The 56,928-nt window shown below is 63.6% G+C and carries 53 protein-coding genes and 1 pseudogene (1 of these 54 only partly in view); 21 read left to right on the forward strand and 33 right to left on the reverse strand.

Annotation, left to right across the window (positions count from 1 at the left end):
• The first annotated feature begins 224 nt into the window (after positions 1–224).
• Positions 225–821, forward strand: a complete 597-nt coding sequence (locus B2246_RS00005; protein ID WP_035884044.1) for a tetratricopeptide repeat protein — start codon at positions 225–227, stop codon at positions 819–821.
• Positions 822–873: 52 nt separating this feature from the next.
• Entirely contained in the window at positions 874–1,707 is an 834-nt protein-coding gene (locus tag B2246_RS00010) for a hypothetical protein (RefSeq protein WP_035884043.1), read from the forward strand.
• A 520-nt stretch (positions 1,708–2,227) separates the two neighbouring features.
• On the opposite strand, the pseudogene B2246_RS00015 reads toward B2246_RS00010, so the two are convergent.
• Positions 2,228–2,677, reverse strand: a pseudogene (locus B2246_RS00015) (LuxR family transcriptional regulator); the annotation flags it as partial.
• 724 nt (positions 2,678–3,401) lie between these two features.
• Here B2246_RS00015 and B2246_RS00020 point away from each other — a divergent pair.
• The 5 genes from B2246_RS00020 (at position 3,402) to B2246_RS00040 (ending at position 10,952) form a co-directional block, all read left to right on the forward strand.
• Complete coding sequence (locus B2246_RS00020) at positions 3,402–3,857, forward strand: semialdehyde dehydrogenase (RefSeq protein ID WP_234707069.1); 456 nt, start codon at positions 3,402–3,404, stop codon at positions 3,855–3,857.
• An 85-nt stretch (positions 3,858–3,942) separates the two neighbouring features.
• Positions 3,943–5,160, forward strand: coding sequence for an efflux RND transporter periplasmic adaptor subunit (locus B2246_RS00025; protein WP_008652549.1), 1,218 nt, complete (start codon positions 3,943–3,945; stop codon positions 5,158–5,160).
• A gap of 15 nt (positions 5,161–5,175) precedes the next feature.
• Complete coding sequence (locus B2246_RS00030) at positions 5,176–8,421, forward strand: efflux RND transporter permease subunit (RefSeq protein WP_286962445.1); 3,246 nt, start codon at positions 5,176–5,178, stop codon at positions 8,419–8,421.
• A 1-nt stretch (position 8,422) separates the two neighbouring features.
• Positions 8,423–9,937 carry an efflux transporter outer membrane subunit gene (locus B2246_RS00035; protein ID WP_286962446.1) on the forward strand — a complete coding sequence of 505 codons (1,515 nt, stop codon included), beginning with the start codon at positions 8,423–8,425 and terminating at the stop codon, positions 9,935–9,937.
• A gap of 142 nt (positions 9,938–10,079) precedes the next feature.
• On the forward strand, positions 10,080–10,952 hold the full coding sequence (locus B2246_RS00040) for an acid phosphatase (RefSeq protein ID WP_286962447.1): 873 nt from the start codon (positions 10,080–10,082) through the stop codon (positions 10,950–10,952).
• 48 nt (positions 10,953–11,000) lie between these two features.
• Here B2246_RS00040 and B2246_RS00045 read toward each other — a convergent pair whose 3' ends face one another.
• Complete coding sequence (locus B2246_RS00045) at positions 11,001–12,425, reverse strand: aldehyde dehydrogenase family protein (RefSeq protein ID WP_286962448.1); 1,425 nt, start codon at positions 12,423–12,425, stop codon at positions 11,001–11,003.
• Positions 12,426–12,530: 105 nt separating this feature from the next.
• Between B2246_RS00045 and B2246_RS00050 the strand changes: the two genes are divergently transcribed.
• Positions 12,531–13,451 (forward strand): LysR family transcriptional regulator, encoded by a 921-nt coding sequence (locus B2246_RS00050; RefSeq protein ID WP_035884037.1) that lies wholly within the window; start codon positions 12,531–12,533, stop codon positions 13,449–13,451.
• 338 nt (positions 13,452–13,789) lie between these two features.
• Here the strand turns inward: B2246_RS00050 and B2246_RS00055 are convergent, their stop codons facing one another.
• Positions 13,790–14,428, reverse strand: a complete 639-nt coding sequence (locus B2246_RS00055) for a hydrolase (RefSeq protein WP_186426291.1) — start codon at positions 14,426–14,428, stop codon at positions 13,790–13,792.
• 278 nt (positions 14,429–14,706) lie between these two features.
• Here B2246_RS00055 and B2246_RS00060 point away from each other — a divergent pair, with 278 nt between their 5' ends.
• The gene (locus B2246_RS00060) at positions 14,707–15,003 is read left to right on the forward strand and encodes a putative quinol monooxygenase (RefSeq protein ID WP_008645516.1); all 297 of its coding nucleotides are present in this window, start codon (positions 14,707–14,709) and stop codon (positions 15,001–15,003) included.
• A gap of 536 nt (positions 15,004–15,539) precedes the next feature.
• On the opposite strand, the gene B2246_RS00065 is transcribed toward B2246_RS00060, so the two are convergent.
• Complete coding sequence (locus tag B2246_RS00065) at positions 15,540–16,730, reverse strand: M20 aminoacylase family protein (RefSeq protein ID WP_008645519.1); 1,191 nt, start codon at positions 16,728–16,730, stop codon at positions 15,540–15,542.
• A 2-nt stretch (positions 16,731–16,732) separates the two neighbouring features.
• A complete protein-coding gene (locus B2246_RS00070; RefSeq protein ID WP_186426302.1) occupies positions 16,733–17,719 on the reverse strand; it encodes a Bug family tripartite tricarboxylate transporter substrate binding protein in 987 nt (328 codons plus the stop codon).
• Between the two features lie 98 nt (positions 17,720–17,817).
• On the opposite strand from B2246_RS00070, the gene B2246_RS00075 reads away from it, so the two are divergent.
• Positions 17,818–18,744: a LysR substrate-binding domain-containing protein gene (locus B2246_RS00075; protein ID WP_040011016.1), complete on the forward strand. Its 927-nt coding sequence runs from the start codon at positions 17,818–17,820 to the stop codon at positions 18,742–18,744.
• Between the two features lie 73 nt (positions 18,745–18,817).
• Here B2246_RS00075 and B2246_RS00080 read toward each other — a convergent pair whose 3' ends face one another.
• The 3 genes from B2246_RS00080 to B2246_RS00090 all read right to left on the reverse strand — a co-directional run bounded on the left by B2246_RS00080 (position 18,818) and on the right by B2246_RS00090 (position 21,185).
• Entirely contained in the window at positions 18,818–19,054 is a 237-nt protein-coding gene (locus tag B2246_RS00080) for a GDCCVxC domain-containing (seleno)protein (RefSeq protein ID WP_186426290.1), read from the reverse strand.
• Positions 19,055–19,208: 154 nt separating this feature from the next.
• Positions 19,209–19,988, reverse strand: a complete 780-nt coding sequence (locus B2246_RS00085) for a hypothetical protein (RefSeq protein WP_214608521.1) — start codon at positions 19,986–19,988, stop codon at positions 19,209–19,211.
• Positions 19,989–20,267: 279 nt separating this feature from the next.
• On the reverse strand, positions 20,268–21,185 hold the full coding sequence (locus B2246_RS00090; RefSeq protein ID WP_008645527.1) for a LysR family transcriptional regulator: 918 nt from the start codon (positions 21,183–21,185) through the stop codon (positions 20,268–20,270).
• A gap of 139 nt (positions 21,186–21,324) precedes the next feature.
• On the opposite strand from B2246_RS00090, the gene B2246_RS00095 reads away from it, so the two are divergent.
• Together B2246_RS00095 and B2246_RS00100 are read left to right on the forward strand one after the other, a co-directional pair.
• The gene (locus B2246_RS00095; RefSeq protein ID WP_286962451.1) at positions 21,325–22,551 is read left to right on the forward strand and encodes an FAD-dependent monooxygenase; all 1,227 of its coding nucleotides are present in this window, start codon (positions 21,325–21,327) and stop codon (positions 22,549–22,551) included.
• 395 nt (positions 22,552–22,946) lie between these two features.
• Positions 22,947–24,179 carry a lysozyme inhibitor LprI family protein gene (locus tag B2246_RS00100; protein WP_008645531.1) on the forward strand — a complete coding sequence of 411 codons (1,233 nt, stop codon included), beginning with the start codon at positions 22,947–22,949 and terminating at the stop codon, positions 24,177–24,179.
• A gap of 456 nt (positions 24,180–24,635) precedes the next feature.
• Here the strand turns inward: B2246_RS00100 and B2246_RS00105 are convergent, their stop codons facing one another.
• From B2246_RS00105 to B2246_RS00125, 5 genes are all read right to left on the reverse strand, one after another.
• Positions 24,636–25,436: a YecA family protein gene (locus tag B2246_RS00105; protein WP_286962454.1), complete on the reverse strand. Its 801-nt coding sequence runs from the start codon at positions 25,434–25,436 to the stop codon at positions 24,636–24,638.
• Between the two features lie 216 nt (positions 25,437–25,652).
• Positions 25,653–26,999, reverse strand: a complete 1,347-nt coding sequence (locus B2246_RS00110; RefSeq protein WP_186426288.1) for a 2-hydroxycarboxylate transporter family protein — start codon at positions 26,997–26,999, stop codon at positions 25,653–25,655.
• A 556-nt stretch (positions 27,000–27,555) separates the two neighbouring features.
• A complete protein-coding gene (locus B2246_RS00115; protein ID WP_234707073.1) occupies positions 27,556–28,440 on the reverse strand; it encodes an NADP-dependent oxidoreductase in 885 nt (294 codons plus the stop codon).
• A gap of 38 nt (positions 28,441–28,478) precedes the next feature.
• Positions 28,479–28,910: a nuclear transport factor 2 family protein gene (locus B2246_RS00120; protein ID WP_186426287.1), complete on the reverse strand. Its 432-nt coding sequence runs from the start codon at positions 28,908–28,910 to the stop codon at positions 28,479–28,481.
• 26 nt (positions 28,911–28,936) lie between these two features.
• On the reverse strand, positions 28,937–29,359 hold the full coding sequence (locus B2246_RS00125) for a DoxX family protein (protein WP_035884030.1): 423 nt from the start codon (positions 29,357–29,359) through the stop codon (positions 28,937–28,939).
• Positions 29,360–29,510: 151 nt separating this feature from the next.
• Between B2246_RS00125 and B2246_RS00130 the strand changes: the two genes are divergently transcribed.
• Positions 29,511–30,425, forward strand: a complete 915-nt coding sequence (locus B2246_RS00130) for a LysR family transcriptional regulator (protein WP_286962457.1) — start codon at positions 29,511–29,513, stop codon at positions 30,423–30,425.
• Between the two features lie 129 nt (positions 30,426–30,554).
• Here the strand turns inward: B2246_RS00130 and B2246_RS00135 are convergent, their stop codons facing one another.
• Positions 30,555–31,028: a VOC family protein gene (locus B2246_RS00135; protein ID WP_286962459.1), complete on the reverse strand. Its 474-nt coding sequence runs from the start codon at positions 31,026–31,028 to the stop codon at positions 30,555–30,557.
• A gap of 204 nt (positions 31,029–31,232) precedes the next feature.
• Here B2246_RS00135 and B2246_RS00140 point away from each other — a divergent pair, with 204 nt between their 5' ends.
• Complete coding sequence (locus tag B2246_RS00140; RefSeq protein ID WP_008645541.1) at positions 31,233–31,898, forward strand: GntR family transcriptional regulator; 666 nt, start codon at positions 31,233–31,235, stop codon at positions 31,896–31,898.
• A gap of 72 nt (positions 31,899–31,970) precedes the next feature.
• Here B2246_RS00140 and B2246_RS00145 read toward each other — a convergent pair whose 3' ends face one another.
• The 14 genes from B2246_RS00145 to B2246_RS00210 form a co-directional block, all read right to left on the reverse strand.
• The gene (locus tag B2246_RS00145) at positions 31,971–32,972 is read right to left on the reverse strand and encodes an amidohydrolase family protein (protein WP_008645542.1); all 1,002 of its coding nucleotides are present in this window, start codon (positions 32,970–32,972) and stop codon (positions 31,971–31,973) included.
• On the reverse strand, positions 32,969–33,406 hold the full coding sequence (locus B2246_RS00150; protein ID WP_286962461.1) for a RidA family protein: 438 nt from the start codon (positions 33,404–33,406) through the stop codon (positions 32,969–32,971). Before B2246_RS00150 ends, B2246_RS00145 begins: the two co-directional genes overlap by 4 nt.
• Before the next feature lie 51 nt (positions 33,407–33,457).
• Positions 33,458–34,222 (reverse strand): 2-keto-4-pentenoate hydratase, encoded by a 765-nt coding sequence (locus B2246_RS00155; RefSeq protein WP_286962462.1) that lies wholly within the window; start codon positions 34,220–34,222, stop codon positions 33,458–33,460.
• A complete protein-coding gene (dmpG, locus tag B2246_RS00160; protein WP_286962463.1) occupies positions 34,219–35,256 on the reverse strand; it encodes a 4-hydroxy-2-oxovalerate aldolase in 1,038 nt (345 codons plus the stop codon). Before dmpG ends, B2246_RS00155 begins: the two co-directional genes overlap by 4 nt.
• Before the next feature lie 10 nt (positions 35,257–35,266).
• Positions 35,267–36,211, reverse strand: a complete 945-nt coding sequence (locus B2246_RS00165) for an acetaldehyde dehydrogenase (acetylating) (RefSeq protein WP_286962465.1) — start codon at positions 36,209–36,211, stop codon at positions 35,267–35,269.
• Between the two features lies 1 nt (position 36,212).
• A complete protein-coding gene (gene mhpD / locus B2246_RS00170) occupies positions 36,213–37,034 on the reverse strand; it encodes a 2-keto-4-pentenoate hydratase (protein ID WP_017512512.1) in 822 nt (273 codons plus the stop codon).
• A gap of 19 nt (positions 37,035–37,053) precedes the next feature.
• Positions 37,054–38,517: a 2-hydroxymuconic semialdehyde dehydrogenase gene (locus B2246_RS00175; RefSeq protein WP_035884025.1), complete on the reverse strand. Its 1,464-nt coding sequence runs from the start codon at positions 38,515–38,517 to the stop codon at positions 37,054–37,056.
• 110 nt (positions 38,518–38,627) lie between these two features.
• The gene (locus B2246_RS00180) at positions 38,628–39,620 is read right to left on the reverse strand and encodes a Bug family tripartite tricarboxylate transporter substrate binding protein (protein ID WP_008645550.1); all 993 of its coding nucleotides are present in this window, start codon (positions 39,618–39,620) and stop codon (positions 38,628–38,630) included.
• Positions 39,621–39,698: 78 nt separating this feature from the next.
• Positions 39,699–40,292 carry a malonic semialdehyde reductase gene (locus B2246_RS00185; RefSeq protein ID WP_008645552.1) on the reverse strand — a complete coding sequence of 198 codons (594 nt, stop codon included), beginning with the start codon at positions 40,290–40,292 and terminating at the stop codon, positions 39,699–39,701.
• A complete protein-coding gene (locus B2246_RS00190; protein WP_008645554.1) occupies positions 40,289–40,732 on the reverse strand; it encodes a RidA family protein in 444 nt (147 codons plus the stop codon). Before B2246_RS00190 ends, B2246_RS00185 begins: the two co-directional genes overlap by 4 nt.
• On the reverse strand, positions 40,729–41,631 hold the full coding sequence (locus B2246_RS00195; RefSeq protein WP_186426282.1) for a dihydrodipicolinate synthase family protein: 903 nt from the start codon (positions 41,629–41,631) through the stop codon (positions 40,729–40,731). Before B2246_RS00195 ends, B2246_RS00190 begins: the two co-directional genes overlap by 4 nt.
• Before the next feature lie 65 nt (positions 41,632–41,696).
• Complete coding sequence (locus tag B2246_RS00200; protein ID WP_286962468.1) at positions 41,697–42,644, reverse strand: alpha/beta hydrolase; 948 nt, start codon at positions 42,642–42,644, stop codon at positions 41,697–41,699.
• Positions 42,641–43,246 (reverse strand): VOC family protein, encoded by a 606-nt coding sequence (locus tag B2246_RS00205; RefSeq protein ID WP_286962469.1) that lies wholly within the window; start codon positions 43,244–43,246, stop codon positions 42,641–42,643. The genes B2246_RS00200 and B2246_RS00205 overlap by 4 nt, the downstream gene beginning before the upstream one ends.
• Before the next feature lie 54 nt (positions 43,247–43,300).
• Positions 43,301–44,236, reverse strand: a complete 936-nt coding sequence (locus B2246_RS00210) for a fumarylacetoacetate hydrolase family protein (RefSeq protein WP_187192341.1) — start codon at positions 44,234–44,236, stop codon at positions 43,301–43,303.
• Between the two features lie 214 nt (positions 44,237–44,450).
• Here B2246_RS00210 and B2246_RS00215 point away from each other — a divergent pair, with 214 nt between their 5' ends.
• Positions 44,451–45,389: a 2-hydroxyacid dehydrogenase gene (locus B2246_RS00215; protein WP_286962470.1), complete on the forward strand. Its 939-nt coding sequence runs from the start codon at positions 44,451–44,453 to the stop codon at positions 45,387–45,389.
• A gap of 47 nt (positions 45,390–45,436) precedes the next feature.
• On the opposite strand, the gene B2246_RS00220 is transcribed toward B2246_RS00215, so the two are convergent.
• The 3 genes from B2246_RS00220 to B2246_RS00230 all read right to left on the reverse strand — a co-directional run bounded on the left by B2246_RS00220 (position 45,437) and on the right by B2246_RS00230 (position 48,823).
• A complete protein-coding gene (locus B2246_RS00220) occupies positions 45,437–45,802 on the reverse strand; it encodes a c-type cytochrome (protein ID WP_008645564.1) in 366 nt (121 codons plus the stop codon).
• A 65-nt stretch (positions 45,803–45,867) separates the two neighbouring features.
• On the reverse strand, positions 45,868–47,706 hold the full coding sequence (locus B2246_RS00225; RefSeq protein WP_286962472.1) for a hypothetical protein: 1,839 nt from the start codon (positions 47,704–47,706) through the stop codon (positions 45,868–45,870).
• A 76-nt stretch (positions 47,707–47,782) separates the two neighbouring features.
• Entirely contained in the window at positions 47,783–48,823 is a 1,041-nt protein-coding gene (locus B2246_RS00230; protein ID WP_008646197.1) for a porin, read from the reverse strand.
• 352 nt (positions 48,824–49,175) lie between these two features.
• Between B2246_RS00230 and B2246_RS00235 the strand changes: the two genes are divergently transcribed.
• The 5 genes from B2246_RS00235 (at position 49,176) to B2246_RS00255 (ending at position 54,841) form a co-directional block, all read left to right on the forward strand.
• Entirely contained in the window at positions 49,176–50,153 is a 978-nt protein-coding gene (locus B2246_RS00235; RefSeq protein WP_008646198.1) for a LysR family transcriptional regulator, read from the forward strand.
• A 168-nt stretch (positions 50,154–50,321) separates the two neighbouring features.
• Positions 50,322–50,846 (forward strand): 3-hydroxyanthranilate 3,4-dioxygenase, encoded by a 525-nt coding sequence (locus B2246_RS00240; RefSeq protein WP_008646199.1) that lies wholly within the window; start codon positions 50,322–50,324, stop codon positions 50,844–50,846.
• Between the two features lie 70 nt (positions 50,847–50,916).
• Positions 50,917–52,146 (forward strand): kynureninase, encoded by a 1,230-nt coding sequence (kynU, locus tag B2246_RS00245; RefSeq protein ID WP_017513602.1) that lies wholly within the window; start codon positions 50,917–50,919, stop codon positions 52,144–52,146.
• Between the two features lie 34 nt (positions 52,147–52,180).
• Positions 52,181–53,608, forward strand: a complete 1,428-nt coding sequence (locus B2246_RS00250) for an amino acid permease (RefSeq protein ID WP_286962474.1) — start codon at positions 52,181–52,183, stop codon at positions 53,606–53,608.
• A gap of 117 nt (positions 53,609–53,725) precedes the next feature.
• Positions 53,726–54,841 carry a porin gene (locus B2246_RS00255; protein WP_008646202.1) on the forward strand — a complete coding sequence of 372 codons (1,116 nt, stop codon included), beginning with the start codon at positions 53,726–53,728 and terminating at the stop codon, positions 54,839–54,841.
• A 33-nt stretch (positions 54,842–54,874) separates the two neighbouring features.
• Here B2246_RS00255 and B2246_RS00260 read toward each other — a convergent pair whose 3' ends face one another.
• Positions 54,875–55,261 (reverse strand): VOC family protein, encoded by a 387-nt coding sequence (locus B2246_RS00260; protein WP_186426275.1) that lies wholly within the window; start codon positions 55,259–55,261, stop codon positions 54,875–54,877.
• A gap of 325 nt (positions 55,262–55,586) precedes the next feature.
• Complete coding sequence (locus B2246_RS00265) at positions 55,587–56,555, reverse strand: LysR family transcriptional regulator (protein WP_008646206.1); 969 nt, start codon at positions 56,553–56,555, stop codon at positions 55,587–55,589.
• Between the two features lie 115 nt (positions 56,556–56,670).
• Here B2246_RS00265 and B2246_RS00270 point away from each other — a divergent pair, with 115 nt between their 5' ends.
• Positions 56,671–56,928, forward strand: partial view of a thiamine pyrophosphate-binding protein gene (locus B2246_RS00270; RefSeq protein ID WP_008646207.1) — the start only. 270 nt of this gene lie beyond the right edge of the window; 258 of the gene's 528 nt are visible here — the first part of the coding sequence; its start codon is at positions 56,671–56,673; its stop codon lies beyond the right edge, outside the window.

Below are 56,928 nucleotides of genomic sequence, written 5' to 3' on the forward strand. Positions count from 1 at the left end.
GAATTCCTCGTTGAACCTTTTTTTGAGGGGAATTGCGTGAGTCTGCATTTTGTGCATATTAAGTAACTTATCTATGCGAACGTTCGTGCCATGCGCACCACAATGCGCTTGCGGCTCACACAATGAGCTTTATAGATTGCATATTGCGCTGTTACAATTTCATACGATTACTTACAAATAGCATTTTCGAGAGACGCATGCGTATCTCGGGGCGGGGGGTATCCATGCATATTCTTGTTCGTTGCGGGGCCGTGGCAGTTCTTGGCCTTGCCGGGTGCGCACAGACGCCGGAAGGACAGTTGACGCCGCGGTCGCAGACAGTACGCCTGTGCAACGGCAACACCTGCACCGAGCAGGATCGGCGCGTATCGACATTGCCAAGCGCACAACCAACCGATGCCGAGCGCCGCATGCAGGCGCTGACAGAGGTGGCCGAGCGCAATCCGAACGGCGCCTATGACCTCGGCCTGCGCCTGTTGCGCGGCGACGGTGTCGAGCGCAACAGTTATCAAGCCATCGAATGGTTGCGCAAGGCCGGAGACAACGGCCACGTGCAGGCTCAGTTGGCGCTTGGGCGCATTTATCTGATGGGCCTCGAGGAGATGGGCTCGGACCCGGCGCAGGCAGAGTCCTGGCTGTTACTCGCTGCCGCCAAGGGCAGCAAGGAAGCCAAGGACCTGCTTCCAAAAGCGCAGGCCGCCAAGAACGATGAACAGAGTCTGTATCGGGTGCGCGAAGCCTATCGCACGTCCTGGATTGCGTGGTACAGCAGCGCTCCGTACTACTGGGTCTGGGGCCCTTCCGGCTGGTACCTGCGCTAACTCTCCTTTCCCCAGATTTCTTGCTTCAATTCCACCAACAGGAAGCGATTCCATGTACAAAAACAAGAAAACTTCTTTGCGTATGGCCGCATTGGTCACGTCCCTGGCTCTGGCTGGTTGTGCCAACCTGGGCGGCGGCACGATCAGTACCGGCACAGCACCCACGGCAGCAACCGGTGCCGCGGGCGGCGCAACGAGCGTGAATGCCAATCAGGCGCTGGAGCGATGCGACGCGCCTCTGGGCACGATCGCTGTGGATGATGGCCGTGGCAAGGAATGGTATGCCAGCTTCGGTGCAGCCACGAAGATCACGACCATCGAGCCGTTGATCCGCTTGGCCGTGCAACAGTCGAACTGCTTCGTGATTACGTCGGTTGGCAACAACCGTACCGAAAGCAAGCTTTCGTCGATTACCGACAAGCAGCGCAATTCCGGCGAGTTCCGTGCAGGTTCGAAACAGCAGAAGGGCCAGCGCGTAGCGGCTGACTACTACATGGAGCCATCGATCATCATCGATAACGACGCCACGGGCCAGATGGTTGCCGGTGTGGGCGGCCTGCTGGGTAGCGTCGGCGCGCTCGTTGGCGGGGCCATGCAGGGCAAGGCATCGGTCGTGACGTTGACCATGTTTGATATCCGTTCGGGCGTCCAGCTGTCCATCTCGGAAGGCAATGCGACGGCAACCAACTTCGGTGCCGCGATGGGCGCCTTCGGTGGCGGTGCCGCCGGTGGGCTTGGCGGCTTTTCCCGCACGCCTGAAGGCAAGGCCACAGTGGCAGCTTTCATGGACGCCTACAACAACATGGTGATCTCGCTGCGCAACTACAAGGCGCAGGAAGTCAAGGGCGGCCTGGGGCGTGGCGGCCAGCTCAAGGTAGGTTCGTAACCTCCCTTGAACGGTCAGGGCCGGCTCTGACGAGCCGGTCTGCACCTTGCCCTTGCGGAGGTAGCGACTGATTTGCGCGCCGGTGGACGTTGTCTTCGATGCCTGATAAGCGGGCGCGACGGCACAGCGGAGTCCGATCCTGCAATGTCGCTGCTCGCAGCCGCGCCTTCCGTAGACGTTTGCAGCGACCGCCCCAGTAAATGGCCAGTCAATCGAGCAGCAAGTTGGGCCGTTCAAGGAACGCGTACCAGCGGGTGCGCTTTTCCTTGCGCTTCTTCCATTCCATTGCCCACGCTTCCAGCAGTGACTTTGGCTGCGTCAGCCGGCGTCGAAAGCGCCCGGTCCCAATGATCAGGTGCTTGTCCCATTAAACGCCATCCATGGCGTGATCCTGATCGTCAGCGTTCTGATTCCGTTTGTTTATCTCGGCGCGTTCAAGAACGCGCATTGAGACTTATGGTTTTCTGGCAGCTTGCCCCAAGAGCGGCGGTAGCCTTGTTCCCTCGCGAATGCTCTTCTAGAACAGCCCCCGGCTGCGGTCACGATACAGGTTCACTGACAGCCTCATGTCCTCGGCTGGCGGCACCAGCAGGGGCTGCCGGTCCGATACGTTGGGGTGCCGATAGCACGCCGCACGGTAGGCCTTATGCGCGATCTCGTCGATTGTCTGCTGGTGCAGCATCAGACCGTTGTCACTTGGACACCCTCGGGGCCCGGCCGTCGCCATGATGCGCTGGTTGCCGTCCGGCGCATGGAACCGGCTCGCGTTGGTGTCGGCCACATCGCGCAGATACCGCCCGCCGCGATGGTCCGCGACGGACAGGGTGCGTGGCCGGTTGCCGAACGCATAAGCAAAGACCGTGCATTGCGAGAGGCCTGCTACGTCACCCAGTAGCTTGAGGATCTCCGCCGCAAACGCGTTCGCGTCAGGTTCGCCGATCGACGGCACCGGGCTGGTGGCCCGGGACAGGTCGAGCTGGCCGGCGAGGGAGGGGCGGTCAAGGCGCCATGAGCGACTGGGCGGGAAGACTGGGGGCGATGCCGGAACGCTGGGGCCGCGCGCCGCGCATGAGAGAGGCCTCGCAGTCGTTCCGTGGCACTCGTGCGGACGCCCGCGCGGGGCATCCGATGCGCTCCGACATTGCGTTTCAAACTCTGTCTATCGGTCGAAGCGCGGCGCATGAACCCGATACCCCCTTGCATCGCGCAAAACAGACCACGACTCGTCGTTGCGAACGCCCACTGTGACGGTGTTCAGTTCGCGCTCAGATCGCGCCAGCAGCGGGGCGCGGACGCGCATCGCCGTGTTGTGCGGCATCACGCATCGGATTTTTCTACTATAAATGAGTGACTGTATTCACATTGATTGTCCGAGTTGCAGGCGCGGAAGGCGCTCGCCGAACCCGTAATGCTTGCGGGCCAGGCAATACGCCATTCGCCGCGAGCATTGCCACGACCGTCGGAGCAACGCTATGCGAGTTGTCCTGATCGGTGCGACGGGAATGGTTGGCCAAGGTGTATTACGGGCGTGTCTTGAAGCCCGAGACGTCACCGGGATCATCGTGGTGGGCCGGCGCGCACCACCCGGTTACGTGGATCCGAGGCTGAGCGTTTACGTTGTTCCCGAGCTGAGTCGCTTCGAAGCGACAGGTGCCATGTTTGCGGATGTCAACGCATGCTTCTTTTGCGTTGGCGTGTCTTCGTTCGGCATGCCCGAGCCGGCATACCGCGCGGTCACCTACGACCTCACGCTGCATTGCGCGCAACAGCTGCTCGCCCGCAGCCCGGGCATGAAGATGGTGTATGTGTCAGGCGCCGGCGCGGACAGCAGCGAACAGGGCAAGACGATGTGGGCGCGCGTCCGGGGCGAAACCGAGAACGCGCTGCAGCGGCTGCCATTTGGAGGCGTTGCCATCTTCCGGCCGTCCGCGATCGTTCCCGAAGGCGGCATCCAGTCGCGCACCGCGATCTACCGGTGGATGTATGTCGTGTTCAGGCCGCTGCTGGTGCTGCTCCGGCGCATATCGCCCGCCAGCATTCTGACCACTGGACTGATCGGCGATGCCATGCTGAATGTCGTGCGCCTCGGCGTGACGAAGCCGGTCCTGGAATCGGCCGACATCTACCGGCTGGCCGTCGCGCACGCGTGACGCCGATTCCCCGGGCCGTTTTGCCTGTCTCTCTCGAACCCGCCGGGCTGTCTGCTTTCATTCGGCAAACCTATGAGGTCCCCTCATGCGCATGGAACGGGTGCCATTTCGCCAGATCGGCCTTGCGACGGTTGCCATTGTGCTCGCCGCATGTGGGCAAAAGCAGTCAGCCCCGCCGCCGCAGATTCCGGAAGTGGGTGTGGTGGTAGTCCAGCCGACTGCCGTGCCGGTCGTGACCGAGCTGCCCGGCCGCACGAACGCCTTCCTGGTAGCGCAGGTGCGTGCACGCGTGGACGGCATCGTACTGCGCAGGGAATTCATCGAGGGCTCGAACGTGAAGGCCGGCGAGCGGCTCTACAAGATCGATCCCGCGCCGTATGTCGCCACGCTCAACAACGCCAGGGCTTCGCTGGCGAAGGCCAGGGCGAACCTGGTCACGCAGAACGCACTGGTGGCGCGCTACAAGGTGCTCGTTTTGGCCAGCGCGGTGAGCAAGCAGGACTATGACAACGCGGTGGCGGCGCAGGGCCAGGCGGAAGCCGACGTCGACGCTGGCAAGGCGGCGGTGGACGCAGCGCAGATCAACCTGAACTACACCGATGTGATCTCGCCAGTCACGGGCAAGGTCGGTATCTCGCAGGTGACACCGGGCGCTTACGTGCAGGCGAGCCAGGCCACGCTGATGTCCACGGTGCAGCAGATGGACCCGATGTACGTGGACCTCAATCAATCGAGTCTGGACGGTCTGAAGCTCCGCCGGGAAGTCGAGGAGGGGCGGCTGAAAACGAGCGGTCCGGGCGCGGCGAAGGTAACGTTGATCCTTGAGGACGGCAGTACCTACGCGGAGCAGGGAAAGCTGCAGTTCACCGATGTCACCGTCGACCAGACCACCGGGTCGGTCACCATCCGCACGCTGTTCCCCAATCCCAACCGCGTGCTGCTGCCCGGCATGTTCGTGCGCGCGCGTATCGACGAGGGCACCAACGACACGGCCTTCCTTGTGCCGCAAGTGGGCGTGCTGCACGACCAGAAGGGCCAGGCGTCCGTGCTCATCGTAGACAAGGACAACAAGGTCGTGTCGCGTCCGGTCGTTGCAGCGCGCGCGCAGGGCCAGAACTGGATCGTCAATAGTGGTCTGAATCCCGGCGACCGCGTGATCGTTCAGGGTGTCGAAAAGGTGCACGCCGGTGCGACGGTCAAGCCTGTCGCCGCGCAACTGCCGCCGCCGCCGGGCGCTGCCAGTCGCCCCTCGGCCAGCCCCGCTAGCGCCGCAACTGCCGCCGCAACCGCCGCAGCGCACTAACCGGGAGCCTGCGACATGGCAAAATTCTTCATCGATCGCCCGATCTTTGCCTGGGTGATCGCCATCATCCTGATGCTGGCAGGGGGTGCGTCGATATTCACGCTGCCGGTGGAGCAGTATCCGACCATTGCGCCGCCGGCCATCCAGATCGCCGCGACCTACCCCGGCGCGTCCGCCAAGACGGTGGAGGACACCGTCACGCAGGTCATCGAACAGCAGATGAGCGGACTGGACCATCTGCTGTACTTCTCCTCGACCAGTGACGATTCCGGACAAGCGACGATCACGCTGACGTTCGCGCCCGGCACCAACCCGGACATTGCGCAGGTGCAGGTGCAGAACAAGCTGCAGCTGGCCACGCCGATCCTGCCGCAGGTGGTGCAGCAACTCGGCATCAGCGTCACCAAATCGAGCAGCAGCTTCCTGATCGTACCGGCGTTCTACTCCCAGGACGGGAGCATGAACGCCTATGACCTCGCCAACTACGTTGCCTCGAACATCAAGGACCCGCTGAGTCGCGTCAATGGCGTGGGTACCGTCACGTTGTTTGGCACCCAGTACGCCATGCGCATCTGGCTGGACCCGAACAAGCTCACCAACTTCCAGTTGACTCCGAGCGACGTGACGAGCGCGATTACCTCCCAGAACGTGCAGATAGCGGGTGGTCAGCTCGGCGGCACCCCAGCTGTGCCGGGCCAGTCGTTCCAGGCGACCGTTACCGAATCGACGCTGCTGCGCACGCCAGAGGAGTTCGGCAACATCCTCCTGAAGGTGAACCAGGATGGTTCGCAGGTACGGCTGAAGGACGTGGCACGCGTCGCGCTCGGCGCCGAGAACTACAACGTGGATTCCAGGTACAACGGACATCCGGCCACGGCGCTCGGCATCCAGCTCGCAACCGGTGCGAACGCGCTGCACACCGCGATGGGCGTGCGGCAGAAGATCGAGGAGCTTTCGAAGTACTTCCCTCACGGTCTGGTGGCGGAGTACCCATACGAAACGGCGCCGTTCGTGCGCCTGTCGATCGAGGAAGTCATCAAGACGCTGCTGGAAGGCATCGTGCTGGTGTTCCTTGTGATGTACCTGTTCCTGCAGAACCTGCGGGCGACGCTGATTCCGACGATCGCGGTGCCGGTGGTGCTGCTTGGTACGTTCGCGATCATGGCGGCGGTGGGTTTCTCGATCAACACGCTATCGATGTTCGGGCTTGTGCTCGCCATCGGCCTGCTGGTGGACGACGCGATCGTGGTCGTGGAGAACGTCGAACGGGTGATGGCCGAGGAGGGACTGTCGCCAAAGGAAGCCACCCGCAAGGCGATGGGGCAGATCACCGGCGCGCTGATCGGCGTGGCGCTCGTGCTCTCCGCCGTGTTCGTGCCGGTCGCGTTCTCTGGCGGTTCGGTCGGTGCGATCTACCGCCAGTTCTCGCTGACGATCGTGGCGGCCATGGTGCTGTCTGTCCTGGTGGCGCTGATCCTCACACCTGCCTTGTGCGCGACGATCCTCAAGCCGATCCCGAAAGGCCACCATGAACAGAAGACGGGCTTTTTCGGGTGGTTCAACCGGATGTTCGAGACGAGCCGCGACAAGTACCACAGCGGCGTGTACCACGTGATCAAGCGTTCGGGGCGATGGCTTGTGATCTATCTCGCGGTGATCGCCGTGGTCGGCCTGCTGTACCTGCGTCTGCCGACGTCTTTCCTGCCTGACGAGGACCAGGGCACGATGTTTGTGCTTGTGCAGACGCCGTCGGGTTCGACGCAGGAGATCACGGCGCGTACGCTCGCCAATATCGCGGACTATCTGATGAAGGACGAGAGCAGCATCGTCGAATCGGTGTTCACAGTGGGCGGGTTCAGCTTCGCGGGCAATGGGCAGAATTCGGGTCTCGCGTTCGTCCGGCTGAAGGACTACAAGGAACGCAAGCGTGCCGACCAGAAGGTTCAGGCATTGGTGGGCCGGATGTTCGGACGTTACGCCAGCTACAAGGACGCCATGGTGTTTCCGGTGAATCCGCCGTCGATTCCCGAGCTGGGCACGGCCTCGGGCTTCGACTTCGAACTGCAGGACCGCGCGGGCCTTGGCCACGAGAAACTGATGGAGGCGCGCAACATGCTGCTTGGCATGGCGGCAAAGGACCCGATGCTCGCCCTCGTACGGCCGAACGGCCTGAACGACACGCCGCAGTTCAAGATCAATATCAACCGGGAGAAGGCGAACGCGCTCGGCGTCACGGCATCGGCCGTGGACCAGACGTTCTCGATCGCGTGGGCGTCCGCGTTCGTGAACAACTTCCTCGACACCGATGGCCGGATCAAGAAGGTATATGCGATGGCCGATGCGCCATACCGCATGACGCCAGAGGATCTGCATCTCTGGTACGTGCGCAACAGCACGGGCGGAATGGTGCCGTTCAGCGCGTTCGCGTCGGGGCACTGGGCCTATGGATCGCCGAAGCTCGAACGTTATAACGGCATCTCGTCGATCGAGATTCAGGGCCAGGCTGCTCCAGGTAAGGCCACCGGCCAGGCGATGACGGCCATGGAGAAGATCGCGGCGAAGCTGCCCGACGGGATCGGGTACGAATGGACCGGACTGTCGTTCCAGGAGCGGCAGTCCGGCTCGCAAGCGCCGATCCTGTACGCCATCTCGATCCTCGTGGTGTTTCTGTGCCTCGCTGCGTTGTACGAGAGCTGGTCGATTCCGTTCGCGGTCATCATGGTGGTGCCACTCGGCGTACTTGGTGCACTGCTCGCGGTGACGCTGCGCGGCCTTGAAAACGACGTGTTCTTCCAGGTGGGCCTGCTGACCACGGTCGGCCTCTCCGCGAAGAACGCCATCCTGATCGTCGAGTTCGCCAGGGACCTGCAGGCTGAGGGCAAGATGGGACCGATCGAGGCGGCGCTCGAAGCGTCGCGACTGCGGCTGCGGCCGATCCTCATGACGTCGATGGCGTTTATTCTCGGCGTGACACCGCTTGCGATCAGTAATGGCGCCGGTTCGGCCAGCCAGCACGCGATCGGCACGGGCGTGATCGGCGGCATGATCACGGCCACATTCCTCGCCATTTTCATGATCCCGATGTTCTTCGTCGTGCTTCGCGCGCGCGTGGCCGGGGAGAAGGAAGACCCCGACGTCGCGCTGCAGCACTACGAAGCGCACCACGCGCACGACCACGATGCCGAGAACAGTGACAACGGTGGTAGCGGTGGCAGTAACGGCGAAAGCGGCGATAGCGGCCCGGGCAAGGAAGGACACTGACATGGACAAGCGAACCGTCTTTGCAGCGGCCGCCGCGCTCCTCGCGGGCTGCACCATGGCGCCGTCCTATCAGCGGCCCGACGCGCCAGTTTCGGAGACCTTTCCGCAGGGTGGTGTCTACGCGGTGCCGCCGGGTGTCGCCACGGGCGACCAGGGTCCTCGCAGTGCCAATGACGCCCCCGCGACCGATATCGGCTGGCGCGACTTCTTCATCGATCCGCGCCTGCAGCAGCTCGTCGGGATTGCGCTGAAAAACAACCGCGACCTGCGCGTCTCAGTGCTCAACGTCGATGCTGCCCGAGCGCAATACCAGATCACGCGCGCCGAACTGTTCCCCGCGATCAATGCCGTGGCCACGGACACCCGATCACGCCTGCCGTCGGAGCTGCAGGTCACGCAGAACAACCCCTACAGCGTGTACAACGTCGGCCTGCAGGCGTCATGGGAAATCGACTTCTGGGGGCGTATCCGCAGTCTGAAGGATCAGGCATTGGCGCAATACCTCTCCACGGCCTATGCGCGCAAGGCGGCGGAGATCTCGCTGGTCTCGCAGGTTGCGGACCAGTACCTGACCCTGCTGTCCGACGATGACCTGCTCAAGGTCACGCAGGACACGCTCAAGACGGCGCAGGACTCGTACAACCTCACAAAGATCCAGTTCGATACCGGCACCGGTACCGAGCTTGACCTGTGGCAGGCGCAGAGTGTGGTGGAGCAAACGCAGGCCAACCTCCAGGCGCAGTTGCGCGCCCGCGCGCAAGCCGTGAATGCGCTCGTCCTGCTGATTGGCGAGCCATTGCCGGAGGACCTGCCGCAAGGCCTGCCGCTCGATGGCCAGGCCCTGCTGGCCGATATTCCGTCGGGGCTCCCATCGGACCTGCTTACCCGCCGCCCGGACATCATGCAGGCCGAGGAGTCCTTGCTTGCGGCGAACGCGAACATCGGCGCGGCGCGAGCGGCATTCTTCCCGAAGATTTCGCTCACTGCCGCATTCGGTACCGAGAGCCTTTCGCTTGGCGGGCTGTTCAAGGCGGGCTCGACGGCATGGAGCTTCGTCCCCCAGATCACGTTGCCGATCTTCGAAGGCGGCGCGAATATCGCGAACCTGCAACTGGCGAACGTCGAGAAGCGCATTGAGATCGCCAGCTATGAGAAGTCGATCCAGTCGGCGTTCCGCGAGGTCGCCGACGGGCTGGCTGCACGCGGCACGTACGATCAGCAGATCGCCGCGCTGGAGCGCAACACCTTTGCGAACCAGCGCACGCTCACGCTTTCCGAACTGCGCTACCGGACGGGCGTGGACAGCTTCCTGCCAGTGCTCACGGCGCAAACCAACCTCTACACATCGCGGCAGACGCTGATCAACGCGCGGCTTGCGCGGCTGACCAACCTCGTCGATCTATACCGCGCGCTGGGAGGCGGCTGGATCGAGCGTGCGGGCGAGACGCCGCGTCCGGCGGATGCACCGGTTGACTACGGCGCATCGGGCACGGTCGGGTTGACATCGCCGCAGTGAAGGATGGGCGAGGGGGCGGAGAAGGATCGGCTCGTGGGCGGTTGAGTGGGTGAAAGTTCGATACGACTTGGGGTCGTGCCCGATTCTCGAATGTCCGCGCCAGCGGTAGCCTGCCGGTACACCCACACATGAAACGATCCCAATGTCCGACCGTTCCCTGATTTCACCGCGCCCCGCACGCCTTGCGGTGCTGGCCCTGACGATCTCCGCAGCGGCCGGGCTGCTTGCCGGCTGCGCCGCCAATCCGTCCGCCCAGTCGGCCACGTCAGCCAAGGTACCGGAGCTGCGTCCCGGCATTCCCGCCGGCTACCTGGCCCCGGAAGCGCGCCCCGATAGCCTGGCGCTGGTGCCACCGCCGCCGGCGGCCGAGTCGGTGGCCTTCGCGCTGGACAAGGACACCGCAAGGCTGGCTCAGACCCAGTGGGCCAAGCCGGGGTCGGCACGCTGGAAGCAGGCGCAACTCGACGCGGACCTCAGCTTCCCGGCAGCGGCAGGCACGTTTTCCTGCGCGCTGAACGCGCCCGTCAGCGAGGCGCAGACGCCGCGCCTGTACATGCTGCTGCGGCGGACGCTGGTCGATGCGGGCCTGGCGACCTACCGCGCGAAGGATCGCTACAACCGCACGCGTCCGTTCGTCGCCACTCACACGCCGTCCTGTACGCCCGGCGAGGAAGCCAAGCTGGCCAAGGACGGTTCCTATCCGTCCGGTCATAGCGCGGCGGGCTGGGCGTGGGCGCTGGTGCTGACCGAGGTCGCCCCCGATCGCGCGGACGCCATCCTGGCACGCGGCCGTGCCTTCGGACAAAGCCGCATCGCCTGCAACGTGCACTGGCAGAGCGACGTCAATGAAGGCCGCATGGTGGCGGCGGCCACGGTGGCGCGTATGCATGCCGATCCGGTATTCGAGGCCGATCTGGCCGCAGCGCGCGACGAATTGGCCAAGGTGCGTGCCCAGGGTCTGCCGCCGGTGCGGGACTGTGCCGCGGAAGCCGCGGCACTGACGACGACCCCGTGAGGCATCGGCCGACAGGTACCGGCGCCGATTGGCGCCGGGCTGTCGGGCTCAGCTTGCGTTCGTCATCAACGTCTTCGGCTCCAGATACGCGCTGATACCCCATCGGCCCATTTCGCGCCCGAGCCCGGAATGCTTGAAGCCTCCGAACGGTGCGCGCGGCTCGTGCGCCAGGGTGTTGACGAGCACGCGGCCGGAATCGATCTGGCGTGCCACCCGTTCGCAGGTTTCCGGGTTCTTGCCCAATACCAGGGCGCTCAGGCCATAGCGCGTGTCGTTGGCAATGGCAATCGCCTCGGCTTCGTCGTCATAGGGGATGATGGTCAGCACGGGGCCGAAGATCTCCTCGCGAGCAATGCGCATCTGATTGTTGGCATGCGTGAAGATCGTGGGCTTCACGAACCATCCCGTGTTCATGCCTTCGGGCCGGCCTTCACCACCTGCCAGTAGCGTCGCGCCTTCCTGTTGCCCAAGACGGATGTAGTCCTGCACCCGTTCCCACTGTTTCCGGCTGACCATCGGGCCGATGTCGGTGTCGGCATCGCGCGGGTCGCCGGAGCGAATTTGCGAGATCGCCGCCTTCGCGGCCTGCTCGAACTCGGTCAGTCGGCTGCGTGGCACAAGAATGCGCGTGCCCGCGATGCAAGCCTGACCGCTGTTGAGGAAGCCGGCCTGCAGCGCCAGCGGCATGATGGCGGCAAAGTCCGCATCGTCCAGCACCACCGTGGGCGACTTGCCACCCAGTTCCAGCGTCACGCGCTTCATCGTGGCCGCTCCTGCGACCACGAGGTGCTGGCCAACCGCAGACGAGCCCGTGAACGAGATCTTGGCGACGCCAGGGTTGCGCGCAATCTCCTCACCGACGACGTCGCCCCGGCCATTGACGATGTTGAACACGCCCGGGGGCAGGCCGGCTTCATGCAACGCCTCGATCACGACCTGCGTCTGCATCGCGCTCATTTCGCTGGGCTTGATGACGGCGGTGCAACCGGCCGCCAGTGCGGTGGCCAGCTTGTTGCAGATAAACCCTGCATCACTGTTCCACGGCGTAATCAGACCCGCGACGCCTACGGGTGTATGGATTACCTTGGCAGCGCCCGCTTGCTCTTCGAACACGAACGACTCCAGCGCCTCTATCGCCTGGGCAATGACGTCGGCCGGGTATGTCGCCATCCAGCGCCCGCGCACCAGCGGCGCGCCATATTCAACCAGGATGGCTTCCATCAGTTCGTCTTCACGTGCCGCGATGGCTTTGTGCATGCGCCGCAGCGCGGCGATGCGCTCTGCGCGCGTGGTGCGTGACCAGGCGGGGAATGCGGCCTGCGCTGCCGCGATGGCGCGCTGCGCGTCCTCTGCGTCGCCCAGCCGCACCTGGCCGATGACGGCCTCGGTGCTCGGGTTGTAGAGGTCGAACCATTCCTGGCCATGTGGCGTGACGAATTCTCCGTTGATGTAGATGTGTTCGATGCGTTGCATGGTGAATTCCTTTCGGGTGGGATGTGCAACGCAGTCTAGGAATGATTTATTGTTCTGATAAGCCGTCTCACGGGTGATGATGCATCCCGATATTCAGGACAATCCATGCACAGAACAGGAATGACCGAGCTGGAAGTGGTGCTTGCCGTCGCACGCCGCAATAGCTTCCGGGGCGCGGCGCAGGAGTTGGGCATGTCCACCACGGCCGTGAGCAGCGCCGTGGCGGGGCTGGAGACCCGCCTGCGGGTGCGATTATTCAATCGCTCGACGCGCAGCGTGGCCCTGACTGACGCGGGCCAACGATATGTGGAGCGCATTGCTCCCGCACTGGCGGAAATCAAGAGCGCCGGCGAGGAAGCTGGTACCGGCCCAGACGTGCCAAGCGGCACGCTGCGTATCAACGCACCGCAGAGCGTGGCTTCCCTGCTGCTCGAACCGCTCTTCAACGTGTATGCGCAGCGTTATCCGGAGGTGAGGATCGACATCGTGAGCGAGTCGCGCCTGATCGATGTGGTGGCCGAAGGGTTCGACGCCGGGATCCGGCTGGCCGAATCCGTTCCGCAGGACATGATCGCCGTGCCGCTCTCGCGCGATGTGCGGATGCTCGTGGTGGCAACGCCCGAATACTTGAAGCGTCACGGCACGCCCAGGCATCCGCGCGATCTCCTCAAGCACCAGAGCATCGGCATGCGCATGTCCCACGGCGGCATCTATCACTGGGAACTGGAGCGCAAGGGCGAGAAACTGCAGATGGATCTGCCGGTGCGCTTTGCGCTCAACGAGTTGGGGGCCATCAAGCAGGCGGTGCTGCTGGGGCTCGGCATCGGCTTTCTCTCCGAATGGTTTATCGAGGAAGCATTGCAGAGCGGCGCGCTGGTGCCAGTGCTGGTGCCATGGTGCCCGTCGTTTGGCGGCCTGCGGCTTTATTACTCCGGCCATCGCTTCGTACCCGCGCGATTGCGCGCGTTGATCAGCCTGGCCCAGGAGTTGCGGCTGGCGGAGGCGCCGCGATCCGATCGTCGCTGACTGTCGCGTTTGGCAGTGCCGATGACCGGTTCACTTCCGCTAACCACGCCTTGGCTGAGTGCTTGTTTCCGTGTACCCGCTTACTGCGAGACGTGACAGTGGCCAACGGCGTTCGAGCGGTTGCAAGGGCTGCTTCCTGGGGTACAGCCGCCATTCGCCTTCCGAGTTGGTAAAGCGCTCGCGATAAGGTTCGATTATCTAATGGGCTGCGGCCGCGGCGACCGTGGCGCCGCGACAATCCGTATTCGATGCTTTGCGACCGAAGGCCGATCGCCCGCGCCACACGCACGGACGCGGGCGCGAGAAGAAATGCGGGCCGGGGCAAGCCGGCCCACGCATCAATCGCGGTCGTAGGAGAACTGGATGCCGGCCGTGCCACCCGTCTGAATGAATAGGTCTATGAAGGCCGGAACAGTTGCCGAGCGCGACCAGTCGCGCTGCAGTTCGCAGAACAGTTGCGCAACGCTGATCATCTTGCCACCGGCCTGCTCGATCCGGCGCAGCGCGGCTTCGTGGGCGGCAACGGAGGTGCCGCCCACGGCATCGACCACGACGTAGACCTCATAGCCTTCCTTGAGCGCGTCGAGCGCCGGGAAGGTCAGGCAGGCTTCGGTCCACAGCGCGGTCATGATCAGCTTCTTGCGCCCAGTGGCCTTCACCGCCGCGCGGAACTCCACGTCTTCCCAGGAGTTGATCGAGGTGCGGTCATAGGTCGGGAAGTCGCCCAGCACCTTCTGCAGTTGCGGAATCGGCGGCTTGTTCAGGCCGGTCTTCACATTCACAGTGGAGTGGACGATCGGCACTTTGTAGGCCACCGCGGCACGGGAGGCGCCGACGATGTTATTGACCAGCAACTGGCGGTCCATGGAAGCAATGGAGTTCACCTGGACCGGTTGGTAGTCGATGATCACGAAGGCTGCGTTCTGCGGAGTCAGCAGGTGGTCGTTGGCGGGGTCCCGAATGGGTTCGCTGGCCATGGTTATCTCCAGAGCAAAGGGTGGGTTGCCGCCACTCTGCGCATCGTGCAGGCGACACATGTAGCCTGCACGACGCCATCCTGAAGGCTTGCAACAGAGGTAGGCATCGGTTGCATCACGCGCCGAACCAGGCGGTACCGGTGCGTTGCGATAACCTGCAGCATAGGCGATGCTTCGGGGGTGGGACAGAGCGATCTGCGGTGCTGGAATGTCCTTGCGTGCGCAGTGCGTTTGACTAGTGGTGCAGACACTACTGTCTGATGCGAGGGAAGCGAATAATGGACGATTTTTATGTGCTGGCGGTCCTGTATGCCAAGCCAGGACGCGAAGCCGAACTGCGGGAGAAACTGCGCGCAGTGGTAGAGCCGTCGCGTTGCGATGCGGGCAACTTACGCTACGAGCTGTTCGAGCAGAAGGATGATCCGCGCCGCTTCGTCTTCGTCGAGCACTGGGAAAACCCGGCCGCGCAGGAAGCGCATCACACGCAGAGCGAGCACATCCGCCGCTTCCAGGAAGACGGCAGCGATGCGGTGGAGCGCGTGGAGCTGTTCTACAGGATGACGCTGGTGTCCTGAGAAATTGGCGATAGAACGATTACTATTGCGCCTCCAGCGGACTGGACGTGGTGGGATTGTGGCGGGCCAGTCTATGAAGACCCGGTCAGTCGATATGCGAACAGAATTGGGAGAGCTTGGAAGCAAGAGGGGGCGGCTTGCCACGGTTCCGGTGGGCACTCCTGACCCGCCTGAACCCGATCCCAGGTAAGAATGCACGCTGCGTGTAAGGGCCGTTCCGGCTCCGACGCGCACCGCTCTCATCCGAGCATCGTTGACAATGCGTCACCGGCGTCCCCCCCAGCCTTGTATATTGCCGCTTGTTGTATGAGGCTACCTGCTTCACCGTCAGCGCCGTGTTGGGGTAGTTCGCGACGACCCGTTAGCCGGAAGTCGCCGACGCTCGAATTCCCGCGATGAAGCGCGAGTCAGTGACCGAAGTTGGCCGCGGACGGACGGCCGCTGAGAAGCCGAGGCCGCCTCTTCCCGACCCATGCGAGCTGTTCGATTGCCCCTCTTCGCCGCCACACATACTGCTTTCGTTTTTCAGGCTGCGCTCAGGCCAGGAACGTCTCTGTCAGTCGGCACCAGTACGCTGCACCCAACGCCAGGTTGCGGTCATTGAAGTCGTAGCGCGGGTTGTGCAGGCCGCGCCCGCCGTCAGATGGGCCGTTGCCAATACGGACGAGCGCCCCCGGGCATTCCTGCAGCATGTAGGCGAAGTCCTCGCTACCCATCATCTTCGGATAGTCGTGGTCCACGTCCGCTGGGCCGACAAGTGCCATGGCAACTTCCCCCGCCAAGGCAACTGCGTCGGCGGCGTTGTCGACTACCGGGTAGCCTTCCACATAGCGGATTTCAGCTTTCGCGCCATACGATTCGGCAGTCATGTGGACCAGCGTGGTGATGCGATCCTTCAGTAGTGCGCGCACCTCCGGACTGAACGAGCGCACGCTGATCCCGATCTCGGCTTCGCCCGGAATGACATTCAGTGCGTCTCCCGCACGTAGCCGGCCAACCGTGAGTACTGCCGACTCGTTGGGGGGGACGTTGCGGGAGACTACGGTCTGGAGTGCCATCACGATGGCAGCCGCTGCCACAAGCGGATCGACCGCCAGATGAGGGCGCGCGGCGTGGCCCCCCAGGCCGATGACCTTGATGAACACCCGATCGCCCGCGGCGAGAAACGGTCCCGGACGCATCAGGAACCGGCCTTGGGGTGCGCCGGGATGGTTGTGCATGGCAAACACCATGTCGCAAGGAAAGCGATCGAACAAACCATCCGCCACCATGGCCTTGGCGCCGCTGTCGAACCCGCGCTCCTCTGCAGGCTGAAAGATCAGGTTCAACGTACCGGAGAAGTTCCGCGTGGCCGCAAGGTGCTTTGCCGCGCCAAGCAGCATCGCGGTGTGGCCATCGTGTCCACACGCATGCATGAGGCCGGGCCGGATGCTGGCGTAGGGAAGCCCGGTGTCTTCCTGGATAGGCAGGGCATCCATGTCGGCGCGCAGGCCAAGACACTTGTCACCGTTTCCCACGCGCAACTGGCCAACCAGTCCCGTCTTTCCGATGCCGCGCGTTACGTGGTATCCCCATTCCTGCAACTTCCCGGCAACCAGATCCGCGGTGTCGTGCTCCTCAAAGGCCAGCTCCGGATGCCGGTGGATGTGCTGCCGCAGTGCGGCAAGCTCGTCGTGCAGGGGGAGCAGGTCGGGAAGCGCTGTAACTGCCTTGGAATCGATGGCCATCGTCAATCCAAAGTGATGTGGTTGTCTTTGGCGATGCGCTGGTAGAACTTGATGCGCTGCTCAGTTTCCCTGGTATAGGCTTCCGGCGTGATGTCCTCGGGCACGATCATGCCCTTCGCAGTCCAGATGGACCGAGTCGAAGGCTCCGCGAGAATCTTGCGTACCGCGAGGTAGAGCTGTTGAACAATCGCATGCGGCGTCCCTGCCGGGGCGGCAAGGCCGGTCCATGATGTCTCATTCAGGTCAGGCAGCTTGAGTTCGGCAAAGGTTGGCACATCCGGCAGTTGCGGCACGCGCGCCGGTGCCGCCACGGCCAGCGCACGCAACTTGCCTTGCAGGATGTGGTCGAGGTTGGAGGACAGATTGTTCCAGGTCAGCTGCACCGACCCGCCCAGCAGGTCGGTCAACGCTGTTCCGGCGCCCCGATAGGGCACATGCGTCATCGGGATACCCGCCTGGGTCTTGAGAAGCTCCATGCTGACGTGTGACACCGAACCCGTCCCGGCACTTGCATAGTTCAGCGCGGAGGGATTGGCCCGCGCGTACTTGACCAGATCGGCGAAGTTGCGAATCGGCAGCGATGCATTGCACAGCAGCACGTTTGACAGTCGGCTGATGAGCGTGATATTCGAGAAGCCCTTCACGGCGTCATAGGGCAGCTTGGGGTTCATCGCCGGATTCACGACATGCGTGCTCTGCGAGGTGACGATGAGGGTGTAGCCGTCCGGCTGCGCTTTCGCTACATACGTCGAACCGATGGCGCCCCCGGCGCCGGGCCGGTTGTCGATTACCACAGGCTGGCCAATCGCTCTGCCCAACCTCTCGGCGATCAGGCGGCCGGACACGTCAACCGAGCCACCCGGGGAGAACGGCACAACCAGAGTGATCGGGCGTGTGGGATATTTGTCGGCGGCAAAGGCGGGCAGTTCCAGGCCGCCAAGGCTGCCAAGGGCGGTTGCTTTGAGAAAGGTGCGACGATTGATGGACATTGCCGGCGTGCGAGTTAGCGTTGCCCGAAGGTTAAGCAGACGCAGATCCGCAAGCAAACGACAAAACCATTGAGCACGATAACAAAATGTAATGACCCATGAAAATTCGCTCTCCTTCACTGGTGGAACTGCATGCCTTTCTGGCGGTGAGTCGCCTGCGCAGCTTCCGCCTGGCGGCCGAGGAGCTTTGCGTCACCCAGGCGGCTGTCAGCAGAGCGGTGCAACGTCTGGAGCAGCACCTCGGTGATTGCCAGTTGTTCGAGCGATCATCGCAGGGTGTGGCGCTGACCGAAGAAGGCCGCCAGTTGCGCAAATTGACGGAGCGCCATGTGCTGGCCCTCGAGGCTGCGGCGACCAGGCTTCAGGGGCCACGCGCTGACGGAAAGCTGCGGCTGAGCGTGATTCCCACGCTCGGTACTCAATGGCTGCTTCCCCGCCTCGCGCGCTTCAGGGAGGCGCACCCGGATGTGGACGTCGAAATGCGGCAATTTCGCCATGACGAAGACTTCAGCCGCGATGACATCGACGTCTGGATTGAGGTGAAGCGCCCCAAGCGACGTTGGCCGGCCAGAATGCAAGTGAAATACCTACTCGGACGCGAACTCGTTCCGGTCTGCGCGCCATCATTGCTTTCGCGCCTGAAGCGTCCCGGAGACTTGCTTCAAGAGGCGCTGCTCCACCATACGAATTTCCCGGAAAACTGGGCGCTCTGGGCCAAGGCGGCCGGACTCGGGGTCGCACCCAAGCTGGGCCCAGGCTACGACCTGAGCATCAATCTGATCTTTGCGGCGAAGGCCGGACTGGGTATCGCGCTAACACAACCCTGCCTGATCGAACGCGAGCTGGAAGCCGGTGAACTGGTGATGCCTTTTGATTTGCGAGTCGACACCGGGCGCGGCTATTTCACCTGTGTCGACGCACAGCGGCCACGGAGCGCCGCGCAGAATGCATTTCTGGACTGGATTCTGGCCGAGGCTCGCCAAAGCGAACCGACTGGCGCTTTCGTATCGGGGCAACAGGGCTGACGGGGGAGGGCAGTACGAGCTGGCGAAAAGGCTGAACGAAGACGGGTTGATCGATCTTCCGGAAAGCGGGCGCTCAACGTTTGGCTGGAGTAGCGGAATCCGCGCAGCAAGCACGTGATTCCTGACTGGGCGGGCACTTGGCCGAGCCATACGAACAGAAGACACAACAGTCGCCAGACTTCGGGGAAAGCAAGGCCTTGCACTTCGTGCATTCATAGAAGTAGAGGCAGGCGTCTGTCGGCATCACTTCGACCGACATGAACCCGCAATGTGGACAGGTCAACGCGGACTCAAGCATGGTCGTCGTCATTTTCATTGCCTTCATGCACAGAAAAGAGGTGTGAATCGTCAACAGTTTTAATGCAGTGACGAATGTCGCCCCATGGCCGAACTCCGCCCTCGGCTCACGTTCACAGGGCCGCCGTACGACATTGCCGAAAGCCGAGGTTGATCCGTTGCCACAATTACATCGGCGGTGTGAGCCCGTCCTTGCCGAAATTGACGCGCGATGCTTGTAGCGTCCCATCAGGCAGCCGTTTTGCAGCGCTGATGAAAATGTGCATCCCAGGCTTGAGCTCGCTCTTGTCACTCGGCACGAAGGTCACGATTGGCACATTCGCTGGCACGATTATTTTCTTCTCGCCATCCTTGTACTTCACGCTCAAGACGCGTCCGTCGACCTCGGCTACGGTCTGCTCGATGTGGACGACAGTGGCGTTGGTCATGGTGCTCTGCGGCCGAAGGTCCCACGGATAGTGTCCTTCGCCGGTCCCACGCATGGTCTCGGGAAAGATGAGCACCTCGATTGCCCTCTGGCTCCCATCTGCCTGCGGCATCCCGGCGACCCCAACGAATGAGCCCTGTTTGATGTCAGAAATCGAGGCCTTCACAACGGCAACGACTGAGGCGTTGTCGGCCAACAAGACCTTCAACTTGGCACCCTCACGCGACTTGACTACAACGGTCTGACCCTCGGCATGCTCAATAGTGCCTCGCACGCGAACGGTGTCTTGTGCGTACGCCAGCGATGCCGCGAAGAAGAGGGCAAAGCCCGCTACCTGCAGCAGTCGTATGACCGTGCTTTGTGAAACTGCGTGGCGCCACCGGATGCGTGCATCGATCCCGTGAGTACCAATCAACGCATTGCTGCGAAATCGGAAGCCGATTTGCGCTGGCGGAACGACACTGTTCATACGCACCGTGTCACCTGGTTGCGAAAGCCACGAAAAGGTCTGCATCACCATCCCCGGCAATTGCGAAGGAGTCGCCTAGAGAAGCTAAAGCGTAAACCCAAAGGGCGTATTTGGAGTGATTTGATTCAACATGAATCTTGGAATGGGAGGTAGCACCCCGCCATGGATCTTCAAGAGCACACCGCGTTTCGAGCGGCTTGCTAGCCTGCAAGATGGTTGTCCGGATCTGGCCGGTCTCGGCCCTCCGCCTATCCAGGCATAGGCTTTCTGGCGCAGAAGGCGGCTACCGCCCCATTGCAGACATTCGGCGATTCAGATGCATCGCGCATTTCACCTCGCGAGGTTGCCCAGTTCGCCTAACCTCATCTGAATCAATTCCAGTAATGCCCGCACACGCGCTGTTACGGAATGCCGGTGGCTGTAGGCACCAAGCAATTGCAACGGCGCAGGACACAGGTCCAGTGTCACCTCTTGCAATCGGCCAGCGGCAAGATCTTCCTGGCATGGGTAAGCCGCCACAATCGCGAAACCGATGCCCTGCCGTGCGCCCGCCACGGCCAGTTCTCCGCTGTTGACGCGGTAGCGGCTACGGACCGGCACCTTGACGATTTCGCCCGCCGCGTCCTGAAACTGCCAGGGCTGGCCCTTCAGTGCGCTGAGGGTGGTGATGCAGGGCAGAGATTTCAGCTCTCGCACATAGCGTGGCATTCCAGTCTTGGCCAGCAAGGAGGGAGCTGCGACCACGATGCTGGGCAGTGTGGCGAGTTCGCGGGTGATGAAGGCACTGTCCTCCTGATGACCCCGATGGAAGACGATGGAAAGGTCGACGTCCTCTCGAAGCACTTCCAGTCCGGTCATCCGCGTATCGCATTCCAGCTCGATGCCGGGATGGAGGCTACAGAATTCGGCCAGGATGGGAGCCAGCAGCCTTGGCGCTTCGCCGGGCATGCACATCTTCAGAGGGCCGCGCAATTCGCGCTGTACCACGCCAAGCTCTTCCTCCGTGGAGAGCAAGGTGTCGAGCAAGGGCTTTGCGCGTTCGTAGAGCAGCCGGCCGGCTTCCGTCATGCGCAGATGGCGGGTACTTCTCTCCAGCAGGCGTACGCCGAGTCTGCGCTCCAGTGCTGCGACGTGGCGGCTGACATTCGACGAGGGCATGGCCAACAGGCGTGATGCGCCAGCAAAGCTCTGCTCATCGACGACTGCCGCGTAGACACGGACAGTATTCAGATCAAGTGCATCGCGCATTGATTATCCCGTTTGAGGTATGAAATCTACCCATTTTCACATGCTAGTTCTCGCTGCCAGTGGAATCTAAGATGCCATTTTTGTCCGATGCATCACCCTTGGCCGTGCATCAGGACCGTTTGAGAAGGAGAGCTTCACCGTGGAAATTGGAATACTTGGCGGCGGCATTGCGGGTCTGAGCGTGGCGCTGGCCTTGCACCAGCAGGGGTACCGCCCCCGCGTCTATGAGCGCCGGGCGGCGCCTGCGACCATGGGAGCTGGCGTGACGCTCTGGCCCAATGCTGGCTTTGTGCTGCAAGAGCTGGGACTGCTGCGAGACATTGAGGCTGTTGGTGGCCGGCCTGTGATGGCGCATCGCTACGATGCGGCAGGCAACGCTCTGGGAGGCGTCGATATTGCGCTGCTGGATCGGACGATGGGGTATCCGACCCAAACGGTGCTGCGACGGGACTTGCAGGCTGTGTTGCTGAAACATGCGGCGCGGGCAGGTATCCCGGTGGAGTTCGGACACCGTGCGGCGGCCATCGATCTGGATGCCCATGGCAAGGCTGTGGCCCATTTTGAGAACGGCGTGAGCATCCGTCCGGACTTGCTCATCGGCGCCGACGGCCGTATGGATTCGGTGGCGCGCAAATTTGTTGCGGGTGACAACACGCCGATCTACCAGGGCTTCGTGAACTGGATCGGCGTGGCGCAAGGACAAAGTGCGCTGGTCGACGATATCGCGATTCAGGACTTCTGGGGGGCGGGCACGCGCTTCGGATGCGTGGCAATCCGGACCGATTTGCTCTACTGGGCAGCGGCGCAGGCGCGGCCATTACCTGGGGAAACCTCCACCTCAGGAATTCGCAAGGAGATTGAGGATCTATTCGCCGGATGGCCCGAGCCTGTCGCCCGCATCATTCGGGCTACGCCTGCGCATGCCATCCGGCTGATTGCTGTGCATGACCTGGAGCCACTGCATACATGGAGTCGGGCCAATGTGTTGTTGATTGGAGATGCAGCACATGCGCCTTTGCCGACATCGGGGCAAGGTGCCTGCCAGGCACTGGAAGATGCTTGGCATCTAGCTCGGTGCCTGGAGGGCGCAAGCGGCAGTCTGGACGAAGTCTTCCAGCAATTCACAAAGATCCGCAGTCCCAAGACAACCAGGCTGGCCGAACAGGGACGGATCTTTGCGCGCGCCCTGTTTGCGATGGACCCGGAAACCTGTCGCATCCGCAACGAGCGGGCCAAGGCATCCAATCCTGTCCGTGATGTGCAGATATTGGCTGAGGGATGGGCGCAAGGATTACCCATGCCTCGCTATGCAGGCGGCATGCCTGTGGATGGCGTCGGCGTCAGCAGTCTGTACGCTCCTGAATAAGCTTGCCAGACTAAACAACGGTTGGAGTCCCCCGCAGTGAGACTCCTCACGGTGAACTGTTGACCTGTGTCTTTTACACGAGAAGAACCAGATGGCCTTTAACCTGCCAGCAAGACGGTTAGTGCGCATCATCCCCAATTCAAATGTCATGAATATAGAACTGCCAAAAGCACCGCTCAATGTCCGCTCATTCACCGCGTATTCGAGTCGCTTTCGCCATGGAGGCCAGTTAGCGCAATTCAACCAAGCGATAAAACAACAAGCGCTGAAAATCAGTCCTCATCTCTCAAGGAACAGTTGCGTGCAGCCGTGGGCTGGATATGATTCCCGGCGGATGTTTGACATCCGCAGCACGTTGCCGACATCGCGCTGCAAACTTATTATTCCGGGTCCAAATGAACAAGAAGATGCTGTACCCCTTTGTCGCGGTTCTGGCAGTCACCGGCCTCGCCGGCTGTGGCAAGGACGTTCCGAGTTGTGGCGACGTTGAGGCCACGAAGCTGTCCAGCGAAATTCTCACGGAGTTGGTGACCAAGGACACCGGCGCACTTGCCGATCAGATCAAACAGCGCATTCACTTCACGATCGAACAACCCGTGGTGGTCGCTCACGATGAAAAGCTCAAGAGCTACTCGTGCAAAGGTGTGGCGAACTACCAGGTGTCAGACACTACGATCAACGCCCTCCAGCGCAGTCAATCCGACCCCGCCTATCAGACCGAACTCTGGAAGAACTGGCGGAAACTGATGGGCACGTATTCCGTCATGGACGTCATGGCCATGGTCAAGGAAGCGAGCGACGAGGGTGCCAGCCCCGAGCATAGGGCCGCCGCCCGTGCGGACCTCGCACAAGCCCTCAATCTTCCGGCGAGTGCCTCCGATCGAGATATCCTCGGCGCCAGCATGGTGTTTGCGGCTGCGAAGAAGGACGAAGAGATCAAGAAGAACGCTACCCTTATTGAACAGGGCATGTCGTTAATGGACCCGAACACCAAGAAGGTACCGTTCGACATCACCTATACGATCGCGAAGATCGACGGCAAGGACGGCCAGTTCCAGGTGGAAGTCCAGACGGAGAAGCCACGCTTCATTGACGCGATCCAGACCATCGAGGTCTTGCTTTCAGCCGCCGAATATACGCAGAAGGCTGCATCGAGTGCGGCGACTGGCACGGCGGCAGCGCAAGTCGCATCGCCCGCCGCACCCGATGCGTCTGCTCAGGCCGCAGCAACGCCCACACCGGCAAACGTCCAGACGGCGGCGCCCGTAGCAGAAAAGTCGCCGGCCGACTCGGCGCCGGCTTCACAGCCTCTCCCCCAGGTGTCGAGCGAAACCGCGCCACAGGTCAGCGGGCAGCAGGAGGCAGCGAATGCCGTCATCGAAGCGAGCTTCGACTGCGCCAAGGCGAGCACGAAGATCGAGAAGCTGATCTGCTCCACCCCCGAGACCGCTGCAGCCGACAAGCGCCTCGGCGCCGCATTTGCTGCCGCCAGACAGAAGGCAGCAGACCCGCAGCAACTCAAAGCCCAGCAGATGGACTGGATCAAGCAGCAACGTAATGTTTGCAGCGATGCGGCATGCGTGCTCAAGGTGACGGACGACCGCGTTCAGCAATTGTCACGGTCATAGTCTGCGGCGGCGTCGCCCCGTCCTTTTGAGGCGTGAAACCGGCCGCGAGCAAGTCGTCGGCCGGCCACTGGTCGCTCGACGTTGGACGGCGGCGACCAGCCACCCTCATGCGACTCGCCTGAGCAATTCGGGCAGACAATTGGCAAATTCTGGCTGAATGGCACTGATCGGCCTGGTGATGGCCGGGTTGCCGGCCGGTACCGCATGGGAAATTCATCTGCGGTGCGGCGCCAACGAATGGATGGCGCCATGCACGAAAGAGTTCGTGGCGCCCAACGAAACGTTTTTAAGGTGCAACAGCATTTGGTGGGCGGCGAGTCTACTGCAAAAGCCGGCTGTGTCGACCCTAAGTCACCCGGCTGAGGCCGATGCGTGCCTCATTAGCGATGGCACTCCGGCACGCCAGTCGAAAAACAAGGTACAAGCAGCTATAAGCTGCGAGAAAGCGCTTTTCCCTTATCTGCCGTGGCACTTCTTGAATTTCTTGCCGCTGCCGCAAGGGCACAGGTCGTTGCGGCCGGGCTGGTCGCCCCTCACCACGGCCTCCACGCGCGGACCCAGGCTCTTCCAGATCTGGCGCAGGTCGTAGACCGCCCAGATCGCCTCGCCGAAGGTTTCCACGCGCGCCTGGCTGGTGCTGGGCGGGCCATCCTCGCTGTACATGCAGACCTCGGGCTGGCCAGTGTCGTCCTCGGTCAGGGCGACGATGCTGTCGAGCGCGTCGTCCAGCCACTGGGCGGCCTCCTTGTCGCGCGGGGCGGCCCAGTCCTCGGGCCAGTTCTCCACCGCGAACATGAAGCCCAGCGCCCACACCTGGCCAAACGACGGGATTTCCCGCCCATCCATCTCGGCGCGCTCTTCCTGGGGCAAGCTCAAGATGGCGCCGCGGATGTCCATGGCCTCGGGATGGAAGGTGCGTTCGTCCTCCAGCGTCTCCACGGGCTGGTCGAGCTGGTGCTCCACCTCGTTCCACCGGCGCTGCCACAGCTCCATAAAGCGGGTTTGCTGGGCCGCTTCATGGAACGCGGGCAGCAACGGCAGCGGGCTGCCCTCGGCCACATCGAGTGCCGCGCCGTCGCCCAGCAGCATGGGCAGGTAGTCGGCAGCGGGGATGCGGCGGCGCGTGCAGACCAAGGCCGTGAGAAAGCCGTCGCAGAACTCCCATTGCGGGATTTCCTCGGCGCGCTGACGCAGGTCGTCCAGCAAATCGTCAAGCTCTTGGAGTTCGTCGGGCGTCAGGGCGGTGGCTTCGGTCATGGAGCGGGTTCTCTCGGTGCGGGGTGGGGATGCGCTGGACGCATCGCCGCGAAGTATAGCGCCGCTCCTTTGCAGATGTGCGTCGTGCGACTTGCAAGACCGTGCCGTTTCGGCACCGCGCGCCAAGCCGGGTGAATCCCCGCGGCCGTTCGCCGGAGCGGCGGCCGCTCCCGAGTGGCTCCTGTTGGCCGGAAAGGGACCACAGTCGCGTCCTTCTTACTGCATCCGGGCGAGCACGATCAACACCACCGTGACCGTCACGGCGCCGCCAATGCGGGTTGCAATCTGCGCGAAAGGCATAAGCGTCATCCGGTTGGCGGCGGTAAGAATCGCCACGTCCCCGGTTCCTCCCTGGCCGCTGTGGCAGGCAGTTACGATGGCGGTGTCGATCGGGTACATCTTCAGCCAGGTGCCCACCAAGGCGCCAACGGCCATCAGCGTTGCCACGGTGGCGACGATGGTGATGATCGTCGGCAGGTTGAATGCGGCGATCAGTTTGTCCCAAGGTGTCAACGACACGCCGATCGCGAACAGCAACGGGTAGGTGACCGCCGTCGAGAAGAACTTGTACACCACAAATGCACCCTCCTGCAGTGGTGGTGACACGGCCTGCGTCAGCTTGAGCAGTACCGCGATGAAGAGCATGGCCACAGGCGCTGGCAGACCGAAGAGGCGATGGCACATGATCCCGACCACATAGAGCGTCAGCGCCGTTACGCCCGCCGCGGCGATGTGGTCCACATCGACGTGCCCGGTGATTTCCTTCTGGTTCGCGTCCAGTTCATCGTGCTCGCCGGGTTGCAGACGGCCCTCGCCGGTATAGGCGGGGTAGCGTTTGCCCAGGTAGTTCAGCGTGCCGGACAGGATGATCGCGGTAAGACTGCCAAGCATCACGGGCGGCAGTACCGTCGCGAACAAGAGGCCCTGGTCCTGGTGAAGGATCTCGCTGTACCCGATGGAGAGCGGAATCGCCCCCTCGCCGACGCCGCCGGCCATGATGGGCACGACGATATAGAAGAAAGTGTGCGAGGTACCGAGGCCGAGCGCGGTGCCGACAAGCGTGCCGACCGCGCCCGCCGCGATGGAACCCGCGGCCAGCGGCACGAATATCTTCAGGAAGCCCTTGATCAGCACATGGCGATCCATGCCAAGAATGCTGCCGACGATGATGCAGGCGATGAAGAGGTAGAGAAAATTCGATGCCTTGGTAAAGTCTGCTGTGACTTTGACCACCTGCTCGGGCAAGAGCTTGTAGTACACCAGCGCCGATGGCACGAAGGTGGCGAAGATGGCCGCCGCGCCGATGGCGCGGATAAGAGGGATGCGCTTGCCGATCTCCGCGAGCGTGAAGCCGCAGAATGCAAACAGGACTATGACCAGCGAGATCTCGTTGGCAAGCTTGTGGATGGAGATCAGTACAGCGAGCAGCACGGCGGCCAGGATATAGACCGGCAGCGGGAAGATGCCGATGCGAATTTCCATCACGCGCCACCAGCCATGAGGCCAGAATCTTTCGTTCTGAGGGGCTTCGTTGGGTTGCGTAACGACCGGTTCGGCTTCCATGGCTGACGTTCTCCGGAGGCGAGGGGCGGGCGCAGCGCAGGCAGGCAGTTCAGACCGCCTGTTGGGGTCGACAGCGTCCGGTTTGCTGTCCATCTTGGTAGCCGATGTAGTCAAAGTCAAACTGCCTGCCGGGCAGGACCGCAGTCATGATCGCGGCGCGTCTATTCTGGGCCGGAGGTCCGCTCGCAGCGAAAATGCGGCGTGACGGGCGCTTTATACCCCGATGCATCCAACGGTCGTGTCCATCCTGTCAGCGGCACGCGGGAGGCGTGTGAATCGAGAGTCGCGTCATCAAACACAAAAAAAAGCGGGCGCCGCCGGGGGAGGATCGGGCTTGCATGTTGCTGTGCGCGGAGCCGGGACGCCGACCATAGAAGTCTGCGGGAAGAGCGATACTCGGAATTCGGGATTTCTTGTTCCATGTTGCACGCACGCTATGGTCTGGCGCCTCCGAAGAAATGCCCGGGCCTCGGTCGAAGTCCTGTCGAGGAAGTACGCGACATGCGAGAGTCGTTCGTGCTCTCGCCGGCGGTTCGTTTCGGCACTTAGTCACTTGCTACGCAGCCATATCCAGAATCACTTTCCCCCGTACATGGCCGCCCATGCTCCTTGCAAGGGCGTGGCTTGCTTCTGGAAGGGAGAAGACCGAATCGATGTGGATGCGCAGATCGCCCGATGCATGGAGCGCGCCCAATGCGGCAAGCTGCGGTCCATCCGAGCGGGTCGCAAAGTGTTTGCCAGTTGCCTGTGCTTCATTGGCGCGCTCGGTGTCCGGCTTGCTCACGGTGGAGACCAGAATGCCGCCGCGCTTCAGCACCGACCATGACCGCGCCTGCGTGGTGCCGCCAACAAGGTCGAGCACCAGATCGACATCAGAGACCTGCTTCGCGAAATCCGTCGCATGATAGTCGATGACCTCCGCGGCGCCGAGGCTCTGCACGTACTCGCGATTGCCGGCCGAAGCCGTGCCGATGACGTGCGCCCCCGCAAGCTTCGCGAGTTGTACCGCTGCACTGCCTACCCCACCGGCTGCCGCGTGAATCAGAACGCTTTGGCCTTTGCGTAGCTCACCATGCTCATGCAGCGCCTGCCACGCGGTCAATGTGGCGGCCGGAGTCGCCGCCGCGTCTGTAAAGCTCAGCCGTGCCGGTTTGCGAGCCAGACGCGCCGGGTCCACCACGATGCGGCTCGCGTAGGCGCCCACGATGCCGATGAAGCCCATCACCTCGTCGCCCGGCGCCAGCGTGCTCACGTTGCGTCCGACCGCCAGCACCGTGCCGGCGGCGTCGACGCCTGGGGTGAATGGCAAGCGAAGAGGAATGAACGCTTTCATTGCGCCACTGACGATCTTCCAGTCGATCGGATTGACCGCTGCGGCGGCGACATCGATCAGGACTTCGTCGTCGCCGGGTACAGGATCGTCCAGCGATGCCAAGGTCATTGCATCAAGACCGCCGTAGGCGGCAACTCGTATGGCTTTCATCGGATGCTCCTTGAAGGAATGCCTGCAATGGGGGCGTCGAGCGCCAGTGCAGCCTGAACGGGGTCGAAATACTCGCGCAGATGAGTTATGCGCCCGTCACGAGCGGTCAGGAAGACGACATACTCCTGGCGGTAGGTACGTCCGGTTGACGGAATCAACCCTTCGGCACGCACCCGTGCCACGGCGTGGTGCGGGTCCGCGGTGGGAGTGACGACGGCGTCGAAAAAGCGGAAGTCCTTGACCGCGCCGATGAACCAAGCCGCGTGCTCGATCACCGCTTCGCGCCCCTCGAGCCGCAGCGGATGCCCGAGGCTCGGCGCATAGGGCAGGTCCCACACAACGTCATCGGCAATTAGCCCTTGCCACTGCTGGTTGTCGTCGACCAGCCACCGGAGGTGAAGCTGCAACAGCTCTGAGGCGATGCTCATGATGGGTTCCCCTGTCTGTGCATTGGTCAGGCGATGGCCTGGCTGGCCGGTGCGCGGCGCGCGTCCAGACCAAATGCCCCGCTGCCGAAGGCTGCTACCTGCAGCAGCCCTCCAGCCATGGCGAAGTTCTTCAGGAAGTGGAACATCTGATTCTGGTCGGCCAGCGCATGGTGGAAGACCAGCGCCGTCACCACCGCATAGGCCGCCAACAACAAGGCGACGATGCGCGTGCGATAACCAGCAACCAGCAGCACTGCGCCTGCCAGTTCAAGGATCAGGGCGCCCAGATAGCCCAGCAGCGGTGCGGGCAATCCCAGGGACGCGATGTAGGACATCGTTGCGCCGGGGGCCATTAGCTTGCCCAGACCGCTGATGAGGAAGATGGCGGCGATGAGGATTCGGCCGATGGCCGGGATCACGTTTTGCGGAACTGCGAGATTCTTGTTCATGACGAGCATCCTTTAGGTAGGAGCATGAAAGACGGGTTGCGTGGATCGGAAGCTTGCGGGGGTTGCGCCCCGTTGCTGAAGAAGGTTAGGCGGGTGAAATCCATATCGGTAGCCTATATTTCTAGATGTTTTCCATCTACGGAATAGATAGATGCTCGACGCCGTCTCGCTGGACCAGCTCCGCACCTTTATTGCTGCCGTGGACGAAGGCAGCTTCTCCGCGGCCGGCCGCAAACTACGGAGGGCGCAGTCCGTCGTCAGTCACACGCTTGCCAATCTGGAGGGCCAGATCGGTGTGCAACTGTTCGATCGCACCGGCCGCTATCCGCGTGTGACGAAGGAGGGCACGGCACTGCTGGCGCAGGCTCGTCTGGTCGTGAGCGGGATGGACGGTTTCAAGTCGAGGGCGAAGGCTATCGCCGACGGACTGGAACCCGAACTCTCGGTTGTCGTGGACGTCATGTACCCGATGGCCTCGTTGACTGAGGCGGTCGATGCCTTCCGGAAGGCATTTCCCCACACGCCACTGCGGCTCTATGTCGAGGCACTTGGCGCGGTCCTGCAGCCCGTACTGGCCCAGAAATGCCGGCTTGGCATCAGCGGCTCGATGCCTTCCGTCCCGGAGAGTTTGGATGCAGAAAAGCTGCTCGATGTGCCAATGGTGACAGTGGCCAGTTCGGCACATCCGTTGGCTGCCCGCAAGGGGGTTCTACGGCCGCGAGACCTGAAGGCGCACGTGCAACTGGTGCTGACCGACCGGACATCGCTGACCGACGGCATGAGCTTCGACGTGTTCTCACCGCAGACCTGGCACCTGGCCGATCTGGGTGCCAAGCACGCCTTCCTGCGCGCGGGGTTCGGATGGGGGCATATGCCGGTCGAGATGGTTCAGCACGATCTGGATACAGGCCACCTGGTCAGATTGCAGCTCGAGCAGTTCCAACCGCATACGCCGCCCATTTCCATGTTTGCGCTCTACCGAAAGGACACGCCACCAGGGCCCGCAGGGCAATGGTTCCTGCGCAGGCTCAAGGGCGGCGAGGCGGCGTTGATTCCATCGCGTTAAAGGCCATGCGTTGATGGCCGCGACGCGCAACCCTGCGTGCCGTGCGCTCGCACGGACGCAGGGCAGGTCTGGCGCGCACCGGGTGCCCGTGTCTCCCCGACCGGGGCGCCGGCGGCGCGCGAAGGCCCGTCAGATGCCGCTGCGGTCGGCCTTCAGGTCGGGATTGCGCAGGGCCGGACCCTTGTCGTCGCCGTTTGCTTCCTTGGAGGCGCCGCCCCAGCCGTGGTCGGTCAGGTCGATGATGATGTCGTTCGGATCGCGGTACTTCACCTCGTAGAAGATGTTGCCCTTCACCGGGACTTCGCCCATGTAATAGCGGCCTCCGGCTGCTTCCACGGTCTTGCGTGCCTCGACGATGTCGTCGACCCACACGCCGATGTGATGGAGCCCGACGAAGTCCTTGCCGCGGTCTTCGCCGGCAGCGTGGTCGCTCTTGTAGTTCAGCAGGGCGATGCTGATCGTGCCGTCAGTCAGGTAGACGCCGCGCGCCAGCGACGAATCCGTCTCGCCGACTTTGCGGAAGCCAAAGGCCTGCTGATAGAACTCGGCCGCGCCCCAGGGGTCGGGGACGGACAAGGCGATATGGCGCAGTTTGCTGCTCATGGGTGTGCTCCTCTTTGTGGTCAGTGTCTTCTCGTCGTTGCGGATCCAGGTCAGACGCCCGGATTCGATTCGACTTGAATGTATACAATACACGTAAAGTGTGTTCAATAAAAGAAAAACGTACTCATATCGGTAAGTAAAAATAACCAGTCTTCATCGCGTATAATTGCGTCGCATCCAGCGCGTACCAGACCTGAGGACACCGTGACCACCATCGCTTCCCAAATTGGCCAGCAACTTGCCGACGAGATCATCTCGGGCGCGCTGCCGCCCGGCGCGAAGCTCGAGGAGCCTGCGCTGGCCGAGCGTTTCCAGGTATCGCGCACGCCGGTGCGCGAGGCGCTACGGCTGCTCGATGCACGCGGCCTGATAGAACTGGTGCCGCGTCGCGGCGGGGTGGTGATCAATACCAGCCCCGAGCAACTCGCCGATATGCTCGAGGCACTGTGCGAACTGGAGTCGCTGTGCTGCCGCATTGCCACGCAGCGTATGAGCGCGATGCAGCGCCGGCAGCTGGAACTCCTGCACGAAGAGGCCATCTCCGCCGCGGAGAAACACGACAGTGACGCCTACCTGACCCTGAACCATCGCTTTCATCAACTGATCTGCCAGGGCACCCAGAATGCGACCCTGGTAGCGGCGGTGGAAAGCCTGCGTGAGCGGCTGGCGCCGTTCCGCGCGGCGCAGTCGGGCGTCGAGCGCCGCTTCGAGGTTTCGCACCGCGAGCACCAGCAGATCGTGGAGGCAGTGCTGGGCGGCCATCCCGAGCAGGCCTATCTGGCGATGCGCAGCCACACCACGCGGCTCACCCTGCATGTGATGGAACTGATCCAGTCGAAGCAGGCCGGCGGCGCGAAAAGCGCGGGCTGATACCGGGCGAGGCGGCATCCATGTCCGCCGCTGTCCGATACAGCGGCGGAGCACCGATGTGCAGCGGGGCCCTCAGCCTGTCAGACCGAAGAAGCGCATGGCATTGCCTGCCAGAATCCGCGTCCGGTCCGTTTCATCGAGGTCGGGGCTGTTGGCGACCAGCTTGCCGATTTCCTGTTCACCGAGCGGAAACGGGTAGTCCGAGCCCAGCATCACGTGGTCGGCACCCATGACTTCTACCAGCAGACGTAGCGAACGATCGTCGAACACCGCGCTGTCCACGGAGAACCGCTTCAGATAGTGGGAGGGCGGATGGGGACAGTCCTGCCGCACGATATCCCGGCAATGCCAGGCGTTCTCCGCGCGACCCAGCAGGAACGCAAAACCACCGCCGCCGTGGGCGAAGCAGAGCTTCAGCGTTTCCGGAATCCGCTCAAACGCGCCGGACAGGATCAACGAGAGGATGCCGAGTTGCGTTTCCGCCGGCATTGACACCAGCCACGGCAGCATCCATTTTTTCATGCGCCCGTCGGTCATCATGTCCCATGGATGCACCAGCACCGGAATATCGTTGTTCGCGCAATGCACCAGGAAACTGACCAGGCGCTCGTCATCCAGGTCGTGCGGACCCAGGTGATTGCCGATCTGCACGCCAACGTGGCCGGTCTCCCTGGCGCGCGAGGCTTCGATGCACGCCAGGTCCAGGTCCTGCAGCGGCACCTGTGCCAGCGCCTTCAGGCGCTGCGGGCGATAGGCGCAATGCTCGAGCGCGAGGTCGTTCATCCGGCGCGCCCACGTGGCTGCGGCGCTGGCGTCGTATCCATAGCCGAACATGATCGGCGTGGCGCATACGATCTGCATGTCCAGCCCGTTGCGGTCCATTTCCTCGATGCGCAGCGCGGGGTCCCATAGCGCGCGATAGACGGGCCGGAAACGTCTGTCGCCGGCCATGATGTGGCCCGATTCGCCATCGCTGTCGACGGCGAGCCATGGCGCGTTGTCCGCGTCCAGCGCGGCGGCTTCTTCCCGGGTGATGCGCGGGAAGAAGTGGGCATGCATATCGATCTTCTTCATGTTGCCTGGGACGTGAGCGGACGGTAGGCGATCGCTTTGATCTCGATGCGCAGGTGGGGATGCGGAAGCTGGTGCACGGCCACGGTCGTGCGGGTCGGTCCTTCGTAGCCGAAGTACTCGGCATACACCGCGTTGTAGCCACCGAAGTCGTTCATATCCACCAGGAAGCTGGTGATTTCCACCACGTCCTCCAGGTCCGCGCCCACGCTGCGCAGGATGTCCCGAATGTTCTCGATCACAGCGCGGGTTTGCCGGCGGATATCCAGTGCGGTCGTACCCATGGCATCCACCTCGACACCCTCGAAGGTATTGTCGGCGCGGCGGGAGCTGGTGCCCGAGACGAACAGGAAGTCTCCAGCGCGACGCACATGGGGAAAGGTGCCGCGTGGCGTGGCCTTTCCGGTCACCACTGATGAAGCGGAGTTTGCCTGCATGTTTGCTCTTTTCGTTGTGAAGGCCCGCCCGGTAGCCGGGCGGGCATGGCGTCATGCCGCCAGGAAAGAAGCGCGGCCAAGCGCGCCTATCGTTGCCGAAACATGGTTGCCGCGCACGAACGCTTCCGCAGCCGTGGCCGCTCCCGCCATGATCAGGCTGCCGGCTGGCAGCACGGCGCCGGCGCGCGTCAGCACGTGCGATGCCTGTACGAGGCTGCGCAGCGGATGGCCGAGAATGGCGGCGGTCGAACCTGTTTGCCTGGTGCGGCCGTCGATGCGCAGCACCACGCCGAGATTGGCCAGTACATCAACATTGCGCGACCACGGGCCGACGACCAGTCCCGCCGACGAGCAGTTGTCGGCCACGACATCTTCCAGCGTGAAGCGGAAATCGCGGTAGCGCGAGTCGATGATCTCGATCGCCGGCGCCACGGCCTCCAGGTAGTCGACACTCTCCAGCAGGGTCAGCGGGCCAGTGATGTCGCGGCGAGTCAGAAAGCAGACCTCCGGTTCGGCGCGCGGATGGATATAGCGTTCCAGGTCCACGCGGCCGCCGTCTTCCTCGATCATGGCGTCGGTCAGCCATCCCCAGATCAGGCTGTCCACGCCCATCTGGACCATCTTGGCGCGGCTGGTGAAACCCAGCTTGATGCCGACGCGGCGTTCGCCGCGCTGACAGCGGTGTTCGATCGACATGGCCTGGATGGCGTAGGCCTCGTCAAGCGTGAACGGCGAGGCCGCGCTGAACTGGCCGATCGCCGCGGCGTCGCGCGCGGCCGCGTCCAGGGCGCCTGCGATGGCTGCGTGATGGCTCATGCTGCCTCCTTGCTCTTCGCGCTGCCCGACCGCTGCAGGTCGAGCGCCACATCGACGATCATGTCCTCCTGTCCGCCGACCATGCGGCGGCGCCCCAGTTCGACCAGGATATCGACGGTCTTCAGGCCGTACTTGCCGGCCGCGCTCTCGGCGTGGCGCAGGAAGCTCGAATACACGCCGGCGTAGCCGAGCGCCAGCGTTTCACGGTCCACGCGCACGGGGCGATCCTGCAGCGGGCGCACGATGTCGTCGGCGGCGTCCATCAACTGGTAGAGATCGCAGCCGTGGTGCCATCCCATGCGTTCGGCAGCGGCAATAAAGACCTCCAGCGGCGCATTGCCCGCGCCCGCGCCCATGCCGGCCAGGCTCGCATCGATGCGGTCGCAACCTTCCTCAACCGCGACGATGCTGTTGGCAACGCCCAGGCTGAGGTTGTGGTGCGCGTGCATGCCGGTCTCAGTCTTTGGATCGAGCACGTCCTTGAACGCACGAAAGCGTGCGCGCACGCCGTCCATGGTCAAGGCGCCACCGGAGTCCACCACGTAGACACAATGCGCGCCGTAACTTTCCATCAGCTTTGCCTGGCCGGCCAGCCTGTCGGGCGGGATCATGTGGCTCATCATCAGGAAGCCGGCGACATTCATCCCCATCGACCGCGCGGTCTCGATATGCTGCCGCGCCGTGTCGGCCTCGGTGCAGTGCGTGGCCACCCTGACCACGCGCGCGCCGGCGGCGTAGGCTTCGCGCAAGTCGTGCACGGTACCGATGCCCGGCAGCAGCAGCGTGGCCACCGCTGCGCGCTGCACGGACTCCGCCACTGCCGCGATCCATTCCACGTCGGTGTGGGCGCCGAATCCGTAGTTGAAGCTGGAGCCAGCCAGGCCGTCGCCGTGCGCCACCTCGATCGAGTCCACGCCTGCCGCATCGAGCGCGCGTGCGATCGCACGTACCTGCGGAACCGAGTACTGGTGACGGATCGCGTGGCTGCCATCACGCAGGGTCACATCGGAGATATAAAGTTTCTTGTCGGTCATGACCGGCTCCTTAGCTTGCTGCCGACAGGGCATGATGATTGCCCAATGCCTGTGCGACGCGTTCGGCGCATGCGAGCGCGGCGCTCGTCATGATGTCCAGGTTGCCTGCATAGGCGGGCAGGTAGTGCGCGGCGCCTTCCACTTCCAGGAAGACCGTGACTTTCAGGCCGGTGGTCGGCCCGAGGCCGGGCACATTCACCGGTGTGTCGATGCGGTCGAACTGCACACGCTGTTTGAGCCGGTATCCGGGCACATAGCCCTGCATGCGTTCCACCATCGCGTGCACGGCGGCTTCGATCGCCGCGGTGTCGGCTTCGTCGATCAGGCAGCACACGGTGTCGCGCATGATCAGCGGCGGCTCGGCCGGGTTGAGAACGATGATGGCCTTGCCGCGCCTGGCGCCGCCCACTGATTCGATGGCGCGCGAGGTCGTTTCCGTGAACTCGTCGATGTTGTCGCGCGTGCCGGGTCCGGCGGACTTGCTCGCGATCGAGGCCACGATCTCCGCATAGTGGACCGGCGTCACGCTGGCCACGGCAGCCACGATGGGAATGGTGGCCTGGCCGCCGCAGGTGACCATGTTGAGGTTCGGCGCATCAAGATGTTCGCCGGCATTGACGCTGGGCACCACGTAGGGGCCGATTGCGGCTGGCGTCAGGTCGATCACGCGCACGTTGTGCGCCTGCAGCGTGGCGTTGTGGCGGGCATGCGCGCCAGCGCTGGTGGCATCGAAGGCGATGCGGATATCGCCGAACTCCGGCATGGCCAGCAGGCCGTCGATGCCGGCGGCGGTGACCGGCACGCCGAGGCGCGTCGCGCGCGCCAGGCCTTCCGAGGCGGGATCGATCCCCACCATGGCGCCCATCTCGACATGCTTGCCGTGGCGCAGGATCTTGATCATCAGGTCGGTGCCGATGTTGCCGGAACCGATGATGGCTACCTTGCAGGGTTTCATCTCAGGCGTCTCCTTGTCTGACGGCCTGGAACGACGCGGTCACGCTACCCAGGCCCTCGATGCTGGCGGTAAAGACATTGCCCGGCTGCACGGCGACCATGGGGCCGAGCGCGCCGGTAAGGATGGTGTCGCCGGCGCGCAGCGGTGCGCCAACGCGGCTCATTGTGTTGGCGAGCCAGACGGCGGCATTCAACGGATTGCCAAGACAGGCCGCGCCGCTGCCCACTGAGACCGGTTCGCCGGCCAGTTCCATGACCATGCCGCAATGCGGCAGATCCAGCGCGGCGAGCGAAACGGGCCGCGTGCCCAGCACGTAGAGGCCGGACGAGGCATTGTCGGCAATGGTGTCCGTCAGCCGGATATCCCAGTTGGCGATCCGGCTGCCAACGATCTCGATGGCGGGCAGCGCGAACGCGGTTGCCCGGATCACGTCGGCGACGGTGTGCGCAGCGTGCGGCAGGTCATGCTCCAGCACCAGCGCGATCTCGGCTTCGACCTTGGGCTGCAGGACATCGCCCCAGTCGATCTCTTCACCGTCCTGGCGCACCATGTCGGCAAAGAGCATGCCGAAATCTGGCTGGTCCACGCCCAGTTGCCGTTGCACGGCGACGGATGTCAGGCCGATCTTGCGGCCAACCAGCCGGCGGCCGGCGGCGAGTGCGTGCTCGGTGTTGCGCTGCTGCACGGCGTAGGCCAGCGCAAGTGGATCGGCGCCGGCGCTGGCGGCCCGCGCGATGGCATCGCGCACGGGCGGGCAAGGCTGGCCATGCTCGGAGGCGAACCGGAGTTGGTCCGCAACCTGAATGAGTTCGGGGTTCAGCATGCGGTCTCTCGCAATGGCGTCAGGGATTGACGCAGATGGTGGTCAGTGAGGAATAGAAGTCGAGCGAATGGCGTCCACCCTCGCGGCCGATACCGGACAGCCGGGTGCCGCCAAATGGCGTGCGCAGATCGCGCAGGAACCAGGTGTTGACCCAGACGATGCCGACGTCGAACTGCCGTGTGACGCGGTGCGCGCGCGCGAGGTCGCGGGTCCACACCGAGGCGGCGAGTCCATAGCGCGAATCGTTGACGCGCTTCACCACCTCGGCATCGGTGTCGAACGGCGCGATATGGCAGACCGGTCCGAAGATCTCCTCCTGAATGCAGCGTGCCGAGTCCGGCAAGCCGGTCCAGATGGTGGGCTGCACATAGGCGCCGTTGTCGCGCGCGTCGCCAAAATGTGGCACGCCGCCACCGGTGACGACAGTCGCGCCTTCCTCCCGCGCCAGCGCGTAATAGGACAGCACCTTGTCGCGGTGATTGCGGGAGATCAGTGAACCCATCTCCACGCCCTCCACCGTCGGGTAGCCGATGCGCAAGGCTTCCGCGCGCGCCTTCATCGCCGCCACAAAGCGTTCGAAGATTGGCCGCTCCACGTAGACGCGCTCGGAGCACAGGCATACCTGCCCGGTGTTGGTGAAGCTGGAGCGCATCACGCCCGCCACGGCCTTGTCGAAATCGCAGTCGGCGAAGACCACGGCGGCGTTCTTGCCGCCCAGTTCGAAGGAGATTTCCTTCACGCCATCAGCCACCGCTTTCATGATGGTGCTGCCGGTGCGGGATTCACCCGTAAAGGTGAGGGCGTCGATGCCCGGATGCCGCGACAGGAACTCGCCTGCCGAGCCGCCGCCGAAGCCGTGTACGAGATTGAAGACACCCGCCGGCACGCCGGCCTCATGCATGACCTCGGCCAGCAGCGTGGCGCTACCGGGGGTCTCCTCCGATGGCTTGACGACGACTGCGTTGCCGCAGGCCAGCGCGGGGGCCACCTTCCACGTCATCAGCAGCATGGGCAGGTTCCACGGAGAGATGATGCCGACCACGCCGTGGGGTTTGCGTACGGTGTAGCTGAAGACGTCGCCTTCGGCTGTCCTCATGTCGAAGTAGTCGCCGCCCGCCTGGCTGGCCAGGTCCGCGAACGTGCGGAAGTTCAGCACGCCGCGGCGGATGTCGAGCGCGCGCGCCTGTTGCTCGGTACGTCCGGTATCGGCCACCTCGGCGGCGACGAATTCATCGAAGCGCCGTTCGATGCCGTCGGCAATGGCGTGCAGCACCCGGGCGCGCTCGGCGGCGCTGGTATTACCCCAGGGGCCCTCCATTGCGGCGCGTGCGGCTTGCACCGCGCGATCCACCTGGCTGGCGTCGGCTTCGCAGATGTGGCCGACGATGCTTCCGTCGACCGGTGAGAGATTGGGAAAAAGATTGGCCGCTTCTTCGAAGCGGCCATCCACGTAGTTCCGATAGAGAGCGGAAGGGAGCGACACGGTGCAGTCTCCGGCGATGGTCTGAGACGCAGTGTAGGCAGCGGTCACATCGCTGGAAATTGAATCCTTCGCCGTTGTCTATTCCGGGTCGGAATACCTGCGGCCCAGCCTTACTCGGGCTGGATGCCAGCTGCCTCGACGACGGGTTTCCACTTCGCGCGATCCTTCTGGATGCGCTGGGCAAAGGCGTCGCGGGTCTCTCCCAAGGGGATGATGCCGGCTTTCTCCAGGCGCGCGCGGAACTCCGGCTCGGCGATGATCTTCTTCGATTCGGCGGCGATGCGGTCGACGATTTCCGGAGGCATCTTTGCCGGTCCCACCAGCCCGTTCCAGGTATCCACCTCATGGCCCGGGAAGGTCTCGGCGATGGTGGGGACATTTGGCAGCACTGGCAGGCGCTTGTCGCTGGAGACGGCCAGCAGGGACACCTTGCCGGTACCGTTGTAGGGCATGACTTCCGACACGCTGGCGCTGTACAAGTCGATCTGGCCGGCAAGCACATCGGCAAGCGCCGGCGCGCCGCCGCGATACGGAACCATGGTGGCCTGGATGCCGGCCCGGTTCAGGAACAGCAGTGCGGAGAGTTGCGTCAGGCCGCCATTGCCGGCATGTCCGACATTGAGCGCGCCGGGGTGGGCCTTGCCATAGCGCACCAGGTCGTCGAGCGACTTGAAGTTGTTGCGCGTACTGGCCGTCAGCACGAAAGGATTGCCGCCGACGTTGATGATGGGCACGAAGTCACGCACCGGATCGTAGCGGATCTTGTTGGTCATTGGCGCGGTGACGATCTGCGTCAGCGTGGACATGAACAGCACGTAGCCGTCGGCGGGCGCGCGCGCGACGTACTCGGCCGCGATCAGGCCCGCCGCACCGCCGCGATTGTCCACGACGAATGGCTTGCCGAACGCTTTGGTCAGGCGCTCGGCCATCAGGCGCGTGATCATGTCGGTATTACCGCCCGGCGCAAAGGGCACGACAATGGTGACCGGCCGCGATGGCCAGGGCTCCTGGGCATGGCCGGGGGCGGCAGCGAGCGCGCATAGCGCCAGCGCGGCCCCGCGGGTGATGGCGCGCAGGCGGGCGCGCAGATGGGAAATGTTCATGGTCTCCTCCAGTTCTCCTGCACCGGCCTTCTGGCTCTGTGCGCAGGGGGATATTGTGATGGGTTGCGGCCGTCAGTGCTACTCGATGCGGCAGGCCTGATCGAAGGGTAATCGCGGCAGCTTTGCGAACAGTCGCGCCGGGTCTCCCTTGCCAAGGTTGCACAGGAAGTTGACACGCCAGCGCCCGTCGGGAAAGAAGGCGCGGTTCACCGCGTCCGCATTGAAGCCGGAGAGCGGGCCGCAGTCCAGGCCGAGCGCGCGCGCCGCCAGAATCAGGTAGCCGCCCTGCATCGAGCCGTTGCGCATCGCCGTTTCCGCAGCCAGTGCGGGGTCCGCTGCGAACGTGTCGAACATGGCGGGACGGTGCGGGAACAAGGTTTCGCCGAGCGCGTGGAACGCCGTGTCGTAGGCCACGATGGCGGTGACCGGGGCGTGCCTGACCTTGTCGACATTCGCTGGCGCGAGGGTAGGCAGGAGCCTTGCCCTGGCGGCGTCGGAGCGTACGAAGACCAGGCGCATCGGGCTGCAGTTGGCGCTGGTCGGTCCCTGGCTGACGAGTGCGTAGAGCCGGGTCAATGTGGCGTCGGAGACGTCCCCGTCGAGCCAGCCGTTGTGGCTGCGGGCCGTCAGGAACAGGGTGTCGAGCACATCGGATGCGACTGGCGCACTCATGCGGCGCCCCGTGCGTTGCCCGGGCTTTCCGGCGTGTCTGGCCCCCAGGCCGTCGCGGTGATCTCCACGCGCATGTCAGGATGCGGCAGCGCGGCCACAGCCACACAGGTACGCGCCGGCAAGGGCCGGCCCGCGCTGGAAAAGCGGCGCATGCAGATGGCATCGTAGGCCGCATTGAATGCGGCGTAGTCGCGCATATCGACCAGATAGCAAGTCATCGTCACGCAGTTGGCCAGTTCGAGTCCTTCCGCCTGCAAGGCACGATCGATCTTGTCGAGCACGCACTCGGTCTGCGCGGCGAGGTCATAGACACGCTCGCCGTTGGCGCCGGTCGACACGCCTGCGCATCCATCGTGCGTGCGCGGGCTCATGCCGGCCAGGTGGACATGGCCACCGGCCCGGCGCGCAGGCGAGTACGCCGCAAGTGGCGGCGGATTCATGCGCGCGCCTCCATGGCGGGAATGCCGGCCAGTGCCTGCAGCAACTCGCTGGAGGCATCCGCCGCCAGCGGCACAAGGGGCGGGCGCACGTGACGCCAGCTGGGGTCGCTGGTCTGCTGCGCCAGCGTGTGCTTGACGGCGGCCACCATCGGGAATCGCTCCACCGTGCTGCGCACCGCGGCGATCGCTGGCTGCAGGCGCGCTGCGTCGGCTGCGTCGGCGAATGCCTGCGCAATGGCGCGCGCATTGATATTGTTGGTGGCGGAGATGCAGCCGGCGGCACCCAGCGACAGACTGCGCAGCATCAGCAGTTCCGAGGCTGGAAAAATGGAGAGCGACGGGAAACGCTCGAGCATGGCCACGAGGTTGTCCCAGTTTCCGCTGCTGTCCTTGATGCCCACGATATGCGTTGGGAACGCCTGCACGAGGCGCTCGATCAGCGACAGCGAGATGGGCACGCCAGACATCGCAGGGATGTGGTACAGCACGATGCGCAGGGCGGGATCGTCGACGCGCGCGATCAGCTCGCTGTAGTAGGCGAAGACACCGTCTTCGCTCACGTTCTTGAAGAAGAACGGAGGCAGCACCAGTACACCCGCGCAACCACGGTCGATGGCGTGGCGCGTCAGCACCACGGCATCGTCGATCGCGCAACAACCGGTTCCCACCAGCACGCGCTCGCCGGGGATTCCCGCATTGATGGCGGCGTCGACGAGCGCGATGCGTTCCTCGAACGTTTCCGAGCAGGCTTCGCTGTTGGTGCCCGAGATCGCGATACCGGCGCCGTCGGCGATCAGCCGCTTGCAGTGCGCGACGAAAGCGGGCAGGTTGATCGACAGGTCTTCATGAAACGGGGTGACGACGGGGGTGAACACGCCCCGTAGTTGTTGGGTGGGCATGACTTTGTCTCCTGTTTTTTCTTTGATGCTTGTCTGGTGGGTCGGTGGGGGCGGTGGGTTGAGGGCTACGTGGCTATCCGCGTGACCGTCTCCAGAAACTCGCTCAGGGTTTGGCTGAACGTGGTGTCGGCCGTGCCGAGGTGGGCGACGATCGACGTATGGTTGTGGCGTGCCACCTGCACCACGCGCGGGCTGCGACCCTGCGCTTCGCGTACGCGCGCCGCGTACTGCAGCGCGTACAGATCCAGGTAGGGATTCTCGAACTCCGCGAAGGCCACCATCAACGGCACACGCAGGCGCCCCGCGAAGGGCATCGGCGCGTGGGTCAGTTGCAGTGCCGGATCGTTGCCGTAGTACGCGGCGACGCCGTTGGCGTTGGGGTTGTCCGGCAGCGTGTCGGCCTGCAGGCGTGCGCTGACGAGCACGGCACCGGCCACGCCAGAGCCGTTCTCGCCGCAGGCCGGATCGCTGAGGCAGCTCGCGACGTGGCTTCCGCCCGCGGAGTGGCCGATCAATACGATGCGCCGTGGATCGCCGCCATGGGCGCGTGCATGGGCACGCAACCACGCCAGCGCCATGGCCACATCCTCGGCCCCGGCGGGATAGTGGGCCTCCGGAGCCAGCCGGTACTCGACGTTGACACCGATGTAGCCTTGCCGCGCGCACCAGCGTGGCACGTTGGCGTAGATATGCGGGCTGGCATCCTTGTCGCCACGTATGAACGCGCCACCGTGGACGAAGACCACCACTGGCCGGTCATCGCCGGCGGCGCTGCCTTCCGGCAGATAGAGATCGAGCCGTTGCCGTGCGTGCGTACCGTAGGCAATGTCGGCGTGGCTGCGGATGCCGTCGGCAGGCTGTGCCGCATGCACGCCGTCGTAGATCGTGCATACCTGCCGACGGTTGGCCTGGATGTCATCGGTCCAGCGTGGTCCAAGGGCCAGCATGGCGCTGGCCTGCGAGGACGAGAGTCCCGGGAACGCCGCTGCCACCGGCATGGCGCTCCCGGTCATGCGCCCGCTCCGCCGCCGGTGTCCTTGCCAGCATCGTCGTCCTCTACCGGGGCGGGCCGCTGCTCGCTGCGCTGCTTGGCCGCGAGCAGGCCCGGAGCCGGTGGCACCACGAAGTGTGCAAGGCGATGGCGGTCAAACGATTCCAGGTTTCGCTCCCACGTCTGCGCGGTGTGCTCGCTGCCGGTGGGAATCTGCTGCATCTCCGTATAGATCTCGACGTTGTTGCCATCGGGATCCTTGAAGACGAGGAACCAATTGCCGCCGGGTCCGTGCTGCCCGATGCCACGCTCGATGGTGACGCCGTGGCTGCGTGCCACCTCGACCGCGCGCTGCATTTCATCGAGCGATTCCACGTAGTACGAGAAATGCTCGAGCCCTGGCCGTGTGTAGCTGGGCGGGGTGTCGCGGTCGGGCGCGTCGGGCGGAAGCCGCGAAAGTGCCAGGTCGTGGTGGTCCTCGCCGGCACGCAGGAAAACCATCTGGTCGGCGATACGGTCGGACACCGTAAGGCCGAGGACCTCGGTGTAGAAGCGCGTCGATGCTTCGAGATCGCGCACCATCAGGACGAGGTGGCCCAGCTTGCGGGTTCGAATGGGGGTCATGTGATTGTCTCCTGCCTGGTTTGCCTGGCGAGGCGGGCTGTGGCCGGCGCGTGGCTAGCGTGCGTCCGGTTCCAGCGCGACGCGGTTCTCGATCGTGCCGATCTGCTCGACCCAGGCCGTCATGCTGTCGCCAGGCTTCAGGAAGACTCCACGCCCCATGCCCACACCGTCCGGCGTGCCCGTGGCGATAAGGTCGCCAGGTTGCAGCGTCAGAATACGCGACAGGTAGGCGATCTGCTCGGCCACCGAGAAGATCATTTGCGACGTGTTGCCGTTCTGCATGACTTCGCCGTTGACATGCAGCGTCATGCGCAGGTTCTGCGGATCGGGGATGCAGGCCGCGGGCACCATCCACGGGCCCATCGGGCCGAAGGTATCGAAGCTCTTGCCGCGGAACCAGTCGTGCGTGAACGGATAGTCGGTGCGGCGGTTCAGGTCACGCGCGCTGATGTCGTTGAACACGGTATAGCCGGCGATCACCGACAGCGCGTCCTCCACGCTGACATGGCGGCATGCCTGGCCAATCACCACGCCCAGCTCCACTTCCCAGTCGAGCTTCTTGGTTTCCGGCGGCATCAGCACCGTGGTGCCGGTGGCCACCACGCTGGTTTCAGCCTTCATGAAGATGTAGGGCTGGCTTTCGCTGCGGGCGGCCAGCTTGGTGCCCATCTCGTCCGCGTGCTCGTAGAAGTTTGAGGCGGTGCCAAAGATCCGGCGTGGCCGATAGGGCGCCGCATAGGTAGCGGCAGCGTCCACGGCGGCGAGCTTGCCAGCCGCGCGCAGTGCGGGAATACGTGCGGCGGCGTCGGCCAGCAGCGGCGCATGGCGCGACCAGTCCGCCAGTGCCACATTCAGGTCCTGCGGCAGGCGCGATGCCTCGATGCCGCACGCCTGGCCCACATCGGCCAGCGCATAGAGCGTGTTCTCGACGACCAGGCCGGGTTGCTGCCGGCCGGCAAGTTCAAAAGTGGCGAGGCTATACCAATTCACCATGTCTCCTGTTTGGTGTTGTCGGACAAAGTTGGTATGCGCAGCACGTATTCGGTCTCCCGGTTCGTTTTATGCACATCCGCGTTTGTGAATACTTTATTTTCTACGTGTATACATGTCAAGGCGTAAGTGATACTTTTCACCACGTACCGTGTATCGACGCGGAACCCATCAACAACGAGCCAAAGGGAGCGAGGCAATGTCGCTGGCGTGCATGAAAGACGAAGGGGAGGTGGTCGTGCTGACGCGGCTGCCACTGGATCAGGACTGGCTGCGGGCGCACGCGCCGAGTTACCGGTTCGTGCCGTGGACAGCGGTGGACGAGGCGCAGCGTGTGCAGGCGCGCGCAGTGCTGACCAATGGCTCTACGGGACTGACCGGGGCCGAGATGGCCGCATTGCCGGCGCTGGAACTGGTGGCGAGCTTTGGGGCCGGCTACGAGAACATCGAGCGGGATGCGGCGCGGATGCGTGGCGTGCGCGTGTGCCATGCGCCGGATACCAATAGCCAGGTCGTGGCGGACCACGCGCTGGCGATGATGCTGGCGTGGTCGCGCGGCATTGCGATGCTCGATCGCGGCCTGAAGGCGGGGCAATGGGATGCGCTGCGCGCGCCGCGGCCGGGCGTGCGCGGCAAGACCCTGGGCATCGTCGGGCTTGGCAATATCGGCCAGCGTCTGGCCGCGCTGGCAGAGGCCGTGGGCATGCGCGTGGCTTACCTGCGCCGCAGTGGCGCCCTGCAGCCGAACCGCACGCCGTATGGCGACGTGCGTTCGCTGGCGGCCGCAAGCGATGTGCTGGCATTGACCTGTCCCGGCGGTCCGGCCACTCGGCATCTGGTCGACGCGGAGGTACTGCGCGCGCTGGGTCCCGACGGCCTGCTTGTCAACGTGGCGCGTGGCAGCGTGGTGGATACCGAGGCGCTGGTACAGGCACTGCGACGCGGCGAACTGGGTGGTGCCGCGCTCGACGTGCTGGAAACCGAGCCCCTGGTGCCCGAGGCGTTTCGCGAGATGGATCAGGTCATCCTGACGCCGCACATGGCGGGCCGTTCGCCCGAAACGCGCGTGGCCCAGCACGAGGCGCTGCTGCGTAATCTGGACGGATGGTTCCGTCACGCTGCGCCGGCCCATCCGGTCGATCTGGCAGGCTGAGCGCGACGCCGCCGGCGCGCATGTGGCAGCCGGCGCGTCGGCGGCCACTAGTTGCGCTGGCCCGGTGCCGCAAGCTGCAGGATCCAGTGCGCGAAGCGCGTGGCTTCGGCTGGCGTGATGGGATTGGGCGGCATCTGCGCAGTGCCCCATTTCCCGCTGCTACCCTGGAGCATGCTCTGCTTCAGCTTGTCGACGGCGTCGGCATCGTCGTGATAGCGCGAGGCAATCGCACGGAATGGCGGCCCAACCTTGACCGTATCGAGCGCGTGACACGCGCGGCAGGTTTCCTCACTGGAAGAAGGGGCGGCGTGCGCGGCCGGATTCAACAGGCCGAGCACGGCCGCCCAAGTGGAGAACACCGCAAAAACAAACGCTTTCTTCGACTTCATCTTCGACGTCATCTTCGACTTCATCAATTCATCGTGTCGCCTGAAAGACCGGCCCGCCGGCCCAGGCAAGGCGTGGCGGGCCGGCATGCTTAGCGTCGCGGCCAGGGCTTTGCCGGCGCGCCGAGCACGGGTTCGCCGAGCAACGGCGTCGACAGCGCGTAGGCGCCGTCTTCGGTGAAGGCCCAGATGATGTTGCGGTCGTACTCCGTGTAGATCGCGAACACGCCCTTGCCCAGCGTGTAAGACGGCAACTGCGTCTCGTCGGCCAGCGGCGGGATGAAGTAGCCGGCGATGGTGGGTTGCGCCGGGTTCTTCACGTCATAGATCTGCACGCCGGCGTTATAGAACGAGTACGGCACGATGCCCTGACGCCAGCCGCCGGGCTGACCGATGGCGTTGGCGCGCTTGGGCCCGAAGTTGCCGCCGCGCTGGCAGAAGCTGGTGAAGGGCGCGCCGGGCGGGATCTCGGGCCGCGGCAGCTTGGCCGCCACCTTGAGGCGCGCGGGATCGCGCGCATCGACGACGAAGATGTCCTTGTACGGCTCGTAGCAATCCCGGTTCATCGGATAGCCGTTCGTGAACACGTAGCCCGTGCGCTCGTACTGGCTTACGTCGGCATTGTCGAATTCGGTGCCGGCGTAGCTCGGCGGCGTGTTGACGTTGCCGAGCATCTTGGGACGGGCGGGGTTGGACAGGTCGAACGCATAGAACCCAAGACCACCCATCGCGCCGAAGCCGATCTTGCCGCCCGCTTCGAGCGACTTGGGCAGGAAGATGGGATTGCGTGCCCCCATCCACGAGGTGCGGTTACCCGCGCGCGGGTTCATGAGGTAGGTCTGTTCATGCTCCGCGTTGCCGAGGATCTGTCCAGGTACCGCCACCTGCGACACGAAGGTCGGATTGGCCGGGTCCGACATGTCCCAGACCTGGTATCCGGGCGAGTACAGATAGTTGGGGTATTCGGTCAGGGCGTAGCTGTCGTCGGGCGCCGACGCAACGATCATGTACTTGCCGCCGTAGTACTCGGGCGCGTCCAGCGAGCCGGAACCCTGTTGCTGGCCCACTGGCGCATCCGGATGCTGCGTGTCCGTGGTGCGGGTTGCCAGCAATCTCCACTGGCTGGGCAGCGGGCCGTCCATGACGAACACCTTGAAGCCCTTGAGCGAGTTGTAGTGGCGCTGAGCCGCGACCTTGTCGGGCTGCTCCATCTTCTCCTGCATCAGGCCGTAGCGGCCGATTTCGTACGAGGCCACCATGACCGGCTTGCCCAGCTTCTTGCTCCAGGCGATGGTCGCGCCACCGAGGTAGTCCTGCACCGTGTTCGGATCATACTTCTCGCTCGATCCCTTGGGACCCCAGACACCGCCTTGCGAGTAGACCACCTTGCCGTGAGCGGGGTCGGTCACGTCCATGATGCGCAGGTAGTCGCGATCATGGATGTACAGGTATCGCTTGCCCTCGAAGTCGATAATGTTGTTCCAGGCATGGAACGGCGAACCGACACCCGGGTAGAAGGCGAGAACCTTGACGTTCTTCGTATAGGTGTTCTTGTCCCACGTGGTCATCTCGCCAGGGAAGCGTTGGCCGTTGTGGACTTCCTGCGTGGCCTTGGGCCAGATGAACTCGCCGGTGGCCGGGTCCATGCCGTAGTCGACGCCGGCCTTGAGCGCGGTGGGCCGACGGTCGGGGGTCAGGCGCAGCCAGCCTGCCAGGTACGGGTCCTTGACGTTGGGCGTGCCCGGCGTGACCTGGCCTGCGTTCGGCGTGGCGGCAGGGGTGGCGGCAGGGGTTGTGGCAGCAGCAGGCGCGGATTCGGCGCCGGCGGCCCGCGCGGCCAGCGGCAGCAGGGCGGTGGACATCAGGGCGACTGCCAGGGCGCAGCCCCCGGTCAGGGCCGTGTGGCGATGCCGGCGTTGGGGATGATGCATGACTGACTCCTTGTTGATCAGACGATGTGGTTCCAGCCGGTGCCACATCTGCAGCGCCGGCAGCAAGCGGGTGTGTTCAGAAGGCGTGGCGGATGCCAAGCTGCATCCCCGATGGGTTCTGTCCGGGACTCGGGTTGGACTGGAAGGTCACCGGGTACGCGATCGGCACCGTGTTCTGGTTGTGCACGTGTGCGTAGGTGGCATAGAGATCGGTACGCTTGGACAGGCCGTAGATGTAGCCGATCACGAAACCGGTCGCGCTGGTGATGCTCTTGTTGTTGTCGTCGTGACGATAGACCACGCTGCCATACAAGCGGCTGCGGCCGTCGATGTTCCAGCGCGCGCCGATCTGGGCATCCCAGCCGCTCGAATTGAACGCCACATAGGGGGGATACGCGTAGTAACCCTTGTAGGTATGGAAGATGGCGGTTGGCTCGAAGCCCCCGATGCGGTAGACCGCGGAGAAGTAGTTGTCGCGTGACGACGGGATCTGCGACGCCTGGTGGATGTCGCGTGTGTACTGCTGCTCGCTGACCGCGCCCAGGAACAGTGGGCCGTTACGGTAGTCCACGCCGATACTGAGGAAGCGCCCCGCACGCGTCGTGTCTTCGAGTCCGAACGCATACATCACGCGGCCGGTGAATCCGTAGAAGGTCGGCGTCTTGTACTGGATGGCGTTGTCCACGCGATAGGACGCGTAGAAGAACTCCATGTTGTTCACCATACTGTACGCGGCGGCCCAGCTCGGGTCCGCATAACCCGCAATCCAGTATGAAGGCGTGAACTGGCGGCCCATCGTCACCTCGCCCAGGTCCGCACTCTTGAGTCCGACGAAGGACTGACGGAACTGCGCCGACTGCACGCCCGTGTCGGCGGAGAACATCGGCTCGATCGTGAACACGGCCTTGTAGCCGCCGCCGAGATCCTCGACGCCGCTCAGGTTGAAGCGCGAGTTGTTCAGCCCGCCGCTGGTCATGCGCGTGACGCTGGCCGGGCCCGATTGAATCAGGTGCTCGATGTTCAGGTCGACGTAGCCCGATAGCCATACCGCGCTCTGGGCGTAGGCACCAGCGCATGCGAACAGCATCGCGCCCGGTACAAGCAGCTTCCTTTTCATTGTGTCTCCGAATCTTTTCGTTTCTTGTGTCGCGGGCAACGTCCATCCGCACGGCGGCGCGGCCAACGTGGGTCGCTGGTCATCGCCGCAGGCACCTCCCCCTGCCGTCGTGCGGAAGACCTCGCCTGGCGGCGTCTTCCTCTCTCCCGCGTATTTCCTCAACGTGTATACTCGGGCGTTACAAATTATACGTAGACGAGTATGTGTATTCCGATGATTATTTTCTTATACACAGAGGGGGTTTGGTAATAGCGGGTTGACCCGAATGTGTGTGCGCTATGCGGCACGTATAGCGCGGGAAATCGCTGGCTACCCGCGCAGGACTTCTCAACTTTGTGATTCCGAGGCTCAAATGTCCGTCAATCCACTCAGCGAGATCTCGCTGATTCGCAGGTTGAAGCTGAACCAACTGATGATCTTCGAGCGCGTGCTGCAGACGCGCTCGGTGATGCGCGCCGCCAATGACATGCGTCTGACGCAGCCAGCCGTGACCAAGGTGATCCACGAACTGGAGTCTTGCTTCGATGGCGCGCTATTCCTGCGTTCCAACCGCGGCGTGATGCCAACGGAGCTTGGGTTGCTGCTTGGCCAGCGCGTCAAGTCGTTGATGGCCGAACTGCGCTACATGACCGACGAACTGAACGATTTCCGGCTGGGGACCAGCGGACACGTCATCGTCGGCACGCTGATCTCGGCATCGGCACGACTGTTGCCGCTGGCCATCTCCATGCTCAAGGCGCGCACGCCGAACGTACTGGTGACCGTGCGGGAAGGCACCACCGCCCACTTGTTTCCGGCGCTGGCCACGGGAGACCTCGACATCGTCGTCGGCCGCCTTCCCGAGCGTGAACTGCCGATTGCCACGGCCTTCCCGCTGACGCATGAGGTGTTGTTCGAGGAGTCGCTCTGCGCGGTGGTTGGCAAGGGCTACGGCGACGCGCCGGATCGCGTGGGACACCTGTCCGAGCTGGCCGATTCGGCGTGGATACTCCCGACGTCGGACTCTCCGGCACGCCTGGCAGCGGAGCAGCTGTTCCGTACTGCCGGCCTGCCGCTGCCAGGGGACGTCGTCGAGTCGCTGTCGCTGCTGACCAACCTTGGCCTGCTGATGGAGACCCCACGCATCGCACTGATGCCAAGCGTGGCGGCGAACCAGTTCGCGCGCGCCGGCCTGCTGCGCGTTCTCGACCTGCCGGAGACCTGCGCCTTCGGCACGGTTGGATTCTCGGTGCGTTCGAACAAGGAACAGAGCGCGGCGGGCCGTGCGTTCATCGCTTGCCTGCGAGAGGCCGCACAGGCAAGCGTGCCCGACGTGCCGCTGCCTTGCTGAGTGACACATTCCGAAAGGGTGACTTCTGGACGCGCTGGTATTCCTGTTCGGGATAGCCAGCGCCGGATGTTTGATTATCGAGGCCGGCGAGGCTCCCCTAGACTCCGGTCGAGCCATTCAAGAGGCCGGTGGCGCATTGCGACGCGACACCGACGGAGAGAGACACCTATGCTGACCTACGGAGCGCCCTTCAATTTCCCGCGCTGGATCGACGAGCATGCACACCTGTTGAAGCCGCCCGTCGGCAACCGGCAGGTGTGGCAGGACAGCGATTTCATCGTGACCGTGGTGGGTGGGCCCAACCACCGCACGGATTATCACGACGATCCGCTCGAGGAATTTTTCTACCAGCTGCGCGGCAACGCCTACCTGAATCTCTGGGTCGACGGCAGGCGCGAGCGGGTGGACCTGAAAGAGGGCGACATCTTCCTGCTGCCCCCGCACGTTCGCCATTCCCCGCAGCGTCCCGAGGCCGGCAGCGCCTGCCTGGTGATCGAACGGCAGCGGCCCGCCGGCATGCTGGACGGATTCGAGTGGTATTGCGACGCATGCGGTCACCTGGTGCATCGCGTCGAGGTGCAACTCAAGAGCATCGTCACCGATCTCCCGCCTCTTTTCGAGAGCTTCTACGCCTCGCAAGACAAGCGCCGCTGCCCGCACTGCGGACAAGTCCATCCCGGACGCGCGGCCTGACACGCTGGGTTGATGTCCGGACAGGACACCAGCATTTCCACGCTTTTTTCTAGCAGCATTCCCGCAACCCATGATGATTCGCGAAGACTGTGCCGCACTGGATGCGGCAGACAAACTGGCTGGCTGCCGCGCACGATTTGCGCTGCCGGCCGGCACCATCTACCTCGATGGCAATTCCCTGGGCGCGATGCCCGCCAATGTGCCAGCGCGCATGAAGGTGGCCATCGAACAGGAATGGGCGGAAGGCCTGATCCGCTCGTGGAACGATGCCGATTGGTATCCCGCGCCGCAGCGCACCGGCGATCGCATTGCCCGGCTGATTGGCGCCGGGCAGGGTGAGGTGATCGTGGCTGACTCGACCTCGGTCAACTTGTTCAAGGTACTGGTGGCGGCCACCCGTATGCGGCCCGGCCGCGGCGTGATTCTCGCCGAGCGTACCAATTTCCCGACCGACGTCTACATTGCGGAGAGCGTTGCGGAGATGACGGGCTGTGAGTTGCGTTGCGTCGATCCGGAAGAGGTGATGTCCGCAATCGACGAGAACGTGGCCATCGTCTCGCTGACCCACGTGAACTACAAGACGGGCAAGCGTTACGACATGGAGGCGATGACCCGCCGCGCGCACGAGGCTGGCGCGCTGGTGGTCTGGGACCTCTGCCACACGGCGGGCGCCATGCCGGTCTATCTGAATCGCTGCGAGGTCGATTTTGCAGTCGGATGCGGATACAAGTACCTGAACGGCGGCCCCGGTGCGCCTGCGTTCGTGTTCGTCGCCTCGCGCCACCTGGAGCATGTCCGTCAGCCACTTTCCGGTTGGCATGGCCACGCTCAGCCGTTCGCGTTCACGCACGAGTACGCGCCGCATGCCGGTATCGACCGGATGCTGACGGGTACCGCGCCGCAACTCGGTCTGATCTCGCTGGAGAGCGCGCTGGAAGCGTTCGACGGTGTCGACATGGAAGCATTGCGCGAGAAGAGCGTGTCGCTGGGCGACCTGTTTATTGCACTGGCCGAGCAGGAACTGGCGGGACTGGGTTTCACGCTGGCCACGCCGCGTGATGCAGAGCAACGCGGCAGCCAGGTATCGCTGCGGCATGCAGAGGGCTACGCGATCATGCAGGCGCTGATCGCGCGCAACATCATCGGCGATTTCCGCGCCCCTGACATCCTGCGCTTCGGTTTTGCCGCGCTCTACGTTCGCCATGTCGATATCTGGGACACCATCGCAGCACTGAAGGACATCGTCACAAGCGAGGCGTGGAACACGGAAGCGTTCCGCACGCGCAAGTCAGTGACCTGAGTGCAACGGCCAGAACAATAAGAGGAGACAAGCGATGAGGCAGCAACAGGGATTCGACGCAATCGTCGAGCGGGAGCAGGGGCTGCATCGGGGGCTGTCCACGGGACAGCTCTCCATGATCGCCATCGGTGGCGCGATTGGTACGGGCCTGTTCCTGGGGAGCGGGTTTGCCATCGGCTTCGCCGGCCCGAGCGTGCTGGTGAGCTACGCCATCGGGGCGTTGATCGCTTTGCTGCTGATGGGCTGCCTGGCCGAGATGACGGTGGCGCATCCGACTTCCGGCTCGTTCGGCGCCAATGCGGAGCATTACATCGGGCCGCTGGCCGGATTCCTGGTGCGCTATGCCTACTGGTCGTCGATCGTATTCGCGGTCGGCACGGAAGTCACGGCCATCGCGGTCTACATGAAGTACTGGTTCCCGGCGGTGCCCGGGTGGTACTGGATCGTCGGTTTCTCCGCTGCGCTGATCGGCATCAACGCCACCAGCGTCAAGGTGTTCGGCGCGGTCGAGTATGTGTTCTCGATGCTGAAGATTGCCGCCATCGTCGGCTTTATCCTGCTCGGCGCCTATGTGGTGACACGTGCGCCGGCCGAGTCAGGCATCGGGTTGGCCAACTACACCGCGCATGGTGGCTTCTTCCCGAAAGGGATGTGGGGTACGTGGGTGGCGGTGATCGTGTCCATCTTCAGCTACCTGAGCATCGAGATGATTGCCGTGGCGGCCGGCGAGGCACGCGACCCGGAGACCGCCATCACGCGCGCATTTCGCGCGACCATGGTGCGTCTGGTGTTCTTCTATCTGCTGACGCTCGCGCTGATGCTGATGATCGTGCCGTGGACGGCGGCCGGCGCCGGTGAAAGTCCGTTCGTCAGGGTGATGGCGGCCACGCGCGTACCGGGTGCCGCGGCGGTGTTCAACTTCGTGATTCTGGTGGCGGCGTTGTCTGCCATGAACAGCCAGCTCTATATCACCACACGGATGATGTTCAGCTTGTCCCGCGCGGGCTACGCGCCAAAGGCGCTGGGGCAAGTCAACGGTCGCGGCGTGCCCATGACGGCGTTGTTGTTGTCCACCGTTGGCATCGCCTTCGCGGTGGTGCTCAACGTGGTGTATCCGGATGCCGCGTTCATGCTGATGATGGCGATCTCGATGTTCGGTGCGATGTTCACCTGGCTGATGATCTTCATCACGCATCTGTTCTTTCGGCGGCAACACCGGGGGCGGCCGCTCGCCTTCAGGATGTGGGGCTTTCCGGTGACAACGCTGCTCGGCGCGGGGCTGATGTTCGCCACGCTGGTGACAACGTGGTTCACGCCGGAGTTCAGGATGACCCTGGTGGCGGGCGTGCCTTTCATGCTGGCGCTGTCGGCGGCCTACTGGCTCTGGTACCGGAAGCGCGGTGGTGCAGCACAAGGGGACGGGGAAGACGCCGGGCACGCGGAGGTGCGCAACAGCTGGTAACGGTCGAATCTGCAGGCGGTCTCCATGCGATGAATACTGTTTCTTATCGGTGTATACACGAACTTCAAATGTGAGTTCGTTTGTAAGAAACTGTACTCATAACGACATGGAGACAAAATGGAACCGTTGTACCGGGGGCGGCTCGCACCGCTCGTTGCCTCATTTCCCGTGCTGCTATGCGCAGCCACCCCAGCCGCCGCCCAGAGCGACGGTGTGCAGATCTACGGTTTCATCAAGGAGAACGTCGAGTCGATCCAGGTTTCCGGGAACGGGCGCAGCCAGTCCCTGGCACGCCTGTCCAACGATCTGTCGGTGCTCGGCTTTCGTGGCGGGGAGTCGCTGGGAGGCGGCAACCGTGCCTTCTTCCAGATCGAGACGAACCTGCGCATGGACGGCACCGGCACCGCGCAGATCGGTGACCGCAATACCGCCGTTGGTCTGAGCGGCCCCTGGGGGCAGTTCTGGATGGGGCAGTGGGAGATGCCCCTGCGCTACGTGTCGGTGTACAAGGTGGACCCGTTCACGGCAGGGATCTTTGCGTCCAACTCGATCATGGGGAATGGCTTCGTGACCGCCGCGAATGGCGTCTCGCCGCAGTCGTTCGACCGTCGCCAGCCCAACCTTGTCCAGTACGCCACGCCGGACTGGGGCGGTGTGTCGGCGCGCGTGGCGGTATCGATGCCGGAAAACCGCACGGCCACCACGAATCCGATTGCCTGGTCTGGGCTGGTCAGCTACGAATCCGGCCAATGGTATGCGGCGTGGGGCCACGAGTACCACGGCGATTATTTCTATAGTGGCTCGCACGACTACGCCGATCGGGTCGGACTGGTGTACGCCATCGGCGGCGTCAGATTGCGCGCCGCCTATGAGCGGCTCAGCTACGAGCCTGCGCCGGGGCAGTCGGTGCGGCGCGATGCGTGGCAGGCTGCGGCTACCTACAATCGCGGGCCACATACGTTCCGTGCGTCGTACACGCAGGGAGGCAATGCCCACGGCAACACTGTCCAGGCCGTGGGCGGTATCGGCCTGCCGGGCACTGATTCCGGCGCGTGGCAGGTGTCGCTGGGATATGGCTATACGCTGTCAAAGCGTACTGAACTCTGGGCGGCCTATACGCGTCTGGTTAACCACGCCACCGCCAGCTATAACCTGTCGGCCAACTCCGTGCCCGGCCTGAAGGCAGGCGATGCGGTCAGCGGCTTCGGTCTGGGCATCACCCACAATTTCTGATCTCCTGCCGTTACCGCCTTCAACCGAAAGTAGTCAGGCGGCCTGGTGGCAGACTGCTTCGATGTTGTGGCCGTCTGGATCGAGAACGAAAGCGCCGTAGTAGTCCGGATGATAGTGCGGTCGCAACCCGGGACCACCGTTGTCGCGGCCGCCGGCCGCCATGGCGGCCTTGTAGAACGTATCGACTTCCGCCCGGCTGTCTACGCGGAAAGCGACGTGCAGCGGTGGCTTGTTGGGGGCGCCCGAAATAAGCCAGAACTCCGGCTTTCCCGGCGGCCCGAATCCGGCCACGTCAGTGTGCCCAGTCACGCTGGCCGGAATTTCCATGATCTTGACGATGCCAATCGCGCCAAGCGCAGCAGCGTAGAAGTCCAGACTCCGGGAGAAATCGCTAACGTTGACGCCGGTATGGTCGATCATCAGTTCTCACCTCTCACAATCAACAGGTAGGTAGTCCGCATGGGTGCATCCGCTGCACGACTCGCGAGACGATACCTGAACAGATAGTGTGGCTCAAGCGGCGGTGTTGCTGGCCTGGAGCCAGTTATTGGGAGAACAGGGGAATTGCTCGGTAAAGCTCGGTATAGCTCGATCGCTACTCCGCGCGCGCATCTTTTGCATTGGCCGTTGCCACGTCGGACAGCGCGTCAAGTGCTGGGAACTGCTGGGCGCCGGTATCGATGGTTCCTGTACTCGTGCAGGTATGCTCGGCAGGCGACCGCGCTCGTGGCAAGCTCGACTGCGCTTACCCTGAGATAGTCGGCTTCGTGGAATTGCCGCCGACTGAATCCACGAGGCAACTCTTCAGAGCAACCACAAGCTCGCGCATACCCGTTGCGGTTCGCGTGATCATCGTCAAGGGGGGCATCGCGGCGATGCGTTGCACATCGAGGATGACCAGGCTCTTGTTGATTCTGACCTCCTCTTGTGCCTGCTGCACGCGCATCGGCCCGATACAACGCGGGTCCAGGCGAATGAGCGTTAGCACCGTGAGGGGAGAGAGGCATTCGATGCACGGTTGTGGCGGCGTGATGCCTTCTGTCAGGCTGGCGGCGATAACGGCGCGGCGCAGCAGGGAGCCCCGGGGGGGCAGGATCCATTGCTGTTCGGCAAGTTGATTCCAGCTGATCTTCTTTCGCTTGGCCAGCGGATGGGTACGGGACGCGACCACGCACATATGATCTTCGGCTAGCACGTCGACACGCAGGCGGTCCAGCCGCTCGTTATTCAGCTCATCGGGCGCGAGCGCCCCGACGATGCAATCGATTTCGCCCTGCAGCAGGTCGGCGATGAGCTGACTCACTTGCGCTTCACGGATCTGAACGAACACATTCGGCATGCGTCGTCGCAACTCGACGATGCCCTGCGGCAATGAGGTAGAACCGGAGAAGGTGCCGATGCGCAGCATCCCGCTGGCGCCCGCGCGCATCACGGTGGCCTCCTGCTGGGCTGCTGCGAGTTCTGCCACCAGCATCCCGGAGCGACGCATCAACGCGAGCCCGATGTGGTTGGCGGAAATCCCGCGCGCGGTGCGATCGAACAGGGGGCCACCGAAGATTTCCTCGATCTCCTGGATCATGCGCGACACAGCCGGCTGGGTGAGGTGCATGCGCTTGGCAGCCGCGTGCACAGTCGCCACTTCCCCGAGGTGGCCCAGCAGTTCGAAATGCCGCAGGCGCAATTTGCGCAACAGGTGATGGTTAAGGTCGTCCACGGTGGTAATGCCTGATCACGGCGATACGTTTTTGGCATCAATGTATCAGATTATCTGAATAGTCGATTATTGGCTTGCTTCTTAAACTACCTGCACCTTTTCCAGAAGCGAACCCATGACCTCCCTTCCTTCATCGGTTGCCGCAAGTGCCATCGTCGACTGCCTTGACGCAAGCGGCTTGCATCACATCGTCACCGTGCCCGACTTCGTTCAGCTCTCGGTTCACGCCCTGCTCGATCGCCGCGCGCAATTCAAAGTCATCCATTGCTCGGACGAGAACCAGGCCATCCATGTGGCCGGGGGCTTGCAGATTGGTGGTAAGCGGACAGCCGTACTTATCCAGAATCAGGGCCTGCTCAATTGCATGAACAGC

Origin of the sequence: Cupriavidus sp. UBA2010 (assembly GCF_002335265.1) — a bacterium.
Classification (GTDB): Bacteria; Pseudomonadota; Gammaproteobacteria; order Burkholderiales; family Burkholderiaceae; genus Cupriavidus; species Cupriavidus metallidurans.

Bases quoted from the DNA above. Each gene is read 5' to 3' on its own strand.
- B2246_RS00005 (WP_035884044.1), top strand. From the start codon at position 225: ATGCATATTCTTGTTCGTTGCGGGGCCGTGGCAGTTCTTGGCCTTGCC.
- B2246_RS00010 (WP_035884043.1), top strand. From the start codon at position 874: ATGTACAAAAACAAGAAAACTTCTTTGCGTATGGCCGCATTGGTCACG.
- B2246_RS00025 (WP_008652549.1), top strand. From the start codon at position 3,943: ATGCGCATGGAACGGGTGCCATTTCGCCAGATCGGCCTTGCGACGGTT.
- B2246_RS00030 (WP_286962445.1), top strand. From the start codon at position 5,176: ATGGCAAAATTCTTCATCGATCGCCCGATCTTTGCCTGGGTGATCGCC.
- B2246_RS00035 (WP_286962446.1), top strand. From the start codon at position 8,423: ATGGACAAGCGAACCGTCTTTGCAGCGGCCGCCGCGCTCCTCGCGGGC.
- B2246_RS00040 (WP_286962447.1), top strand. From the start codon at position 10,080: ATGTCCGACCGTTCCCTGATTTCACCGCGCCCCGCACGCCTTGCGGTG.
- B2246_RS00045 (WP_286962448.1), bottom strand. From the start codon at position 12,425: ATGCAACGCATCGAACACATCTACATCAACGGAGAATTCGTCACGCCA.
- B2246_RS00050 (WP_035884037.1), top strand. From the start codon at position 12,531: ATGCACAGAACAGGAATGACCGAGCTGGAAGTGGTGCTTGCCGTCGCA.
- B2246_RS00055 (WP_186426291.1), bottom strand. From the start codon at position 14,428: ATGGCCAGCGAACCCATTCGGGACCCCGCCAACGACCACCTGCTGACT.
- B2246_RS00060 (WP_008645516.1), top strand. From the start codon at position 14,707: ATGGACGATTTTTATGTGCTGGCGGTCCTGTATGCCAAGCCAGGACGC.
- B2246_RS00065 (WP_008645519.1), bottom strand. From the start codon at position 16,730: ATGGCCATCGATTCCAAGGCAGTTACAGCGCTTCCCGACCTGCTCCCC.
- B2246_RS00070 (WP_186426302.1), bottom strand. From the start codon at position 17,719: ATGTCCATCAATCGTCGCACCTTTCTCAAAGCAACCGCCCTTGGCAGC.
- B2246_RS00075 (WP_040011016.1), top strand. From the start codon at position 17,818: ATGAAAATTCGCTCTCCTTCACTGGTGGAACTGCATGCCTTTCTGGCG.
- B2246_RS00080 (WP_186426290.1), bottom strand. From the start codon at position 19,054: ATGACGACGACCATGCTTGAGTCCGCGTTGACCTGTCCACATTGCGGG.
- B2246_RS00085 (WP_214608521.1), bottom strand. From the start codon at position 19,988: ATGGTGATGCAGACCTTTTCGTGGCTTTCGCAACCAGGTGACACGGTG.
- B2246_RS00090 (WP_008645527.1), bottom strand. From the start codon at position 21,185: ATGCGCGATGCACTTGATCTGAATACTGTCCGTGTCTACGCGGCAGTC.
- B2246_RS00100 (WP_008645531.1), top strand. From the start codon at position 22,947: ATGAACAAGAAGATGCTGTACCCCTTTGTCGCGGTTCTGGCAGTCACC.
- B2246_RS00105 (WP_286962454.1), bottom strand. From the start codon at position 25,436: ATGACCGAAGCCACCGCCCTGACGCCCGACGAACTCCAAGAGCTTGAC.
- B2246_RS00110 (WP_186426288.1), bottom strand. From the start codon at position 26,999: ATGGAAGCCGAACCGGTCGTTACGCAACCCAACGAAGCCCCTCAGAAC.
- B2246_RS00115 (WP_234707073.1), bottom strand. From the start codon at position 28,440: ATGACCTTGGCATCGCTGGACGATCCTGTACCCGGCGACGACGAAGTC.
- B2246_RS00120 (WP_186426287.1), bottom strand. From the start codon at position 28,910: ATGAGCATCGCCTCAGAGCTGTTGCAGCTTCACCTCCGGTGGCTGGTC.
- B2246_RS00125 (WP_035884030.1), bottom strand. From the start codon at position 29,359: ATGAACAAGAATCTCGCAGTTCCGCAAAACGTGATCCCGGCCATCGGC.
- B2246_RS00130 (WP_286962457.1), top strand. From the start codon at position 29,511: ATGCTCGACGCCGTCTCGCTGGACCAGCTCCGCACCTTTATTGCTGCC.
- B2246_RS00135 (WP_286962459.1), bottom strand. From the start codon at position 31,028: ATGAGCAGCAAACTGCGCCATATCGCCTTGTCCGTCCCCGACCCCTGG.
- B2246_RS00145 (WP_008645542.1), bottom strand. From the start codon at position 32,972: ATGAAGAAGATCGATATGCATGCCCACTTCTTCCCGCGCATCACCCGG.
- B2246_RS00150 (WP_286962461.1), bottom strand. From the start codon at position 33,406: ATGCAGGCAAACTCCGCTTCATCAGTGGTGACCGGAAAGGCCACGCCA.
- B2246_RS00155 (WP_286962462.1), bottom strand. From the start codon at position 34,222: ATGAGCCATCACGCAGCCATCGCAGGCGCCCTGGACGCGGCCGCGCGC.
- dmpG (WP_286962463.1), bottom strand. From the start codon at position 35,256: ATGACCGACAAGAAACTTTATATCTCCGATGTGACCCTGCGTGATGGC.
- B2246_RS00165 (WP_286962465.1), bottom strand. From the start codon at position 36,211: ATGAAACCCTGCAAGGTAGCCATCATCGGTTCCGGCAACATCGGCACC.
- mhpD (WP_017512512.1), bottom strand. From the start codon at position 37,034: ATGCTGAACCCCGAACTCATTCAGGTTGCGGACCAACTCCGGTTCGCC.
- B2246_RS00180 (WP_008645550.1), bottom strand. From the start codon at position 39,620: ATGAACATTTCCCATCTGCGCGCCCGCCTGCGCGCCATCACCCGCGGG.
- B2246_RS00185 (WP_008645552.1), bottom strand. From the start codon at position 40,292: ATGAGTGCGCCAGTCGCATCCGATGTGCTCGACACCCTGTTCCTGACG.
- B2246_RS00190 (WP_008645554.1), bottom strand. From the start codon at position 40,732: ATGAATCCGCCGCCACTTGCGGCGTACTCGCCTGCGCGCCGGGCCGGT.
- B2246_RS00195 (WP_186426282.1), bottom strand. From the start codon at position 41,631: ATGCCCACCCAACAACTACGGGGCGTGTTCACCCCCGTCGTCACCCCG.
- B2246_RS00200 (WP_286962468.1), bottom strand. From the start codon at position 42,644: ATGACCGGGAGCGCCATGCCGGTGGCAGCGGCGTTCCCGGGACTCTCG.
- B2246_RS00205 (WP_286962469.1), bottom strand. From the start codon at position 43,246: ATGACCCCCATTCGAACCCGCAAGCTGGGCCACCTCGTCCTGATGGTG.
- B2246_RS00215 (WP_286962470.1), top strand. From the start codon at position 44,451: ATGAAAGACGAAGGGGAGGTGGTCGTGCTGACGCGGCTGCCACTGGAT.
- B2246_RS00220 (WP_008645564.1), bottom strand. From the start codon at position 45,802: ATGAAGTCGAAGATGACGTCGAAGATGAAGTCGAAGAAAGCGTTTGTT.
- B2246_RS00225 (WP_286962472.1), bottom strand. From the start codon at position 47,706: ATGCATCATCCCCAACGCCGGCATCGCCACACGGCCCTGACCGGGGGC.
- B2246_RS00230 (WP_008646197.1), bottom strand. From the start codon at position 48,823: ATGAAAAGGAAGCTGCTTGTACCGGGCGCGATGCTGTTCGCATGCGCT.
- B2246_RS00235 (WP_008646198.1), top strand. From the start codon at position 49,176: ATGTCCGTCAATCCACTCAGCGAGATCTCGCTGATTCGCAGGTTGAAG.
- B2246_RS00240 (WP_008646199.1), top strand. From the start codon at position 50,322: ATGCTGACCTACGGAGCGCCCTTCAATTTCCCGCGCTGGATCGACGAG.
- kynU (WP_017513602.1), top strand. From the start codon at position 50,917: ATGATGATTCGCGAAGACTGTGCCGCACTGGATGCGGCAGACAAACTG.
- B2246_RS00250 (WP_286962474.1), top strand. From the start codon at position 52,181: ATGAGGCAGCAACAGGGATTCGACGCAATCGTCGAGCGGGAGCAGGGG.
- B2246_RS00255 (WP_008646202.1), top strand. From the start codon at position 53,726: ATGGAACCGTTGTACCGGGGGCGGCTCGCACCGCTCGTTGCCTCATTT.
- B2246_RS00260 (WP_186426275.1), bottom strand. From the start codon at position 55,261: ATGATCGACCATACCGGCGTCAACGTTAGCGATTTCTCCCGGAGTCTG.